58 protein-coding genes, 3 pseudogenes and 1 riboswitch (1 of these 62 running past the window's edge) are annotated in these 57431 nt (G+C 41.8%); of the genes and pseudogenes, 51 read left to right on the forward strand and 10 right to left on the reverse strand.

The window, feature by feature from the left end; genetic code table 11:
* From IYQ92_RS05975 to yidD, 13 genes and pseudogenes are all read left to right on the forward strand, one after another.
* On the forward strand, window positions 1-507 hold a 507-nt coding region (locus tag IYQ92_RS05975), incomplete at its 5' end, for an IS982 family transposase (protein ID WP_195675817.1).
* Between the two features lie 25 nt (window positions 508-532).
* A pseudogene (locus tag IYQ92_RS05980) lies at window positions 533-613 on the forward strand (IS200/IS605 family transposase); the annotation flags it as partial.
* 196 nt (window positions 614-809) lie between these two features.
* A complete protein-coding gene (locus tag IYQ92_RS05985) occupies window positions 810-2060 on the forward strand; it encodes a diaminopimelate decarboxylase (protein WP_195675818.1) in 1251 nt (416 codons plus the stop codon).
* A gap of 342 nt (window positions 2061-2402) precedes the next feature.
* Window positions 2403-2645, forward strand: coding sequence for a YneF family protein (locus tag IYQ92_RS05990; protein WP_195675819.1), 243 nt, complete (start codon window positions 2403-2405; stop codon window positions 2643-2645).
* A 150-nt stretch (window positions 2646-2795) separates the two neighbouring features.
* The gene (gene racE / locus IYQ92_RS05995; RefSeq protein WP_195675820.1) at window positions 2796-3590 is read left to right on the forward strand and encodes a glutamate racemase; all 795 of its coding nucleotides are present in this window, start codon (window positions 2796-2798) and stop codon (window positions 3588-3590) included.
* Window positions 3587-4564, forward strand: coding sequence for a nucleoside-triphosphate diphosphatase (locus tag IYQ92_RS06000; protein WP_195675821.1), 978 nt, complete (start codon window positions 3587-3589; stop codon window positions 4562-4564). The genes racE and IYQ92_RS06000 overlap by 4 nt, the downstream gene beginning before the upstream one ends.
* Entirely contained in the window at window positions 4543-5064 is a 522-nt protein-coding gene (locus IYQ92_RS06005) for a metallophosphoesterase (RefSeq protein WP_195675822.1), read from the forward strand. Before IYQ92_RS06000 ends, IYQ92_RS06005 begins: the two co-directional genes overlap by 22 nt.
* The gene (gene cbpB, locus IYQ92_RS06010) at window positions 5061-5540 is read left to right on the forward strand and encodes a cyclic-di-AMP-binding protein CbpB (protein ID WP_195675823.1); all 480 of its coding nucleotides are present in this window, start codon (window positions 5061-5063) and stop codon (window positions 5538-5540) included. The genes IYQ92_RS06005 and cbpB overlap by 4 nt, the downstream gene beginning before the upstream one ends.
* Window positions 5524-6264, forward strand: a complete 741-nt coding sequence (gene xerD, locus IYQ92_RS06015) for a site-specific tyrosine recombinase XerD (RefSeq protein ID WP_195675824.1) — start codon at window positions 5524-5526, stop codon at window positions 6262-6264. The genes cbpB and xerD overlap by 17 nt, the downstream gene beginning before the upstream one ends.
* Window positions 6264-6971, forward strand: a complete 708-nt coding sequence (locus IYQ92_RS06020; RefSeq protein ID WP_195675825.1) for a segregation/condensation protein A — start codon at window positions 6264-6266, stop codon at window positions 6969-6971. Before xerD ends, IYQ92_RS06020 begins: the two co-directional genes overlap by 1 nt.
* Window positions 6968-7549 carry an SMC-Scp complex subunit ScpB gene (gene scpB, locus IYQ92_RS06025; protein ID WP_195675826.1) on the forward strand — a complete coding sequence of 194 codons (582 nt, stop codon included), beginning with the start codon at window positions 6968-6970 and terminating at the stop codon, window positions 7547-7549. The genes IYQ92_RS06020 and scpB overlap by 4 nt, the downstream gene beginning before the upstream one ends.
* Window positions 7539-8264, forward strand: a complete 726-nt coding sequence (locus IYQ92_RS06030; RefSeq protein ID WP_195675827.1) for a pseudouridine synthase — start codon at window positions 7539-7541, stop codon at window positions 8262-8264. The genes scpB and IYQ92_RS06030 overlap by 11 nt, the downstream gene beginning before the upstream one ends.
* A complete protein-coding gene (gene yidD, locus IYQ92_RS06035) occupies window positions 8264-8515 on the forward strand; it encodes a membrane protein insertion efficiency factor YidD (protein WP_195675828.1) in 252 nt (83 codons plus the stop codon). The genes IYQ92_RS06030 and yidD overlap by 1 nt, the downstream gene beginning before the upstream one ends.
* A gap of 18 nt (window positions 8516-8533) precedes the next feature.
* On the opposite strand, the gene IYQ92_RS06040 is transcribed toward yidD, so the two are convergent.
* Together IYQ92_RS06040 and trkA are read right to left on the reverse strand one after the other, a co-directional pair.
* Window positions 8534-9973: a TrkH family potassium uptake protein gene (locus IYQ92_RS06040; protein ID WP_195675829.1), complete on the reverse strand. Its 1440-nt coding sequence runs from the start codon at window positions 9971-9973 to the stop codon at window positions 8534-8536.
* Window positions 9974-9976: 3 nt separating this feature from the next.
* Window positions 9977-11326, reverse strand: coding sequence for a Trk system potassium transporter TrkA (gene trkA / locus IYQ92_RS06045; RefSeq protein ID WP_195675830.1), 1350 nt, complete (start codon window positions 11324-11326; stop codon window positions 9977-9979).
* A gap of 255 nt (window positions 11327-11581) precedes the next feature.
* On the opposite strand from trkA, the gene IYQ92_RS06050 reads away from it, so the two are divergent.
* The 9 genes from IYQ92_RS06050 (at window position 11582) to IYQ92_RS06090 (ending at window position 19706) form a co-directional block, all read left to right on the forward strand.
* Window positions 11582-12949, forward strand: coding sequence for an APC family permease (locus tag IYQ92_RS06050; RefSeq protein ID WP_195675831.1), 1368 nt, complete (start codon window positions 11582-11584; stop codon window positions 12947-12949).
* A 171-nt stretch (window positions 12950-13120) separates the two neighbouring features.
* Window positions 13121-13669, forward strand: a complete 549-nt coding sequence (locus IYQ92_RS06055; protein ID WP_195675832.1) for a tRNA (cytidine(34)-2'-O)-methyltransferase — start codon at window positions 13121-13123, stop codon at window positions 13667-13669.
* A 141-nt stretch (window positions 13670-13810) separates the two neighbouring features.
* Entirely contained in the window at window positions 13811-14353 is a 543-nt protein-coding gene (locus IYQ92_RS06060; RefSeq protein WP_195675833.1) for a KxYKxGKxW signal peptide domain-containing protein, read from the forward strand.
* 17 nt (window positions 14354-14370) lie between these two features.
* Window positions 14371-14520 (forward strand): GBS Bsp-like repeat-containing protein, encoded by a 150-nt coding sequence (locus tag IYQ92_RS10705; RefSeq protein ID WP_420705751.1) that lies wholly within the window; start codon window positions 14371-14373, stop codon window positions 14518-14520.
* A gap of 54 nt (window positions 14521-14574) precedes the next feature.
* Window positions 14575-16614: a GBS Bsp-like repeat-containing protein gene (locus IYQ92_RS06070; protein WP_195675834.1), complete on the forward strand. Its 2040-nt coding sequence runs from the start codon at window positions 14575-14577 to the stop codon at window positions 16612-16614.
* 114 nt (window positions 16615-16728) lie between these two features.
* A riboswitch (FMN riboswitch) is annotated at window positions 16729-16861 on the forward strand.
* A 67-nt stretch (window positions 16862-16928) separates the two neighbouring features.
* Window positions 16929-17495 carry an ECF transporter S component gene (locus IYQ92_RS06075; RefSeq protein ID WP_195675835.1) on the forward strand — a complete coding sequence of 189 codons (567 nt, stop codon included), beginning with the start codon at window positions 16929-16931 and terminating at the stop codon, window positions 17493-17495.
* Window positions 17495-18124 carry a phosphatase PAP2 family protein gene (locus tag IYQ92_RS06080; RefSeq protein WP_195675836.1) on the forward strand — a complete coding sequence of 210 codons (630 nt, stop codon included), beginning with the start codon at window positions 17495-17497 and terminating at the stop codon, window positions 18122-18124. The genes IYQ92_RS06075 and IYQ92_RS06080 overlap by 1 nt, the downstream gene beginning before the upstream one ends.
* Window positions 18125-18219: 95 nt before the next feature.
* Window positions 18220-19161 (forward strand): TIGR01212 family radical SAM protein, encoded by a 942-nt coding sequence (locus IYQ92_RS06085; RefSeq protein ID WP_195675837.1) that lies wholly within the window; start codon window positions 18220-18222, stop codon window positions 19159-19161.
* Window positions 19158-19706 (forward strand): tRNA (mnm(5)s(2)U34)-methyltransferase, encoded by a 549-nt coding sequence (locus tag IYQ92_RS06090; RefSeq protein ID WP_195675838.1) that lies wholly within the window; start codon window positions 19158-19160, stop codon window positions 19704-19706. Before IYQ92_RS06085 ends, IYQ92_RS06090 begins: the two co-directional genes overlap by 4 nt.
* A gap of 217 nt (window positions 19707-19923) precedes the next feature.
* Here IYQ92_RS06090 and IYQ92_RS06095 read toward each other — a convergent pair whose 3' ends face one another.
* Entirely contained in the window at window positions 19924-20709 is a 786-nt protein-coding gene (locus IYQ92_RS06095) for an ABC transporter ATP-binding protein (protein ID WP_195675839.1), read from the reverse strand.
* 622 nt (window positions 20710-21331) lie between these two features.
* Between IYQ92_RS06095 and IYQ92_RS06100 the strand changes: the two genes are divergently transcribed.
* The 7 genes from IYQ92_RS06100 (at window position 21332) to IYQ92_RS06130 (ending at window position 29591) form a co-directional block, all read left to right on the forward strand.
* Entirely contained in the window at window positions 21332-22657 is a 1326-nt protein-coding gene (locus IYQ92_RS06100) for a hemolysin family protein (protein WP_195675840.1), read from the forward strand.
* Between the two features lie 97 nt (window positions 22658-22754).
* Complete coding sequence (gene pflA, locus IYQ92_RS06105; RefSeq protein WP_195675841.1) at window positions 22755-23543, forward strand: pyruvate formate-lyase-activating protein; 789 nt, start codon at window positions 22755-22757, stop codon at window positions 23541-23543.
* A gap of 124 nt (window positions 23544-23667) precedes the next feature.
* Window positions 23668-24297, forward strand: coding sequence for a hypothetical protein (locus tag IYQ92_RS06110; RefSeq protein WP_195675842.1), 630 nt, complete (start codon window positions 23668-23670; stop codon window positions 24295-24297).
* 103 nt (window positions 24298-24400) lie between these two features.
* On the forward strand, window positions 24401-25336 hold the full coding sequence (locus IYQ92_RS06115; protein WP_195675843.1) for a manganese-dependent inorganic pyrophosphatase: 936 nt from the start codon (window positions 24401-24403) through the stop codon (window positions 25334-25336).
* A gap of 66 nt (window positions 25337-25402) precedes the next feature.
* Window positions 25403-26053 (forward strand): DUF1803 domain-containing protein, encoded by a 651-nt coding sequence (locus IYQ92_RS06120; protein ID WP_195675844.1) that lies wholly within the window; start codon window positions 25403-25405, stop codon window positions 26051-26053.
* Window positions 26054-26129: 76 nt separating this feature from the next.
* Window positions 26130-27839, forward strand: coding sequence for an ABC transporter ATP-binding protein (locus IYQ92_RS06125; RefSeq protein WP_195675845.1), 1710 nt, complete (start codon window positions 26130-26132; stop codon window positions 27837-27839).
* Entirely contained in the window at window positions 27840-29591 is a 1752-nt protein-coding gene (locus IYQ92_RS06130) for an ABC transporter ATP-binding protein (RefSeq protein ID WP_195675846.1), read from the forward strand.
* A gap of 42 nt (window positions 29592-29633) precedes the next feature.
* Here the strand turns inward: IYQ92_RS06130 and IYQ92_RS06135 are convergent, their stop codons facing one another.
* From IYQ92_RS06135 to IYQ92_RS06155, 5 genes are all read right to left on the reverse strand, one after another.
* Window positions 29634-30635 (reverse strand): FecCD family ABC transporter permease, encoded by a 1002-nt coding sequence (locus tag IYQ92_RS06135; protein ID WP_420705752.1) that lies wholly within the window; start codon window positions 30633-30635, stop codon window positions 29634-29636.
* Entirely contained in the window at window positions 30632-31657 is a 1026-nt protein-coding gene (locus tag IYQ92_RS06140) for a FecCD family ABC transporter permease (protein ID WP_195675848.1), read from the reverse strand. The genes IYQ92_RS06135 and IYQ92_RS06140 overlap by 4 nt, the downstream gene beginning before the upstream one ends.
* Window positions 31658-31670: 13 nt before the next feature.
* Window positions 31671-32606, reverse strand: a complete 936-nt coding sequence (locus IYQ92_RS06145) for an ABC transporter substrate-binding protein (protein WP_195675849.1) — start codon at window positions 32604-32606, stop codon at window positions 31671-31673.
* Window positions 32607-32644: 38 nt separating this feature from the next.
* Window positions 32645-33433 (reverse strand): ABC transporter ATP-binding protein, encoded by a 789-nt coding sequence (locus IYQ92_RS06150; RefSeq protein ID WP_195675850.1) that lies wholly within the window; start codon window positions 33431-33433, stop codon window positions 32645-32647.
* Window positions 33434-33579: 146 nt separating this feature from the next.
* Window positions 33580-35031, reverse strand: a complete 1452-nt coding sequence (locus IYQ92_RS06155) for a UDP-N-acetylmuramoyl-L-alanyl-D-glutamate--L-lysine ligase (RefSeq protein WP_195675851.1) — start codon at window positions 35029-35031, stop codon at window positions 33580-33582.
* A gap of 123 nt (window positions 35032-35154) precedes the next feature.
* Here IYQ92_RS06155 and IYQ92_RS06160 point away from each other — a divergent pair, with 123 nt between their 5' ends.
* The 18 genes and pseudogenes from IYQ92_RS06160 to rsmI all read left to right on the forward strand — a co-directional run bounded on the left by IYQ92_RS06160 (window position 35155) and on the right by rsmI (window position 51003).
* Window positions 35155-36789 carry a putative polysaccharide biosynthesis protein gene (locus IYQ92_RS06160; RefSeq protein ID WP_195675852.1) on the forward strand — a complete coding sequence of 545 codons (1635 nt, stop codon included), beginning with the start codon at window positions 35155-35157 and terminating at the stop codon, window positions 36787-36789.
* Window positions 36790-36947: 158 nt separating this feature from the next.
* Window positions 36948-38042 carry a cystathionine gamma-synthase gene (locus IYQ92_RS06165; RefSeq protein ID WP_195675853.1) on the forward strand — a complete coding sequence of 365 codons (1095 nt, stop codon included), beginning with the start codon at window positions 36948-36950 and terminating at the stop codon, window positions 38040-38042.
* Window positions 38043-38053: 11 nt separating this feature from the next.
* Window positions 38054-39217, forward strand: a complete 1164-nt coding sequence (locus IYQ92_RS06170; protein ID WP_195675854.1) for a MalY/PatB family protein — start codon at window positions 38054-38056, stop codon at window positions 39215-39217.
* Between the two features lie 136 nt (window positions 39218-39353).
* Entirely contained in the window at window positions 39354-39983 is a 630-nt protein-coding gene (gene upp / locus IYQ92_RS06175) for a uracil phosphoribosyltransferase (RefSeq protein ID WP_195675855.1), read from the forward strand.
* A gap of 99 nt (window positions 39984-40082) precedes the next feature.
* Window positions 40083-40676 (forward strand): annotated as a pseudogene (locus tag IYQ92_RS06180) (ATP-dependent Clp protease proteolytic subunit); the annotation flags it as partial.
* Between the two features lie 94 nt (window positions 40677-40770).
* Complete coding sequence (locus IYQ92_RS06185) at window positions 40771-41214, forward strand: YlbF family regulator (protein WP_195675857.1); 444 nt, start codon at window positions 40771-40773, stop codon at window positions 41212-41214.
* A gap of 2 nt (window positions 41215-41216) precedes the next feature.
* On the forward strand, window positions 41217-41492 hold the full coding sequence (locus IYQ92_RS06190; RefSeq protein WP_195675858.1) for a DUF2129 domain-containing protein: 276 nt from the start codon (window positions 41217-41219) through the stop codon (window positions 41490-41492).
* Window positions 41493-41569: 77 nt separating this feature from the next.
* Window positions 41570-42736 (forward strand): ABC transporter substrate-binding protein, encoded by a 1167-nt coding sequence (locus tag IYQ92_RS06195; protein ID WP_195675859.1) that lies wholly within the window; start codon window positions 41570-41572, stop codon window positions 42734-42736.
* A 324-nt stretch (window positions 42737-43060) separates the two neighbouring features.
* Window positions 43061-43930, forward strand: a complete 870-nt coding sequence (locus IYQ92_RS06200; RefSeq protein ID WP_195675860.1) for a branched-chain amino acid ABC transporter permease — start codon at window positions 43061-43063, stop codon at window positions 43928-43930.
* A 6-nt stretch (window positions 43931-43936) separates the two neighbouring features.
* Complete coding sequence (locus tag IYQ92_RS06205) at window positions 43937-44890, forward strand: branched-chain amino acid ABC transporter permease (protein WP_195675861.1); 954 nt, start codon at window positions 43937-43939, stop codon at window positions 44888-44890.
* The gene (locus IYQ92_RS06210) at window positions 44890-45654 is read left to right on the forward strand and encodes an ABC transporter ATP-binding protein (protein ID WP_195675862.1); all 765 of its coding nucleotides are present in this window, start codon (window positions 44890-44892) and stop codon (window positions 45652-45654) included. Before IYQ92_RS06205 ends, IYQ92_RS06210 begins: the two co-directional genes overlap by 1 nt.
* Complete coding sequence (locus tag IYQ92_RS06215) at window positions 45654-46364, forward strand: ABC transporter ATP-binding protein (protein ID WP_195675863.1); 711 nt, start codon at window positions 45654-45656, stop codon at window positions 46362-46364. Before IYQ92_RS06210 ends, IYQ92_RS06215 begins: the two co-directional genes overlap by 1 nt.
* Window positions 46365-46633: 269 nt before the next feature.
* Window positions 46634-47293, forward strand: coding sequence for a CBS domain-containing protein (locus IYQ92_RS06220; RefSeq protein ID WP_195675864.1), 660 nt, complete (start codon window positions 46634-46636; stop codon window positions 47291-47293).
* Between the two features lie 198 nt (window positions 47294-47491).
* Window positions 47492-48127, forward strand: a complete 636-nt coding sequence (gene tmk / locus IYQ92_RS06225; protein ID WP_195675865.1) for a dTMP kinase — start codon at window positions 47492-47494, stop codon at window positions 48125-48127.
* A gap of 8 nt (window positions 48128-48135) precedes the next feature.
* Entirely contained in the window at window positions 48136-49011 is an 876-nt protein-coding gene (locus IYQ92_RS06230) for a DNA polymerase III subunit delta' (RefSeq protein ID WP_195675866.1), read from the forward strand.
* On the forward strand, window positions 49008-49811 hold the full coding sequence (gene ricT / locus IYQ92_RS06235; RefSeq protein ID WP_195675867.1) for a PSP1 domain-containing protein: 804 nt from the start codon (window positions 49008-49010) through the stop codon (window positions 49809-49811). Before IYQ92_RS06230 ends, ricT begins: the two co-directional genes overlap by 4 nt.
* Window positions 49804-50124, forward strand: coding sequence for a DNA replication initiation control protein YabA (gene yabA, locus IYQ92_RS06240; RefSeq protein WP_195675868.1), 321 nt, complete (start codon window positions 49804-49806; stop codon window positions 50122-50124). The genes ricT and yabA overlap by 8 nt, the downstream gene beginning before the upstream one ends.
* A gap of 6 nt (window positions 50125-50130) precedes the next feature.
* Window positions 50131-51003: a 16S rRNA (cytidine(1402)-2'-O)-methyltransferase gene (gene rsmI / locus IYQ92_RS06245; RefSeq protein WP_195675869.1), complete on the forward strand. Its 873-nt coding sequence runs from the start codon at window positions 50131-50133 to the stop codon at window positions 51001-51003.
* A 34-nt stretch (window positions 51004-51037) separates the two neighbouring features.
* On the opposite strand, the pseudogene IYQ92_RS06250 reads toward rsmI, so the two are convergent.
* Window positions 51038-52346 (reverse strand): annotated as a pseudogene (locus IYQ92_RS06250) (transposase).
* A gap of 265 nt (window positions 52347-52611) precedes the next feature.
* On the opposite strand from IYQ92_RS06250, the gene IYQ92_RS06255 reads away from it, so the two are divergent.
* The 3 genes from IYQ92_RS06255 to IYQ92_RS06265 all read left to right on the forward strand — a co-directional run bounded on the left by IYQ92_RS06255 (window position 52612) and on the right by IYQ92_RS06265 (window position 55857).
* Complete coding sequence (locus IYQ92_RS06255) at window positions 52612-53847, forward strand: ammonium transporter (protein ID WP_195675870.1); 1236 nt, start codon at window positions 52612-52614, stop codon at window positions 53845-53847.
* 12 nt (window positions 53848-53859) lie between these two features.
* Window positions 53860-54201 (forward strand): P-II family nitrogen regulator, encoded by a 342-nt coding sequence (locus IYQ92_RS06260; RefSeq protein WP_195675871.1) that lies wholly within the window; start codon window positions 53860-53862, stop codon window positions 54199-54201.
* Window positions 54202-54945: 744 nt separating this feature from the next.
* Entirely contained in the window at window positions 54946-55857 is a 912-nt protein-coding gene (locus IYQ92_RS06265; RefSeq protein WP_195675872.1) for an AEC family transporter, read from the forward strand.
* Between the two features lie 202 nt (window positions 55858-56059).
* Here IYQ92_RS06265 and IYQ92_RS06270 read toward each other — a convergent pair whose 3' ends face one another.
* Entirely contained in the window at window positions 56060-56692 is a 633-nt protein-coding gene (locus IYQ92_RS06270; RefSeq protein WP_195675873.1) for a copper homeostasis protein CutC, read from the reverse strand.
* A 142-nt stretch (window positions 56693-56834) separates the two neighbouring features.
* On the opposite strand from IYQ92_RS06270, the gene serC reads away from it, so the two are divergent.
* Window positions 56835-57431 carry the 5' portion of a 3-phosphoserine/phosphohydroxythreonine transaminase gene (serC, locus tag IYQ92_RS06275; protein WP_195675874.1) on the forward strand. Its footprint extends 495 nt past the window's final position, so 597 of the gene's 1092 nt are visible here — the first part of the coding sequence; the start codon lies at window positions 56835-56837; its stop codon lies off the right edge, out of view.

Here is a 57431-nt window from a genome sequence, read left to right on the forward strand (position 1 = left end):
AGTTTTCCCTTACCACTATGTCAACCAGTCCGTAACTATAGAACACGTATTTTTGATGGCTTGGCAGACATTGGTTACAATGCCTCCAAGAATCTATGGTTCTATGGGTTCAAAGTTCATATGCTGGTCACCCTATCAGGCTATATTCTAAACTATGTTGTGACACCAGCATCTGTTCACGCTATTAGAGCCGTTGAGGACTTACTGGAAAACTGCCATCACTCTTACATTTTGGCTGATTTGGGCTATCTTAGTCGCAAGCTTAAAAATAGTTTGGAGCAAAAAGGTTATCATCTTTGGACTCCCTTACGTCAAAATATGGCAGGGGCTAAGCAACATAATTATTGGAAACTGATGGCTATGAGAAGGACTATTGAGACACGTTTTTCAGAACTTTGTACGCTTTTCGATATGAAACAAACACTAGCTAGAGCAAAAACAGGATTGCAATTGAAGATAGAGCAAATCGTATTAGCTTATAATTTAAGATATTTTGAAATTAACTAGCACCACGGGTATTCGTAATCAATAACAAGAAGATGTGATAGCAGATCAGCTCAGTCTTTTCGAGGAATATGATCCGTTTACAGGTGAGAAGAATAAAAGAAAGTAGTCTTAAAGAGCCCCGCTAGTCGGGTTAGCTAGCAAAGGTGGTGCTGAAGGGAAACCATTCGGTAGGCCTTTAGGTCTCGATCGGTAGCAGAGGCTTTCAGCCGAAGAGCAAACCACCCGTTCTCACGGGTGGTTTTGATTTTTAACATGATTATGTTATAATAACCTTTAATATTTTGAAAATTTGGAGAAATGATATGAAGACACCATTTGTGACCAAAGAGCAGTTAGAGGCGATTACGGCACAATTTCCAACGCCTTTTCACCTTTATGATGAAAAGGGTATCCGTGAAACAGCGCGTGCGGTAAACAAGGCTTTTAGCTGGAATCCTGGGTATAAAGAATTTTTCGCAGTTAAGGCGACTCCTAATCCAACGATTTTGAAAATTCTCCGTGAGGAAAATTGTGGGGTGGACTGTGCAACGGATGTTGAATTGCTCATGAGCCACAAGGTTGGCTTCACCAGCAAGGAAATCAGCTTTACCTCCAACGATACACGCCCTGAAGAGTTTGCTTATGCACGTGAAATCGGGGCGACCATCAACCTAGATGCCTATGAAGACATTGCTTTTCTTGAAAAAGCAGCTGGTATTCCTGAAAAAGTATCGCTTCGCTTCAATCCTGGCGGTGTTTTTTCACTTGGGACAGATATCATGGACCATCCCGAAGAATCTAAATTTGGAATGACTAAGGCACAGTTGTTGCAGGGTTACCAAGATTTGAAGGAAAAAGGTGCTAAATCCTTTGGTTTGCATGCTTTCCTTGCTTCAAACACAGTCACAAACGACTACTACCCTACTCTAGCTGGACAACTCTTTGATTTGGCTGTGGAAATCAAGGAAACTTTGGGTATTGAACTTGACTTCATCAACCTTTCTGGTGGTATTGGTGTCGATTATTCACCTGAAAATCGTCAAAATGACATTGCGGCCATTGGTGAAGGGGTGCACCGTGTCTTTGATGAGAAATTGGTTCCCGCTGGTCTCGGGCACATCAGTATTTATACCGAGCTTGGACGCTATATGCTTGCTTCCCACGGTCACTTGGTGACAAAAGTTCTCCACGTCAAGGAAACCTATCGTCGTTATATTGGCGTAGATGCTTGTGCGGTCAATTTGCTTCGTCCAGCTATGTATGACGCCTACCACCATATCACAAACATCACAAACCCAGACGGTCCGCTGGAAACAGTCGATGTTGTCGGTTCACTCTGCGAAAACAATGACAAATTCGCTAAAAATTGTCAGCTACCGCATACTGAAATTGGCGACACTCTCATCATCCATGATTCAGGAGCACACGGTTTCTCAATGGGCTATAACTACAACGGTCGCCTTCGCTCTGCCGAGATTCTTCTTGAGGAAAATGGCGGAGCTCGCATGATTCGTCGTGCCGAAACACCAGAAGATTACTTTGCGACTTTGTACGGATTTGATTTTGAAAAATAAATGAAAAAGCTGGTTACCGCCAGCTTTTTTGCAAAGTGTCAGTTTCGGGGGCAATTAGTATCAGGAATTTTTGCGAGATGCCAGCTTCGGAGGAGCTAGGAAAACTAATTTTGTGAAGTTGTGATAAGAGTGGACTTTATGATGATGCAACTTGCATTGGTTCGTCGACAACAGTTTTTTAGAGTGATGCAGCTTGCATGAGCTCGTCAATAATAGTTTTTGATGATGCTATTTCTATGGTCAGACGACCTCTGTCTAGGTCTTCTGGCTGGTGGTGAACATTTGTAAACTCTTTCCTTTTTTGCTATAATATTACTTGTAAAAAAGTTAGGAGAATGATAGATGTCAACAGCTATTTGGATTTTATTAGTAATTGTCGCTTTATTTGGTGGTCTTATCGGAGGCGTATTTATCGCCCGTAAACAAATCGAAAAAGAAATCGGGGAGCACCCACGTTTGACACCAGATGCTATCCGTGAAATGATGAGCCAAATGGGTCAAAAGCCAAGTGAGGCTAAGATTCAACAAACTTACCGTAATATCATCAAACAGTCTAAAGCGGCTGCTGCTAAATCTAAAAAATAAGCGCTCAGACAAACAGTAGTTGAGTGTGCTAGGAAAATGAGTGAACGTCCACTAGCTTAATTTTGGGCACTAAGAGCTCTTATCAAAGGTTTGGGACATCTGTCTCAACCTTTTTTGTTAGTAAGCGTCTAGGTTGGAGGAAGAATAAGCATGGATAATAGACCGATTGGCTTTCTAGATTCGGGAGTTGGAGGTTTGACCGTTGTAAAGGAAATGATGCGTCAGCTTCCTGAAGAGGAAATCGTCTTTATCGGAGATCAGGCAAGGGCTCCTTACGGTCCCAGACCTGCAGAACAAATTCGAGAATTTACTTGGCAGATGGTCAATTTTCTCTTAACCAAAAATGTCAAGATGATTGTCATTGCTTGCAATACAGCGACAGCAGTCGTCTGGCAAGAAATCAAGGAAAAACTAGACATTCCAGTGCTTGGTGTTATCTTACCTGGTGCTAGCGCAGCCATTAAAGCAACACAGACTGGTAAGGTCGGTATCATCGGAACGCCCATGACCATCAAGTCAGACGCTTATCGCCAAAAGATTCAAGCTCTATCACCTGAGACGACCGTTGAGAGTCTATCTTGCCCGCGCTTTGCGCCCATCGTCGAATCAAACGAAATGGCATCAAGTGTGGCTAAGAAAGTCGTCTATGAAACGCTGGCGTCCATGGTTGGTAAGGTGGACACTCTCATCATGGGTTGTACGCACTATCCTTTACTGCGTCCCATTATTCAGAATGTCATGGGTAAGCAGGTCAAACTAATTGATAGCGGAGCTGAAACGGTACGTGATGTCTCGGTTCTACTCAATTATTTTGAAATCAATCGTAGCCGGAAAGATATCCGTGGTGACCATCGTTTTTATACAACAGCCAGTCCCAAGGGCTTTCGTGAAATCGCCGAGCAGTGGCTGGGGCAAGAAATAAATGTGGAGCATGTAGAATTATGACAGAAGAGATTTTTGAATATAAGGATGAGAAGAATTGGTTTATTGGGAGTTTTGAGGCTTTCAATTACTTTACTTACTTTGGGGATGATGAGGCTTATGAGTCGGTTCGTGAGGTCTTCCATAACCTCCTTAGCAAACTTGGGATTGAAGGAGTTCAAGTGCATGTAGTCAGAATGGCATCGGACTTTCACTTGTTGGCTTTCTTGATTGACATGATTAATCAAAAGACAGGTCGCAATCTAAAAGTGATGCAGCATCAGGGGGCTAGCCTTGTCTCAGAAAACGACCAGTTGCTATATGTTCACTTACCAAAGGATGGTCTTTCCCTTGAGACTTTCTTTGGCAATGGCGGAGCTGATGAGCTGGGTGATACCATCCTCATTGCCACACGAAACGAAGGCAAAACCAAAGAGTTTCGTAAGATGTTTGAGAAATTAGGCATCAAGGTTGAAAATCTCAATGATTACCCAGACCTTCCTGAAGTGGCTGAAACTGGCATGACCTTTGAAGAAAATGCGCGCCTGAAAGCTGAAACTATTTCAGAATTGACTGGGAAAATGGTCTTGTCAGATGATTCTGGTTTGAAGGTTGATGCTCTGGGTGGCTTACCTGGTGTTTGGTCAGCCCGTTTTTCAGGACCAGACGCGACAGACGAGCTTAACAATGCCAAACTCTTACATGAATTAGCTATGGTCTTTGACAAAGAAAGTCGCTCTGCTCAATTCCACACAACCTTGGTGGTTGCTAAGCCAGGCAAAGAGAGCTTAGTGGTAGAAGCTGATTGGCCTGGCTACATTGGTTTTGAGGCAAAAGGTGAGAACGGCTTTGGTTATGACCCACTTTTCTTGGTCGGTGAAGGCGACCGCACAGCAGCGCAGCTATCTGCCGAAGAAAAGAATGAACAATCTCATCGTGGACTAGCGGTTAAGAAATTATTGGAGGTATTTCCAGAATGGCAAGCACAAGATTTGTAGTTATGAGTGATTCTCATGGTGACCGTGGTATTGTTGAGGACATCAAGAAGCATTATCAAGGCAAGGTAGATGGCATTTTCCATAATGGTGATTCGGAGCTTCCCAGCGACGCCCCTGTTTGGGATGGGATTTATGTGGTGCGTGGTAACTGCGATTATGACGCGGGTTATAAGGATAATTTGGTGACTCGTCTTGGCAATGTCGTGATTGCTCAGACTCATGGTCATCTCTATCATATCAATTTTATGTGGGACCGATTGGACTTGTTTGCACAATCGGCTGACGCTGACATCTGTCTTTATGGTCACTTGCACCGAGCTGACGCTTGGCAAAATGGTAAGACCGTTTTTATCAATCCAGGTTCTGTTTCACAACCGCGTGGACCAATTAATGTTAAACTCTATGCCTTGGTGACAGTTACGGATGATAAGATTGTAGTTGATTACTATACACGTGACCACCAACTCTACCCAGAATTAACAAAGGAATTTAGCCGATGATTGCCAAAGCATTTGAAGACTTTCTCTTGAGTCATCTTGATAATTACCTGATTCCAGCTGAAGATTTAGCCATTTTCATTGATACTCACAATGCAGACCACGTCAAATTGTTGCTGATGAGCAATGGTTATTCGCGCGTGCCTGTCCTTACCAAGGACAAGAAATATGTGGGGACCATCAGCATTTCTGATATTCTCTCTTACCAAGCCCAAAATCAGCTTAATGATTGGGAAGTTGACCCGACCGATATTCGTGAAATGGTAAATACCAAGATTGAAACCATCAATGAAGCTGCTGACCTGACAGAAATCATGCACAAATTGGTGGACTTTCCTTTCTTGCCAGTGGTCAATGATGACAATGTATTTCAAGGGATTATCACGCGAAAATCAATTTTAAAGGCTGTTAATAGTCTTCTTCACGACTTCACTAATTACTATGATATTGTTCCAAAACACGATGCAGACAAAGATTAAGTCCTTTTTAGCCAGTAAGCAGCTGTCTCCTAATTCTGAGAAGTCTTACACCTACGATTTGGAGCAATTCGTGGCCTTTGTTGGTGAGCAAGTGACCAAAGAAAAGTTGGCACTCTACCAGCAATCTTTATCCGACTTAAAAGTTTCAGCGCGCAAGCGTAAAGTCTCTGCGGTCAACCAATTTTTGGCCTTTCTATATGAGACAGAAGTTTTAGACCGCTATTTCAAATTGAAGGTGACTGACAAGCTACCGACGCCCAAGAATCAAGCTGAATTGGTTGACTTATCTTCATTTTATGAGCCTTGTCAAAATAAAGTGGGGCAGCTGATGGCGCTTCTAATTTTTGAATTGGGCTTGACGCCTGCAGAAATAGCAGAGCTGGCTGTGAAGAATATTGATACTAACTTTGCTATTATCCGTTTGTCTAAGGCAGGCATGGTGCGTATTTTGCAAGTGCCAACCAAGCTCTTATCTCTTTTAGAGGAGGCTTTGTCTGGTCAAGAGACTTATCTCTTTGAACACGACGGTAGAAGCTACTCGCGTCAGTGGTTCTTTAATCAACTCAAAGCCTTTTTAGCTGAAAAAGGTCAGGATGAGATGACAGCGCAGCGATTGCGGGAGCAATACATCCTAAGAGAAAAGGCTGCAGGCAAGTCGATCATGAAAGTGAGTCGCCAGCTAGGGCTTAAAAGTCCAATCACTCTGGAGAAATTTTACAAGTAATGGATATTAAATTAAAAGATTTTGAGGGACCGCTGGACTTGCTCTTGCACTTGGTGTCCAAGTATGAGGTGGATATCTATGATGTTCCCATTGTTGAGGTCATTGAGCAGTATCTGGCCTATATCGCGACCTTGCAGGCTATGAAGCTGGAGGTTGCGGGCGAATATATGGTCATGGCCAGCCAGCTCATGCTGATTAAGAGTCGCAAGCTCCTGCCAAAAGTGGTCGAAGCGGAGCCCATGGCTGATGACCCTGAACTAGAACTTTTGGGGCAAATCGAAGAATACCGCAAGTACAAGGCTCTCAGTGAAGAATTGGGGCACCAGCATGATGAGCGAGCAAAATTCTTTTCAAAACCCAAGCAGGAATTGATTTTTGAAGAGGCAACCTTATCGCATGATACGACCTTGATGGACCTTTTCTTGTCCTTCTCTCATGTTATGTCCCAGCGTCAAAAAGAGTTACGGAACAATCATACGGTGATTGAGGGCGATGACTATCGTATCGAAGATATGATGGAGGTTTTGGAAGAGCGTTTGGGGCAGCAAGCGCAATTATCTCTGGACCAAGTCTTTAAAGATTGCCAAAGTCGTTCAGAAATGATAACCTTATTTTTAGCCACCTTAGAATTGATTAAACTGCACCGCGTTTTGGTGGAGCAGGAGGACAATTTTGGTCAGATTATTTTGAGAAAGGAAGTGGCATGAACTATTTAGCACAGCTGGAAGCCCTTCTTTTTGTGGCTGGTGAGGATGGTCTTAGTCTTCGTCAAATGGCAGAGCTGGTCAACTTAACACCGACAGCATTGACTCAACAATTGGATAAACTAGCTGAAAAATACGCACAGGATGAGACATCAGCTTTGGATTTGCTTCAAACAGCTCAGACTTATAAACTGGTCACCAAGGATGGATTTGCAGAGCTCTTGCGTGATTACGCCAAGGCTCCGGTCAACCAATCTTTATCTCGTGCCAGCTTGGAAGTCCTATCAATCATTGCCTACAAGCAACCCATTACTAGGATTGAAGTGGATGACATCCGTGGTGTCAATTCCAGCTCAGCCATTACCAAGTTAATGGCTTTTGGCTTGATTAAGATTATCGGGAAGAAGGAAGTTATCGGGACACCAAATCTCTATGCGACGACGGATTATTTCCTAGACTATATGGGTATCAATCATTTGGATGAATTGGTGGATGCCTCAAGTATTGAATTAGTTGATGATGAAATCACGCTCTTTTCAGAAGATAAGGAGCTAGAAATTAAGGAAGAAAATGAGAATTAACAAGTACATTGCGCATGCAGGGATTGCAAGCCGCAGAAAAGCTGAAGAGCTTATCAAACAGGGCATGGTGACGATTAACGGTCAAGTGGTGACCGAGTTAGCCACACAGGTTAAATCTGGTGACCTTGTTGAAGTAGAAGGAAGCCCAATTTACAATGAGGAGAAGGTCTACTATCTTCTCAACAAACCGCGTGGGGTTATTTCCAGTGTGTCTGACGACAAGGGACGTAAAACCGTTATTGACCTCTTGCCACAAGTCAAAGAGCGTATCTATCCAGTTGGTCGCTTGGACTGGGATACGACTGGTCTCTTGATTTTAACCAATGACGGTGACTTTACTGACAAGATGATTCACCCTCGTAATGAGATTGACAAGGTTTACTTGGCGCGTGTTAAAGGCATTGCCACTAAGGAAAATCTGCGTCCGTTGACTCGTGGTGTCCTTATCGATGGCAAAAAAACTAAGCCAGCTCGTTACAACATCATTAAGGTTGACCATGAAAAGAATCGTTCAGTGGTTGAATTGACTATCCATGAAGGACGTAATCACCAGGTTAAGAAAATGTTTGAATCAGTTGGACTCTTGGTGGATAAATTGTCACGTACTCAGTTTGGGACTCTTGATTTGACAGGTCTTCGTCCAGGTGACTATCGCCGTCTCAACAAGAAAGAAATCAGTCAGTTGCACAACGCAGCCATCAATTCTCAAAACTAATGCTGAAGAAGGTTTTAATTGCACCCGTTCGTTTCTATCAAAAGTACATTTCACCAGCTTTTCCACCGTCTTGTCGCTATCAGCCGACCTGTTCTAATTACATGATTGAGGCGATTGAGAAGCACGGTGCTAAGGGTGTTTTGATGGGGCTTGCTCGTATTTTGCGCTGTCATCCTTTTGTTCAAGGAGGCGATGACCCTGTTCCCGACCATTTTTCATTAGTTAGAAATCATAAAAAGGATTTGTCCTGAGCGACAAATCCTTTTTGCTTATAGTTTGGACCAAGTTTTTGGAATGAAGAGCAGTAGCATTGGGTAAATTTCCAAACGTCCAGCAATCATGGCAAATGAGAGAAGGACTTTTGAAAATGGACTGAAAATAGCAAAGGTTTCATTGGTACCTAACATGGGTCCGATATTATTGAAACAAGAAGCTGCTGCGCTGACGACAGTTAGTAAATTATTGCTGTCTAGCGAAAGGAAGAAGACCAATCCCATAAAAATCATAACGTAAATCGCCAAATATTTGAGAACACCGTGCTGGGTTTCTTTATCCAAAACATTTCTATTGATATGTAGAGACATTACACGATTTGGATAAAGGGTTGATAGAACTTGATTTTTAGCAATTTTAGTCAAAATCAAGCCACGCATAACCTTGAAACCACCGGCTGTTGACCCTGCTGAACCCCCGACAAACATGAGGAACAAGAGAATTCCTTGTGAAAAGAGCGGCCAGCCTGTAATATCTGTCACACTGTATCCAGTAGTTGTGATGATGGTCGATACTTCAAAGAAGACATATTCAATACCCTTACGGAAATTGTCATACATTCCCACAACATTGAGACTTATCAAAACAGTGGCAACCAAAACAATCTTGAGATAAGCTCGTAATTCTTCATCACCAAAGAAGGTTTTGACTTTGCGAAGTAGGAGGAGATAGTAGAGGTTGAAGTTGACCCCAAAGACCAGCATCCCAACAGAAACAAGATTAGTAATGAGTGAGCTATTGTAGTGGGCAATACTGTCATTGTAAACAGAGAATCCCCCGGTTCCGGCAGTCCCCATAGCGATGAGTAGGCTGTCATAAAGTGGCATACCAGCAAAGTAGAGGATAACGACAAAAATGGCAAACATGACCAAGTAAAGGATGTAGAGAATCTGCGCTGTCTCTTTTAGCTTTGAAACAACCTTACCAAAGACAGGTCCTGGGACCTCGGCACGCATAACTTCGAGGTGGCTATTTTTACTATTTTCCATAATAGCTAGCGCAAAAACCAGAACACCCATCCCTCCGATTAAATGGGTGAAGGACCGCCAGAATAAAAGCGACGGAGACAAGACACTGACATCGTTTAAAATGGTAGCCCCTGTCGTTGTAAAACCTGATGAAATTTCAAAGAAAGCATCAATAATGCTAGGAATTTGTCCCGAAATAACAAAAGGCAAGGCGCCAAAGAAAGACCAGAAAATCCAACAAAGGGCAACAATCAGCATTCCTTCCTTGGTATAGATATGATAATTTTTAGGCTTAAATAAAGAACCAATCCCACCAAGGAGAAGGAGGATTCCTATGGTTATCAGGATACTGAGAGTAACCTGATAATGCTCCCGATAAATAAAGGACACAATCAAAGGAACAAGCAGAAGACCGGCCTCAATGAGCAGTAATTTTGAGAGGAGGAAACGAACCATACTCTTATTCATGGCTTACCTCGCTAACAAATCACTGACACGAGTGATATTTTTCAGAAGTGTAACGACCACTAATTTATCCCCAACGCTGATGACATCATCACCAGATGGGTAAATAGTTTTGCCATTACGAATGATAGCAACAATCAAAATATCGCGTTTAAATTTGAGACTTGCTAGAGACTTACCAGCAATCTTACTATTTTCCTTGATTTCAAATTGAAGGGTTTCAATACGGTCGTTGGCAATGTGGTGCATGGCTTCCAAGTTTGAATCCTTGGCATTGAAGCGTCCGCGGATGAAGTGCATCATGTGGTCAACAGCGATGCGTTTTGGGATAACGATACTTGAAAATTGCTTAGTATCGATGATTTCCAAAAGGCTGGTGCGGTTGACCTTGGTGATATTTTTGACAATTCCAAGTGATTCAAGGTACATGGAAGTGATGATATTTTCCTCATCAACCCCAGTCAACGTTGTAACGGCATCAAAACTTGCTACACTTTCTTCTAGGAGAACATTCTTAGCGGTGCCATCACCGTGAACGACATGGACGTCAGGAAATTCTTGGCTAAAATATTCAGCATTCTTCTCATCAACTTCAATCAATTTAACCTTGATATTGGTATTTCTCAAGATATTGAGAAGATAGTAGGCAATGCGTCCAGCTCCGATAACCATCATATTTTTAACGACTTTTGATTTGACAAAACTGTGGAAGAGAATCATCTCAACACGGCTACCCGTTACGAAAATCTTATCACCAGCCTGAATGCTAGCATCGCCGTTTGGAATAATCAAATGTCCATCGCGTTCAATGGCACAGATGACGATATTTCCGAATTTCTTACGGAATTGTACCATTGACATCTGTGACAACTTGCTGCCATCAACGATTTTAAATTCCATTAGCATGACACGTCCATTGGCAAAGTGTTCAACGGATAGGGCATTAGGAAAATCAACGGTGTTGGCAATGTAGCGGGCTGTAAGCAATTCGGGATTGACAACCATTGAAAAGCCAAGAAAATTTTTATCCTTGAAATAAGCATTGGAATACTCAGGATTGCGGACGCGGACGATTGTTTCTTTAGCCCCCATCTTCTTAGCAAGGACAGCAGAAATCATATTAACTTCGTCTTTATCAGTAATAGCAACGAAAATGTCACAATTTTGAATATCTGCCTGCTCCAGAATCTTAAAGTTGGCACCATTACCAACAATCCCCATAATATCGTACAATTTTGTGACACGTTTAAGGACAAATTCTTTTGCTTCAATTAAAATAACATCATGCTTTTCTTCAACAAGTGAGCGACAAAGAGCGGTTCCAACCTTCCCTCCACCGACAACAATTATTCTCATGCTAACCTCCAAATCAATATCCTCTATCATACTCCTTTTCCCCCTAAAATGCACTAGAATTTCAGTGAAAAAAGTCTTTTGGAGTGTTTTGTAACATTGTAATCTAATGGTAATTTTTCAACGAAAAGATTGATAGACAAGATTGTTAAATTATTTTCAGAAATTCTAATCAGCAAAATAAAGAGAAATCAACTTGAGACAGGCTAGAAAATTAGATATAATGAAGGGTCGGACTATTTGATTAAAGGAGACAAGATGACAAAACAAACTGTAAAGCAAACCTATGGTTTGACGACAACGATTGCCATGATTGTCGGTATTGTTATAGGATCAGGAATTTATTTTAAGGTTGATGATATTTTGACCTATACCGGTGGAAATGTTTTTCTAGGGATGCTTGTTATCGTTCTTGGTTCATTTTCAATTATTTTTGGGAGTTTATCAATGTCAGAATTAGCATTGCGAACAAGCGATAGTGGTGGGATTTTTTCTTACTATGAACGCTATATCCATCCAGGATTAGCTTCAACGCTTGGTTTCTTTACAGCTTACCTTTACTTGCCGTCTTTGGTGGCTGTTGTGAGTTGGGTGGCAGCAAATTTTACGCTAGGGTCTAAATCTAGTTTGGAAGCTCAAACGCTTCTGGCTTTGGTTTATATTATTCTTTTGGCTGGGATGAATATCTACTCTAAACGCCTCGGTGGATTTTTCCAATCGTTAACAACCATGGTCAAGGTTATTCCCCTGGTTTTGATTGCGGGAATCGGGATTTTCTGGTCTGGCCCAAGCCCTGACATTCCATCAGGACTTCAGGTCATTGAGCCCTCAAATGTGGGCTGGAGTTGGCTATCTGGGCTTGTACCACTTTATTTTGCCTATGATGGGTGGACAATCTTTGTTAGCATCGCCCCTGAGGTTAAGAATCCTAAGAAAAATTTGCCACTGGCATTTATCATAGGACCAGTGCTTATCCTAGTCCTCTATCTCGCCTTCTTCTTTGGGCTTAGCAAGATTTTGGGTCCAAGTTTTATTATGACAACGGGAAACGATGCGGTCAATTACGCTGCCGAATGGTTATTTGGAAGACACATCGGAAACCTACTCTTGCTCATCATCGTTTTAGCAGTCCTTGGTGTGGCTAATGGTATTCTTCTGGGGACAATGCGTCTGCCACAAGCCTTTGCGGAACGTGGCTGGATTAACAGTCCCAAAATGGCAGAAATCAATTTGAAATACCAAATGTCTATTCCAGCTAGTCTGAGTGTGGCAGGTGTCACTCTTGTATTGCTAGCAATCCATTACTTGGTAACCAAGTTTAACCTGTTACCAGGTAGCGATATTTCAGAAATTGCCATTGTTTTCAATAATACCAGCCTGATTTTCCTTTATGTGGCGGTTCTCCGACTTTATCTTAAAGGAGACATTAAAAATCGTTTTACAGGATTTATTGCACCAATCTTAGCGATTTTGGGTGGCCTAGTTCTTTTAGTGGGAAGCTTCATCAGTAACTTCTGGATGGTGCTTGTTTTCCAACTGTTTTGCTTACTTTTCTGCATGGTCAGCTATGCCATTTACCGTAAAAATACAAAGTTAAAAAAGCCAAATTGTAAAAAAATGAAATAAATTTGTTGACATTAGATGTCAGCATGTTATAATAGTGTCAACGATTTGTTAGTTTAAATCAAACCTGTTATGATTTAAGTTAATAAACCACCGCCAACCACATTGTTTGCTGAGCTAGACTCCGGGCAGTGTGGTTTTTTTATTAGTCATGCTATTAGAAAGTGTTGTGTTATGAATATTGAAGAACTAACCAAATCCAATCACCGTGCAGACAGTGGTCGCAACCACATCGTTCTGTTTGAACCCCAAATTCCAGCAAATACAGGGAATATCGCCCGTACCTGTGCGGCAACTAATGCCCCCTTGCACATTATTCGTCCTATGGGCTTTCCCATTGATGATAAGAAAATGAAGCGTGCTGGGCTCGATTATTGGGATAAATTGGACGTGACCTTCTATGATAGCTTGGAAGAATTCATGGCGCAGTGCCAAGGTAAGGTTCACTTGATTTCAAAGTTTGCTGCTAAGGTTTACTCAGATGAAAACTATAATGACGAAGCAGAGCATTATTTTATGTTTGGTCGTGAGGACAAGGGACTTCCAGAAGATTTCATGCGTGACAATGCAGAAAAAGCACTTCGCATTCCCATGAATGATGAACACGTGCGCAGTCTTAACGTCTCAAACACTGTCTGCATGATTGTCTACGAAGCACTTCGTCAACAATCATTTCCTAATCTTGAGCTAAGTCACACCTACGAACATGACAAGCTAAAATAGGTATTTCAGAAAGATCAGTGCTAGCACCGCTGGTCTTTTTTGCTATGTCTGTCATATGGAAAATATATTTCAAAATTTCGTTGAAATGCTGAGTGTGTGGTGATACATTGAAAGAAAAGAGTGTGATTTAGGAGACATCATATGAAAAAGAAGATGTATAAATCAAAAAAACATTGGGTCATTGCAGGTCTTGCAACGGTTGCAATTTTGGGAAGCCATGGTCTAGTATTGGCTGATGAAACCTCCGCAATTCAAGAGCCTACAAAGCAAGAATCTACGATAACAGTGGATCAACCAGATGCTAGTAGCTCAGTGACCGAAGAAGTAAAAGAAGCTACACCAGTTGAGACATTCCCTGATTTAACAAGTACTTCTGAGCCCACTAACACTGTACAGTTGTCAGGAACTACTCAGTCAACTTCTCCAGTGATGTCAGAAGTAGTCACTTCTATGACCAGTGAATCGACAGTGGTGCAGTCTGTTACTTCGGAGAGTGCTACCGCTGCTACATCAGAAGTGGTAGAAGGGTCAACAGTTGTAGCAAATCAGTCAGAAAATACTAGCTCCGTTGTTCAACGACCTACTTCTGCGGATGAACTCGTCCCTGAAAAAAATGCTACAGAGGTAGCCACAGATATTGCGCGTGCAACCGGCAACGAAACAGCTCTGTCCAAGCAACATTAGATAGTAAGGGAATCAAAATCATTTTTTCTGGCAACAAAACTGCTGACGAGCAAGTCAAATTTGCCGTCTGGTCTGATAAGAATGGTCAAGGCAACCTAGTTTGGTACGATGCAGATGCTAAAGGCGCAGCCTATGTGCAGCTGTCTCGTCATAAAGATTATGGTTAGTACAACATTCATACTTATGCTTTTAGTGGCAAAGGACCACGCGGAATCAATGCCATGACCTTGACGGTTCCAGAACCTGATGTCAAGGTCTCAACGACTAAAAAATCTGCAACACAATATGAAGTCTCAGTAACCAATGTTCCAGAAACCATCACTGATGTGATGGTACCTGTTTGGTCCTCTAAAAATGCCCAAGATGACCTTATTTGGTACAAGGCGACTAAGTCAGGGCAAGGGACTTACACCGTTCTTGTGGATACAACCAAGCATCACAACGACACTGGTCACTACAACGCTCACGTTTATGGGCACAGCATGGTCACAGGTGGTCTAGTTGGGCTTAAGGTATCAGGCTTTGACAATGTGGACACCCGTACCAATGCAACCATCGCCGTTGTTAATTATTCTGAGAACAAAACAAGTTTTGATGTGGTGGTCACAAGTGACAGTAACACCAAAACCATCAATAAAGTTAGCGTAGCTGTCTGGTCCGAGGACAAGGGTCAAGATGACCTCAAGTGGTACACGCCAACAGTCAAGAATAACCAAGCTAAGATGACCGTTGATATTGCTAACCATTCCAATACTTCAGACAAGTACAATGTCCATGTTTACATTGATTATGCGGATGGTAGTCGTGTCGGAACAGTTGTTGGTGCCTACAAAATTACTAAGCCAAGTGATTTGAATAGGCCAGAGGCTGACACCAAAGTTGCTACTGATTTGACTGATAAGGGGATTGCCATCCAAGTCAGCTCTAATCAAGTGAAAGATGACCGTGATGTCCGCTTTGCCGTTTGGTCCGAGGACAAGGGCCAAGATGACCTCAAGTGGTACAATGCAGATAGCAAAGGCAAGGCTGTCGCAGCCTATGAAGACCACGCAGGCTACGGCAAATACAATGTCCACACTTACATGGTTTCTAATGGCAAAATGGTTGGTCTCAACGCTACTAGCTTCACCATGCCAAATCCAAGTGCTCAGACAGAAATCATTAAGGTTGACGACTTAACTTACAAGGTGACAGTCAAAAATGTTCCAGCCTATATTGATTCTGTGACAGTACCTGTTTGGTCTGACAGGGGAGACCAAGATGATATTGTGTGGACTAAGACTGACAAAGAAAATGGAATTTACATTGCACTAGTTAGTTTGAAAGAACATCACTATGATGATGGTCACTACAGTGCTCATATTTATGGGCACAGTAAAATTGGTAATCAGACTGTAGGAATGGCAGTTACATCTGGTTTCACAGTACCTTTGGCTGATGTTTCTGATAAACAACAGGCTGTTCAGGTTGAGACTAGATATAAAGGAACTGGTAACTACGAAGTTAATGTGACTAATATTCGTCAGTCTGGAAAACTAAAAATTGCTATTTGGTCAAGTAAAAATGATCAAGACGACCTTCGTTGGTATGAAACAACTCCTGCTAATCATCAGGCTACCCTTCGATTTAATGTGACAAATCACAAAGATACTGGTGTTTACAACATCCATATTTATCAAGAAAATGGTAAGAAGTTAGAGTTCCTAACGAGCTCTAATGTCCAAGTTGATCGTGCTAACTATGACACACCTTATTATAGCCAACGTGATGGTCGCTGGGCAAGTCGTTGGTACGGAGTCTCTAACTTGGCTGCAACGGGCTGTGTACCGACAACTATGGCAATGGTGCTAACTTCTCTTAAAGGAGCGCAGGTTCTTCCGACACAAGTTGCTGACTACCTCTATAATCAAACAGTTGAATTTAACCGAGGAACAGCAGGAACAACAGGTCAAGGAATCTTAATGGCAGCTAAAGAATGGGGTGTTACGGCTACGCCACTTGGTACTAAGAATAATCTCATTCAAGCGCTAAAAGATGGTTACCATGTTTTGGGGGCTGTGCAGAATGATATTTTTGTGATGCATGGCAGTCACGAGCTTGTTTTAAAAGGTTATAAGGCTGGCAAGACACACGTCTCAGATCCATATACCCCCTCTTATTCAGGCTGGTACAGCATTGATCAGTTGTGGAATGAACAAAGCCATTATAGCGATGATACCCGCAATATTGGTGCCCCATTTATCAAAATAACTGATATTTAAAAGTTTATGACGTCTCTCACTTTTTTGAGAGGCGTTTTTTGTAGATTCAATCCAAAATAACTACTAACTAGTAATTAAAACACTTGCAATTGTAAGTATTTTTTGGTATTCTATACTTGTCTTCAGGGCAGGGTGTGATTCCCGACCGGCGGTGTTTGGCAGAGGTGTCTGTCATCAGTCCGCGAGCGCAAGCTGATGTGGTGTGATTCCACAGCCGACAGTAAAGTCTGGATGGGAGAAGACGAAGGTTTTTTGCGTAGGCGCACATACCTTTGGTACTTCTTTCAATTTGTAAAAATTGGAGGAATTTTTTTATGACAAACACACGCAAAATGGTAATGATCGCCATTCTATCAGCACTTTCATTTGTGCTCATGCTATTTAGTTTCCCCCTTATTCCAGGGGCTAGCTTCTTGAAGGTTGATTTTTCAATCATTCCCATGTTTCTAGCCTTGATTATGTACGATTACAAATCAAGTTTCGGAGTTTTGATTCTTCGTTCATTATTGAAACTCTTGCTTGACAATCGCGGGGCAGAAACTTATATCGGTTTACCGATGAATATTGTAGCTTTAAACTTATTTTTAGCCAGCTTTGCTATTCTATGGAAGAATAAGGAAACCCTAGCAAGCTTTATTAAGGCAAGCATTGTGGGAACAGTTTTGTTAACTCTATCGATGCTTCTACTTAACTACGTTTATGCCGTCCCACTCTATGCGACTTTTGCTAATTTTGACATCAGTGCAACGATTGGTCTTGGCAATTATTTGATTGCAATGGTGACTCCTTTTAACATTGTTGAAGGCATCTTGATGGCGGTGATTTTCTACCTTGCCTATGTTGCTTGCAAACCAATTTTAGAAAGATACCGTAATTCTTAATGCAACGTAAACCTTTATCCTATACTTTAGCAACTCTCGGTCTCCTTGTCTTCTTGTTCCTAGCATTTCTGGTTAAATTTAATCCTGAAGCTTTGAACGGATTTGATAGGACCATTCAGACAGCAGTCCGAGGCGACCTCCCACAAACGCTAACGACCTTCTTTACTATGGTGACAGTGGTTGGTAATACATCAACACAAGCAGTGATTGCAATCATAGCAGTGATTTTCTTAGCCTACAGAAAGCACAAGCAAGAAGCTATCTTTTTAGCAGGGAACAGTCTCTTGGCTGCTTTCTGCATCATCACTATCAAAAATATTTTCCAGCGCCCACGTCCAAGTATCTTGCATTTGGTGCAGGCGGATGGCTATTCATTCCCAAGTGGTCACTCCATGGGAACTATGCTGATTATCGGAAGTATTATTGTGATTCTTTGTGGCAGGGTTAAGCAAAAAGGCTGGCGCTGTTTGATAGCAGTTGCTCTAGCTGCGCTAATCTTCTGTGTTGGTCTATCACGTATTTACGTTGGTGTGCATTATCCATCGGATGTGCTTGCAGGCTTTAGTTTAGGTTTTGGTTTACTCAATGTAACAAATGTAATCTATCAAAATCGGATTTATAAATCATAAGAGGTTGGCTGGCGCCAGCCTTTTCTTGTGCTCAAATCAGCGTCAGCCCATTTTCCCAATAAACAAGTCCTAAAAATTGTGCTACAATAAAAGGTATGAAAAAACGTTATAATACTTTGAACGATTATTATCGTGAAACTTTTGGTGAGAAGATTTTTAAGGTGCCTATTGATGCGGGCTTTGACTGTCCTAACCGTGATGGAACCGTAGCGCATGGTGGCTGTACCTTCTGTACGGTGTCGGGTTCTGGGGATGCTATTGTGGCACCTGATGCGCCGATTCGCGAACAATTTTATCATGAGATTGATTTCATGCACCGCAAGTGGCCTGAGGTGAAGAAGTACTTGGTTTACTTCCAAAACTTTACCAACACCCATGACAAGGTTGAGGTCATTCGTGAGCGCTATGAGCAAGCCATCAATGAGCCTGGGGTCATTGGGATTAATATCGGAACTCGTCCCGATTGTTTGCCTGATGAGACCTTGGAATATATAGCAGAGCTGACCGAACGCATGCATGTGACTATTGAGCTTGGTTTGCAGACGACTTATGAAGAAACGTCGGAATTGATTAACCGTGCCCATTCATATGATTTGTACAAGGAAACGGTTAAGCGTGTGCGTCAAATGGTACCAAAAGCTGAAATTGTTTCGCACTTAATTAACGGACTTCCTGGTGAAACGCATGAAATGATGTTGGAAAATGTCCGCCGTTGCGTGACGGATAATGATATCGACGGTATCAAGTTGCACTTGCTTCACTTAATGACCAATACTCGCATGCAGCGTGACTTCCATGAAGGTCGCTTGCAGCTGCTCAGTCAGGATGAGTATGTCAAGATTATTTGTGACCAGTTGGAGATTATTCCCAAAAACATCATCATCCACCGTATCACTGGTGACGCACCACGCGACATGTTGATTGGGCCTATGTGGAGCCTCAACAAGTGGGAAGTTCTCAATGCCATTGACCAAGAAATGGAGAGCCGTGGCTCTTATCAAGGCTGCAAGCTAGAAAAAGCAGAGGTGAGCGCATGATTAAACGTCCCATTCGCTTGTCCCACGATTTTTTAGCAGAGGTTCTGGATAATGAGGCTGTCGCTGTTGATGCAACCATGGGAAATGGGAATGACACAGCCTTTCTAGCTAAATTGTCCCAGAAGGTCTACGCTTTTGATGTGCAAGAACAAGCCCTCATCAATACCCGCAAACGATTGGACGAACAGAAAATTGATAACGCCCAGCTGATTTTGGACGGGCATGAACATGTGGACCAGTATGTTTCGGAACCCATCCGCGCGGCCATTTTCAACCTGGGCTATCTGCCAAGTGCTGACAAAACCATCATAACAAAACCCAACACGACACTTGAAGCCATCAAGAAAATTTTGGAGCGTTTGGAAGATGGTGGTCGAGTGTCCCTCATGATTTATTACGGTCATGAAGGGGGAAACGTGGAAAAAGATGCGGTGCTGGAATTTGTTAAAGACTTGCCACAAGAAGATTTTGCGACCATGCTCTATCAACCCCTCAACCAGATTCATACCCCACCATTTTTGGTCATGATTGAAAAATTAAACTAAAAGAGAGTGGGACAAAAGTCATGAAGACGAAGTCTTCGATTTTCCCTCACGTCTTTATTTCTCGGTTTGGGCTGAAACAGTCTCTCCCCAGACTGTTTCACTCCCACCTCCGCACAGTTGAGTAGGTCTCTAAATGCAGATTTATCAGTGCTTAGATGCCACTCAACCATTAGTTCAGAGAAAATAAAGAGAGGTTAGGGAGTTTTGTCCTAACCTCTTAGTTTACCTCTGGTTTAATAAAGAATCGCTTATCATCGATAGGAATAATAGAAACGGGATTTTGATAAAAATTCTCTAAAACTTCTGGCGTGATGATGTCTTCCTTGCGACCTTGAGCTACAATTTTCCCTTTTCTAAGGAGCAAAATGTGTTCCATCTTGTCGGTGATTTCTTCGGCATGGTGAGTGACATAGAGAACTGTTGGAGCATGGGGAAGGTCTGCGATGCGGTCAACCTGCGCCAGCAATTTTTCACGGGCAAAGAGGTCAAGACCGGTCGTTGCTTCGTCCAAAATAATAACCTCAGGATCTTCCATGAGGCTACGGGCAATGAGGAGTAGCTGCTTTTCGCCCTGTGAGAGGCTGGCGTAGATGCGACCAATCAAGTGGTCACCGCCTAGGGAGCAAAGCATCTGGCGAGCTTCCTCTAACTCTTCTTCACTGTAAGCCTTGTAGAGAATGCTGGATTTGTATTTACCAGTCAAAACGATTTTTTCAGCCAACATACCACCTGATAGGCGCTCGGAAATGAAGGAACCAACCACACCGATTTTTGTGCGGATTTCTGTGATGTCGCCTTTACCAAATCTACTACCCAGCACAGCTATTTCTCCTTCTGAGGGAAAATACTCTGCCATAATCATTTTGAGTAGCGTTGACTTACCGGAGCCATTGAGCCCTAAAATTGCCCAGCGTTCACCCTTCTTAACCTGCCAATTTAAATCCTTCAACAAAGTTTTCCCTTGTCTTCTGAGACTCACATGTTTTAACGAAATAACTGCCATAATCTATCCTTTCGAGAAATCTTTTTCAATATTATAACACTTTCTAGCTACTTTTGATAAACTAACTCAGAGCTTTCTGATGGAATTTTTGGCAAATAAACTAGTCGTCCGTAGGTGTGATTGGGTACTGAGGAGGTTGTGGCAAGCTGTTCGAAAGTGCTGAAAGCTCCCCTTCAAACTGCGAGAGTTCATCAAAATTTTTGACGGCTAGAATCAAGTTTACGGGAGGTTGTCAAACTTTTTGACGATAAGAATCTAGTTTGCGAGAGTTTGTTAAAACTTTTGACGGCGAGAATCCAGCTTACGGGAGGCTGTCAAAATTTTTGACAGCCAGAATTCAGTTTTTGTGAGCCTGTCGGAATCTCTGCCAACTAGACTGAGTTATTAGGAGTACTGCCAGAGTTTCTGATAAACGGAATTAGTTAGGAGCTAGCTCGCTAGAAATGCCCTCACTTGAGCTGACTTTTTCGAGCTCACCTTGCTACTTTAGACCCCTATTCACCTTTGACAGTTCTAAAATAACTGCTACTTACTATCCCCCATTTCTGGCGCTTTCTTATCACTTTATTTCAAATTATGCTATAATAGTCATACTATATTTAATTTAGGAGAATAAACCTTTATGGAAGACCCGAGTAGTCAGTCCTTACTTTTACAATTATTATTACTATTAGTTTTAACTCTTCTTAATGCTTTCTTCTCTGCTTCAGAGATGGCTATGGTTTCGCTCAGCCGTTCGCGCGTGGAGCAAAAAGCAGAAGAGGGCAATAAAAAATACCAACGCCTACTTGACGTTTTGGAAAATCCCAATAACTTTTTGTCGACCATTCAAGTTGGTATTACTTTTATCAGTCTCTTGCAAGGGGCTAGTTTATCAGCTTCGCTTGGGAAGGTGATTGCTGGTTGGCTTGGCAATTCAGCCACAGCTCAAACAGCTGGTAGCGTCATTTCTTTGATTTTTTTGACCTACATTTCGATTGTTTTAGGTGAATTGTATCCTAAGCGTATCGCCATGAATTTGAAGGATGATTTGGCAGTCATTTCAGCACCAGTTATTATCTTTATCGGTAAAATTGTGCGCCCATTTGTCTGGTTCTTGTCAGCCTCAACCAATCTCTTGAGCCGTCTAACGCCCATGACCTTCGATGATGCGGATGAAAAGATGACTCGAGATGAGATTGAGTACATGTTGACTAACAGCGAGGAGACGCTGGATGCCGAGGAGATTGAAATGCTTCAAGGTGTTTTTTCCCTTGATGAACTCATGGCGCGTGAAGTTATGGTACCTCGTACCGATGCCTTCATGATTGATATCAATGACAATACCCGTGATAATATCGAAGAAATTCTTCGCCAAAGTTTCTCGCGCGTGCCCGTCTACGATGGTGACAAGGACAAGGTTATCGGTGTTTTACACACCAAGCGCCTCCTAGAAGCTGGCTTTAAGGAAGGCTTTGATGACCTCAACCTTCGTCGTATTCTGCAAGACCCCCTCTTTGTCCCTGAGACGATTTTTGTGGATGATTTGTTAAAAGAGTTGCGCCGTACTCAGAATCAGATGGCCATTCTTTTGGACGAATATGGAGGTATGGCAGGCCTAGTGACCCTTGAAGACTTATTGGAAGAAATTGTCGGAGAAATCGATGATGAAACAGATAAGGCTGAGCTAGAAGTCCGTGAAATCGGTGACCAGACCTACATCGTTCTAGGAACCATGTCCCTCAATGATTTCAATGACCATTTCGACACTGAACTTGAAAGTGATGATGTGGACACCATTGCTGGTTTCTACTTAACAGGTGTCGGCTCCATCCCAAGCCAAACCGTCAAAGAAAGCTTTGCTATTGACAGTAAAGAAAAACACCTGACCTTTATCAACGATAAAGTCCGTGATGGACGTGTCATCAAGCTAAAAGTCCTTGTTTCTGATATAGAACAAGATTTATAGTACAGATATTACTAAAGACTAGGGTTTCCCTAGTCTTTCTCTTATGGAAAATGGTATAATGAAAATGTAAAAACGGTTACATAAGAAGGTGATAGATATGACAGAAATAGATTATAAAAACGTAACAGGAATGATTCACTCCACTGAGAGTTTTGGGTCAGTAGATGGTCCTGGTATTCGCTTCATCGTCTTTATGCAAGGTTGCAAAATGCGTTGCCAATATTGCCACAATCCAGATACTTGGGAAATGGAGACCAACAACTCACGTGAACGGACGGTAGAAGATGTCCTTGCAGAAGCCCTTAAGTACAAACATTTCTGGGGGAAAAATGGCGGTATCACCGTATCTGGTGGTGAAGCTCTGCTACAAATTGATTTCGTTACAGCCCTCTTTACAGAAGCCAAAAAGCTAGGCATTCATTGCACACTTGACACTTGTGCCATGCCATTTCGCAATAAACCAGAGTACCTTGAAGTCTTTGACAAGTTATTGGCAGTCACTGATTTGGTTCTCCTAGATATCAAAGAAATTCGTGATGAGCAACACAAGTTTGTCACTAAGCACACCAATAAGAACATCCTTGAATGTGCTCGTTATTTGTCTGATAAGGGAATTCCAGTTTGGATTCGTCATGTTTTGGTTCCTGGTTTGACAGATATAGATGAAGATTTGGAGGAATTGGGCAAATTTGTAGCAACACTTAAAAATGTTGATAAGTTTGAAATTCTTCCTTACCATACTATGGGTGAATTCAAGTGGCGTGAATTGGGTATCCCATATCCGCTTGAAGGGGTCAAACCACCAACACCAGCGCGTGTAAAACATGCCAAAGAAGTCATGCACACTGAATCATATACAGATTACATGAAGCGTGTCCACGGCTAAGGTTAATCAAAAAAGGAGAAAGTTGGTCAATTCATTGCGCCAGCTTTCTTTTTTGCTTGGATAAGATTGACAATCAATTTAATCTCTGTTAGGCTTATGGTAAGGATGAAACGGGGTGAAGGTCATGTATCAAATTTTGAAGCTGGATACGAAAAATGTTTATTTAAAAAGTGCGGATGGGCACCTCAAAGTCTTGTCGCGCAAGGATTTTGATTTTCCAATTGTTGCGGACGACAAGGTAACGATTTACGAAGAAAATGGCATGATGCTGGTCTTGCCCTATAAAGAAGAAAAAATTCTGGAACTTGATGGTGAGAAATCCGTAAAATCAGACCTTTTGCAAGGTATTTTGGACCTCTTTCTAGAAACCTTGGCAATTCACAATAATCATCTTGGAAATATCAAAAAAGTGGCGTCACAGCTGGTGATTACAATCTTTATGGCTTGGTCCTTGCTTGGGGTAATTGCCTTGAACATCTTCTTGTTGGCGGAATCATTGGTTATTTTTGCTTGGAAGTTGCTTGTGCGTGGGTTAAAAGCCATTCACCTCATTACCAATATCAAAAAATGGGCGGCTTTTGCCAACCGTAAACATCAAGAGAGGGCGGAGCGTAAGCGTCAAGGATCCTTAAAGGCTAAGCAGATAGGGTCTTGGGAAGAAGATATGACAGAAGCGCCAGCCTATGTTGCAAAAGAGGCAGAGCCTGTCGTGCTAGAGGAGACCTCTGAGGAGCAAAAAGACTCTGAGAAGTAGCCTCAATCTAGCGAGGTTGCCAGTTAATTCCTTAGGAAGATTTTTTGCCAAGAGGCTAGAATTTTGCTACAATAAAGTGAATATAATAAACGAGGTAAAGAATATGTCTAAAATTTTAGTTTTTGGTCACCAAAACCCTGACTCTGATGCTATCGGGTCATCAGTCGCCTTTGCTTACTTGGCAAAAGAGGCTTGGGGACTTGATACAGAAGCCGTAGCTCTTGGTACGCCAAACGAAGAAACAGCTTTTGTCTTGGATTACTTTGGTGTGGAAGCACCGCGCGTGGTTGAATCAGCAAAAGCAGAAGGTGTTGATACTGTTATTCTTACAGACCACAATGAATTCCAACAATCTATCTCAGATATCAAAGATGTAACAGTTTACGGTGTGGTTGACCATCACCGTGTAGCCAACTTTGAAACAGCAAGCCCACTTTACATGCGTTTAGAACCAGTTGGTTCAGCGTCCTCAATCGTTTACCGTATGTTCAAAGAAAACAATGTCGCTGTGCCAAAAGAATTGGCTGGTCTTATGTTGTCAGGATTGGTGTCAGATACTCTTCTTCTCAAATCACCAACAACACATGCTACTGACCCACAAGTTGCAGCTGAATTGGCTGAAATCGCTGGCGTTAACTTGGAAGAATATGGTCTTGCCATGCTTAAAGCTGGTACGAACCTTTCAAGCAAATCGGCAGAAGAATTGATTGACATTGATGCTAAAACATTTGAACTTAAGGGCAACCAAGTCCGCGTGGCGCAAGTCAATACCGTTGATATCAACGAAGTTTTGGAACGTCAAGCTGAACTTGAAGCAGCTATCGAAGCAGCGCGTGCAGCTAATGGTTATTCAGACTTTGTTCTCATGATTACAGACATCGTCAACTCAAACTCAGAAATCTTGGCACTTGGTTCAAACATGGATAAGGTCGAGGCAGCCTTTAACTTTGTTCTTGAAAACAACCATGCCTTCCTTGAAGGAGCTGTTTCTCGTAAGAAACAAGTGGTTCCACAATTGACAGAAAGCTTTAACGCTTAATTTAAAGACATTAAAAAGGAATTGGAACGGGTGGTGACATCCGTTTTTCCTTTTAAGGAGACAAAAATGATTGAAGTAATAAATCCTGGTAAGATTGAGCGCCAGCCATTTTTCCAAAAACTAATCAATTACTTGTGGACGCATGATGATGTGACGCTTCGTCAGATTAAGAAGGCGTTTGAGGATGAAGTGAAGATTGACCGCGCTATTGAGGACTATGTTCAGGCGGGTTATGTTGTTCGTAAGGATAAACGTTATACGCTTAATCTCCCTCTTTTAACTAGTCTGGACGGGCTTGAGCTGGATAGTCTGGTTTTTATTGATACAGAGTCGCCCATTTATAACCGCCTGTTGACATTGACTTTTGAAACGACTTTGGGCAATCAGACCAATGGTCTTCTCATTGAAGAAAGTACTGATTTCGCACGTCATAAACTGACCTTGTCAAACTATTTTTATAAGCTCCGCCATTCTCAAAAACTGTCGGAAGAGCAGACGGAACTCTATGATTTACTTGGAGATGTTAATCAGGAGTATGCGCTCAAGTATATGACAACTTTTCTCTTAAAATTTGGGAGTAAGGATGTGGTTAAGCAGAAAAGACCAGATATTTTTGTAGAAGCTTTGGTCATCATGGGTTATATTAGGCCTGTGGATGAGACGTCCTATACTTTAGACATGACCTTTAATCCAGATGAGTTGCGATTTAAGGCTTAATCTGATAGAATGAGAGTAATTTGGGCATAGTAGCTTGCTACTTGTGCCCTTTTTTATGATTAGAAAAGGAGTTTTTATGATTTTTCAATCTTTGAAAAAATACAAGTGGCAGGTTCTTGGCTCAGTTATCATGGTCAGTCTCTATGTGATTAGTAGTCTATTGCAACCACGATTTCTTCAGGATGTTTTAGCTGCAGTATCTCAAAATGATTCTGCCAAAATTTACCACATCGGTGTTATGCTCTTGTTGGTTGCAGCTTTAGGCTTAATAGCTGGCGCTGTTAATACCATCTTAGCAGCCTACATTTCCCAATCCGTATCAGCAGACATCCGTGAGAAGGTCTTTAAAAAAATACAGACTTTTTCATATGCTAACATCGAAGCCTTCAATGTAGGTAATTTGGTTGTCCGTATGACAAATGATATCAACCAAATTCAAAACTTGCTTATGTTGACCTTCCAACTCCTTCTGCGCATGCCAATTATCTTCATTGGTGCAACGGTTATGGCCTTGACGACTCTTCCAAGCCTCTGGTGGATTGTTGTTTTGATGATTGTCTTGATTAGTCTAACTATGGCGATTATCATGGGGATGATGGGACCACGATTTGGACTTTACCAAGGTTTGATGGACCGTATTAATGGGATTGCAAAAGAAAATCTTCGCGGTGTTCGTGTGGTAAAATCTTTTGTTCAAGAAAAAAATCAGGCAGCCAAATTCCAAAAGGTTTCTGATGAACTATTGAAACAGAGTTTGTTCATTGGGTCTGGATTCGCCTTTCTTGAGCCAATCTTTATGTTAGTGTCTTATCTTGCCATTTATGCAGCAATTTTATCTGTCAATGCAATGCTTGGTAGTCAGCCTGAAGCTGTTAATAAGATTGCCTCATTCGATACTTATCTGATGCAAATCATGTTTGCCATCATCATGATTGGCTTTATGGGAAATAACGTGACGCGTGCCTTGGTTTCGATTAAACGTATTCGTGAAGTGATGGATACCAATCCTGCTATGTCATTTGAGGATAGCCCAAGTCAGGATTTGACTGGGACTGTATCGTTTGAACACGTTACCTTTACTTACCCAAATGATGATAAGCCAACCTTGAAGGATATCAGTTTTGAGATTGAAGCTGGTCAAATGATTGGAGTTGTTGGTGCGACGGGGGCTGGTAAATCAACCTTAGCGCAGCTTATTCCACGACTCTTCGACCCACAAGAGGGGCAAATTAAGATTGGTGGACAAGATATCAAATCTATTAACCGCAGCAACTTACGTGAAACGGTTTCAATAGTTCTTCAAAAAGCCATCCTTTTCTCAGGAACGGTAGCATCAAATATCCGCCAAGGGAAATTGGATGCTCTGGATGCTGAGATTGAAAAGGCAGCTAGAATTGCCCAAGCACGTGAATTTATCGTGCGTATGCCAGACCAATACCATAGTGAGGTTGAAGAGCGTGGGAATAACTTCTCAGGTGGTCAAAAACAACGGATGTCCATTGCGCGTGGCTTGGTTTCAAATCCCAAAATTCTTGTTTTGGATGATTCAACGTCAGCCTTGGATGCTAAATCTGAAAAGCTAGTGCGTGAAGCTCTTAACAAAGATTTGAAAGGAACAACGACTATTATCATTGCTCAGAAAATATCTTCTGTTGTCAATGCCGATAAGATTTTAGTTCTAGATAATGGTCACTTGATTGGTCAAGGAACTCACGCAGAACTAGTTGCTTCTAATGCTGTTTACCGTGAAATTTTTGAAACACAAAAAGGAAAGGAGGAAAACTAGATGCAAACCATGCGATTCTTTTGGACCTATTTTAAACGTTATAAAACTAGCTTTTTGATTATTTTCTTAGCCATTATTTTATCAACGGTCATGCAGGTCTTTGCCCCTATTTATATGGGAAATGCCATCACTGAAATGACACGTTTTGTGCAATCCAGTGCTAAAGATACGTCTGCCTTTTATCAGACTTTAACTAACTTGCTTATAGCTGTTGTTTTGATGGCAACGGGTTCTGTTATTTATTCACTTTTATTTGCCAGAATTGTTGCCAAGTCAACTAACGAGATGCGTAAAGGTCTTTTTGGAAAATTAGAAAAACTAACTATTTCTTTCTTTGACCGCCATCAAGATGGTGAAATCTTGTCTCGTTTTACTTCTGATTTGGATAATATCCAAAATGCCTTTAACCAATCAGCGGTCACGGTTGTAACGCAGTCAGTCTTATATGTTGGGATCATCATTATGATGTTCATCCAAAATACAAAACTAGCTTTGGTTACGATTGCAACGACACCAATTGCCTTTGTTTTCCTCTTTTTCATTATCAGAATGGCTAGAAAATACACTGACCTTCAGCAAAAAGAAGTTGGACAGCTTAATGCCTACATGGATGAGACCATTTCTGGTCAGAAGGTTGTAATTGTCCAAGGACTTCAAGAACAAGTGACCCAAGGCTTTGTAGAACAAAATGATAAGGTGAGACAAGCGACTTTTAAAGGTCGTATCTTCTCTGGTCTTCTCTTTCCTGTCATGAATGGTTTGAGCTTGATCAATACTGCCATTGTTATCTTTGTTGGGTCAAATATCGTCCTTGCTGACAAAAATATGTCAACAGCAGTTGGACTCGGTTTGGTGGTAACCTTTGTCCAATATTCTCAGCAATACTACCAACCCATGATGCAGGTCGCTTCAAGTTGGGCTGAAATGCAATTGGCCTTCACAGGTGCCCACCGTATTCAGGAAATGTTTGATGAGCCAGAAGAAGTTCGACTACAAAATGCTCCTAAATTCACAGAGCTCAAAGATAAGGTTGACATCGATCATATTGATTTTTCTTACGTTGAAGGGAAACTGATCCTTCGTGATGTGACTATTACAGCACCAAAAGGTCAGATGACAGCTGTTGTTGGTCCGACGGGATCAGGTAAAACGACCATCATGAATTTGATAAACCGTTTTTACGATGTCAATGGCGGAGCTATTAAGTTTGATGGTCAAGATATTCGTGATTTAGATTTGGATAGCCTTCGTCAGCATGTTGGTATCGTTCTCCAAGAGTCGGTCCTTTTCTCAGGAACCATTGCGGAAAATATTGGTTTTGGTACGGAAGGTGTGACACAGGAAATGATTGAAACGGCTTCGCGTGCGACACACATTCATGATTTTATTATGAGCTTACCTGATGGCTACAATACTCATGTGGATGATGATCAGAATGTCTTTTCAACCGGGCAAAAACAATTGATTTCCATTGCCAGAACTCTCTTGACGGATCCGCAAGTCCTCATCTTGGATGAAGCAACGTCAAATGTTGATACTGTTACGGAAGCTAAGATTCAGAAAGCCATGGAGACTATTATCGCCGGTCGAACAAGTTTTGTTATTGCTCACCGACTAAAAACCATTTTGAATGCTGATCAGATCATTGTTCTTAAGGATGGTCAAGTTATTGAACGTGGCAGCCATAGTGAACTGCTCAAGCTAGGTGGCTTCTACGCAGAACTCTATCATAACCAATTCGTTTTTGAATAAAAGAAAATCGCTGGATGCTAAGGTGCATCAAGCGATTTTCTTTTATTCAACCTGGCTCATCAACCAGAGGAAGTATGGTGCTCCTAAAACGGAAACAACGAGTCCAGTCGGAATACCTGTCCCAACTAGAAGAACACGTCCGATAGTATCTGCAGTTAGGAGAATAATCATCCCAACCAGCATAGCGGCAGGAATGCTAGCACGGTGACCACCACCAACAAATCGTTTGGTGATGTGCCCAGCAACCAGACCGACAAAGGTAATATTACCAATCAATACGACACTCAATGAAGCAAGTGCTGTTGCTAGTAGCAAAGTGACAATGCGCTCGCGCTGTAAATTTAAGCCTAAAGCCAGTGCTGTTTGTTCATTCAGGTTCATGATATTGAGTGACTGGCTACGGCTGTAAGCAAGAATCCAGATAACGATGAGAATTGGACCAAAGAGTGCCAGTGACGACCAAGTACCCCCGCTGACTTTCCCGCTTAACCAAGAAACCACATAGGTTGTTTGATTAGGATTAAGATTACTAATGATGGAGACCATAATCCCAGACAGCATGGTTGACACCCCAACGCCTGTGATGATAAGGCGGGTCGGACTGATATTGCGATTGCGTTTTTGGGACATGATATAAACCAGCAGGATGGTCAAGAAGCCACCAACCATGGCAAAAATTGGCATGAGCCGGATGCTTATTGGGTCGCTGACATTTAAAAGCCCAATCATAATAGCAATGACAAGCCCCGCTCCTGTGTTAATGCCGAGGATTCCTGAATCTGCCAGAGGATTTTTGGTTAGCGTCTGCAGAAGAACTCCTGCGATAGCAAGCGAAGCTCCGCCAAGGATACAAGCCAGAATTCGAGGTAATCGGATTTTAGTGATGATAAAAATCATGGCGCTAGAAGATTTTCCCAGAAAAATATCGACAATATCCATGAGAGAGGAGTGAGCATAGCCAAGTGATAGAGAGGTGATGAAAATCAAAATTAAGACAATCAACAGGACAAGATAGGTTTTTACTAATTTTGAACGTGACATCAGATATTTTCCCCCTTTCTAATCAACCAGAGGAAGCAAGGAAGTCCAATGATGCTGATGATAGCGCTGATAGGTGTCTCTGTTGGCGGATTAATAGTGCGTGAAGCCAAATCCACCCAGAGCATAAAGGTTGCTCCTGCAAAGGCGGTCATTGGTAAGAGGATACGATAGTTTTTCCCGACAAACATTTTAATGAAATGTGGGATGATTAAACCGATAAAGGATACTGTTCCAACTAAAGCAACGGATGCTGCTGATAGGAAAAGGACGACGCCCAAAAGAAGGACGGTCATCAAAAAAGTAGATTGTCCAAGCGCCTTAGCAACGGTCTCATTCAAGCTGAGGATAGTTAATTGGTGGGACAATAGCTGCGCGACAATCAGTCCTAGCAGGATGATAGGGGCGATAAAAGTTAACATTTTCCAGTTAATCTGTGCCAAACCACCAGCCTGCCAACCGATAACGGTGGTTGAAAGGTCAAAGTACAGAGTGACGGCCTGACCAATTGCGGTAAAGAGAGTGGATACCATGGCACCAGCTAAAATCAGCCGAAGTTGATTGTAGCCTTTATTTCTCTGATAAGATAGTCCAAAAACTAGGCAGGCAGCTAGGACAGAGCCTATTAAACAGACTAACATAATCAAGCTGTAGTGCATACTGCCAAAAATAGCGTAGCCAAGAATCAATGCCAAACCAGCGCCAGCATTGATGCCCAAAAGACCAGGGTCAGCTATGGGATTGCGGGTGACACCTTGCATGATAGAGCCAGCTTGCGCCATGGCAGCACCAACAAGTATGGCAGCTAGGCTACGTGGAAGTCGCAAGTCAAAGATGACATCTTGAAGTTTAGAGTCAGTTAGTGGGTGCCTGAGAACCGTGAGCAGGTCTTGGTTGCTATAAGTGATGGCACCAAATCTAAGGCTAGCATACCAGCCGATAATAAATAAGGTCAGCATAATGAAAAATACAAGCCAAAGGGTATTTGGCTTGCTTTTCTGACCAAGAAGTTTTCCTTCTTTGTTCATGTTAAGTTCTTTCTTAGTTTGCTTTTTTAACAGCTGCAACGAATTCAGTCAATTGTTTTTCAACAGACATTGGGTCTGAGAAGTAGAAGAGGTTCTTGTCGACATCAAGCACGTGACCAGATTTAACCGCAGAAATATTTTTCCAAACATCGCTTTCTTTAAGTGATGCGGCAGCTTGACTTGTGCTGTCATCCACGTTCAAGAGAGCGTAGTCGCCGATGTAATCACCGATAACTTCTTGAGAGACACCGAAGTAGCCTGTTTTGAAGACGTCGTCTTGAACTTTTTGAGGGGCTTTGTAGCCAAGAGCCTTGTAGACAAGCTCACCACCACGTCCCCAGTTATTACCGTAGAGGTAAATATCTTTGTCGTAGAAGTCCATAACTGTGAAAGTAGAGTCACTTGGGATAATGTCCTTCAACTCTTTTTTAGCCTTAGCGACTTGTTTATCCCAGCTTGCCAACCAAGCTTTGGCTTTTTTCTCTTTACCGAAGACTTTACCCAAGTCAGTCATTGTTTGAAGGTAATCGCTAGCGCCATACTTGATGACAAGGGTTGGAGCGATTTCTTTCAATTTATCAAGGTTTTGGTCTGTTGAAAAAGCAATAATCAAATCAGGTTTTTCAGCAGCAATAGCTTCTGTATCGTCTGAAGTTAATTTGGTAGCTTTTTTCAATTGGTCCCCAAAAACAGGGCTATTTTTTTCCAAATCAAGTGAGTAGCTTGAGACGTTAACACCGAGTTTCAAGAGGTAGCCAGTGTAAGAGTAGGCAAAGTTTGCTACCTTCTTAGGATTTTTTGGAATATCTCCATAGTATGAGTAGCCAGTGATTTTTGGCTTGCTAGAAAGCTCAGTAGTCTTAGGTGACTTTGTTTGAGATTGACTACCACAAGCAACGAGTACAAGAGCTGTCAATAATGTCAATACGGCAGTAAACAACTTTTTCATATTCATTTCTCCTAAAGTGCCCAGCAACAGGCACGAATCTATTCATTGAGTAACTGATAAGTCAGTAAAATGGGACGTTTGTGGATAGGGTCTTCGATGAGTTGAGCATCTATCTTGAAAATATCTTTGAGAATATCTGAAGTCATGATGTGATGGGCATCGCCTTGATAGCGGATGCTCCCATTTTTCATGGCAACCAGAAAATCTGAAAAACGTGCAGACAAATTCAAATCATGAAGAACCATAATAATTGTTTTTTGAGAGTCCTGATTGAGTTTTTTCAGCAACTCCAAGACCTCTAACTGATGGTTCATATCTAGATAAGTCGTTGGTTCATCTAGAAAAATCGTATCGGTGTCTTGTGCTAAAGCCATGGCAATCCAGACGCGTTGGCGTTGCCCACCTGAGAGGGAGTCAACTTCTAGGTTAGCAAATTCAGTCACCTTGGTCATTTCCATTGCCCAGTGAATCTTGTCACGATCTTCTGTAGTTAGCGATCCCAAATATTTTTGATGAGGGAAACGGCCGTACGAAACCAATTCGTAAACTGAAATACCTTCAGTCGCTTCAAGAACCTGAGGCAATAAAGCAATCTTTTTAGCAACTTCTTTGGTTGGAAGCTTAGCGATTGCTTGCCCATCAATATAGATGGCGCCAGCAGCTAAGGCTTGAATCCGAGTTAGGGATTTTAGAAGTGTCGATTTTCCACAACCATTTGCTCCGATAATTGTTGTTATTTTTTTATCGGGAATGCTTAAGGATAAGTCATCAATAATGACCTTATCGTCGTAAGCGACTGAGATATGTTCAGCTTTAATATCTGACATGACAAACCTCCTTTCTGTCAAAAGTAGTCCCATTATAACATAAAAAAGGGCTTTCCCAAGCCCTTTTTGTAAAAATTAGTCAGAAAATTTCCTTAATTATAATCATTAAAATTACTAATAAGAATGGTTATGATTTAGCTAGAAATTTAGTCTAAATATAGTTTTGCAATTTCTAAATCACCAGCATATTGAGCACGGCTTCCTTCGACAATTTGGAAAGCGTCAGCACCTTTACCAGCGATGATAACCGCATCAAGTGGTTGCTCAGTTAGTGACATGGCCTTAGCAATAGCAGCTTCGCGATTAACAATAATATCAACTGGACGGGTGATGTGTCCTGCAATTTCTTCAGAAATCGCCTGTGGGTCTTCAAAATTAGGGTCGTCAGCGGTCAAAATGACCTTGAGGTTAGGATGCTGGTTGATAACCGTTCCGAAGTCCTTACGACGACTTTCACCCTTATTACCAGGCGCACCAAGGACTAGGATAGTTGTTCCAGTCTGATGCTCCTCAACGACCGAGAGTAATTTTTGCAGGCTGTCACCATTGTGGGCGTAGTCTACGAAAACCTTAGCTCCGTTTTTCTGAGTCAAAACTTCCATACGACCAGGGACAGAGGTTTGGGCAATTCCTTTTTGGATGTCATCAAGGCTAGCTCCCAAACGCAGGCAAGCAAGCCCAGCAGCGACAGCATTTTCTTGGTTAAATTTACCGATGAGTTGAATGTTATAGCTCCCAGCTAATTTCCCAGTTGCTTCAAAGCTGAAGGCCTTTGAATTAAGGATTTGATTATCCGAATCTTGACCGTAAAAATCGTGTGGGAGGTCAGCAACCTGCTGGTTGACCACCTGAAAATGGTTCATTTGACTATTCACGACGACAGCTCGGCTATTTGCCATCAAAAGACGCTTATGATAAAAATAATCCTCAAAGGTTGGATGTTCAATAGGACCGATATGGTCTGGGCTGATGTTGAGAAAGGCGCCGACATCAAAGGTGAGGCCGTAAACACGCTTGGTTAGGTAGGCCTGGCTAGAGACTTCCATGATGAGGTGGGTCATGCCGTTGGCAACAGCTTGCGCCATCATTTTGAAAAGGTCTAGGCTCTCAGGAGTTGTCAGCTGAGATTTGAAGAAGGTCTGACCGTCCAATGTAGTATTCATGGTTGAGAACATGGCAGGCTTATGACTCTGTTTCAGGATATTATAAGCAAAATAAGCAGCCGTTGTTTTCCCTTTTGTCCCCGTAAAGGCAAGAATTTTCAACTGGTCTTGTGGGTTACCGTAAAAAGCCATTGCGACCAAACTCATCGCTTGCTTGATATCGGTAACGAGGATGGCTGGGATACCAACTGCATAATCTTGCTCAGCCACGTAGAAACGTAAGCCAGAAGTAACAGCCTGCTCCAAATAGTCTTTCTTGAAATTAGCACCTTTAACAAAGAATAGAGTCGTCGGAGTGACTTCCTTGCTGTTGTAAGAAATGTTGTCAAAAAGGACTTCCTCAGGCCAATTATAATAGTAATTATCATCGGCCAAAACTTCACGGAAATTCTGGTCATTTTTCAAGATTGATAAGGTTTTTTCAATAGTAATCATACCCTCTATTTTAGACCTAATGCTCCCGTTTTACAAGTCCAAAGCAAAAGTTTATAATAGGGATACTACGGTTATTTTTAGATAAGTAACGATAACGATTATAATTAGAAGAGAAAGTGAATCATGTCAAAAGAAGAGAATAAAATGTCCCAGCAGGAGCAGATGGTCAAGGGAACAGCTTGGCTGACTGCTGGTAACTTTATCAGTCGCTTGCTGGGCGCTGTTTACATCATTCCCTGGTATGCTTGGATGGGGAAACACGCCGCCGAAGCCAATGCCTTGTTTGGCATGGGCTACGAAATCTATGCACTTTTCCTCCTAATTTCAACGGTGGGAATTCCAGTGGCGGTAGCCAAGCAGGTTTCTAAGTACAACACTCTTGGAAGTCCACAAAAAGCGACCTACTTGGTTCGTAAAATCCTTCATTTCATGTTGTTACTGGGAGCGATTTTTGCGGTAATCATGTATGTTGGGTCGCCCTTATTTGCTTCGCTGAGCCGTGGTGGGGAAGAATTGGTTCCGGTTCTCCGCAGCTTGACTTTAGCGGTTTTGGTCTTTCCTTCAATGAGCGTTCTCCGTGGCTTCTTCCAAGGTTTCAATAATCTGAAACCCTATGCCATGAGTCAGGTCGCCGAACAGGTCATACGTGTCATTTGGATGTTGCTAACGGCTTTCTTCATCATGAAGCTAGGTTCGGGGGACTACATTTCAGCAGTTACGCAGTCAACTTTTGCGGCTTTCATCGGGATGTTTGCCAGCGTTGCGGTCTTGGTTTATTTCTTGTGGCGCTATGGACTCTTGGGAGTTTTAGTTGGTAGGGAGCCTGAAGGTATTGAGGTTGACACCAAAGAAATCTTAGTAGAAACTGTCAAAGAAGCCATTCCTTTTATTATCACAGGTTCAGCCATTCAGATTTTTAAACTATTTGACCAATTTACCTTTGGAAATACCATGGCTCTCTTCACAAATTATAGCAACGCTGAGCTGAAAGTCATGTTTGCCTATTTTTCAAGTAACCCAGGTAAGGTGACGATGATTTTAATATCAGTAGCGACAGCTATTGCTGGTGTGGGGATTCCGCTACTGACAGAAAATTTTGTGAAGAATGACCGTGTAGCAGCAGGACGCTTGGTTATCAATAACCTTCAAATGCTACTCATGTTCCTTCTCCCAGCTATCACAGGTGCTGTCATTTTAGCTAAACCACTTTACACAGTCTTTTATGGACTACCTCAAGGTCAGGCACTGGGTTTGTTTGTCGCATCACTCTTGCAGACTGTCATCCTTTCTCTGTATACAGTTTTGGGACCGATGCTTCAAGCCCTGTTTGAAAATCGAAAGGCGATGATTTATTTTGGATACGGTGTACTCGCTAAAATGGTTCTCCAGGTTCCATCAATCTACCTTTTTCACGCCTACGGACCTATCTTATCAACAGCGATAGCTCTACTGTTGCCGATTGTCTTGATGTATCTTGAAATTCAGAAGATTACAGGCTTTAAGCGCCGAACCCTTCGTCGCACAAGTTTGTTGGTTCTCATTTTGACAGTTGTTATGACCATCTTTGTGGTTCTTGTAAACTGGGGGCTTAGCTTCGTTATTGCTGACAGTAATCGCTGGACAAGTATCTTCTATTTGATTGTTGTTGGAGGTGTGGGAGTCGCTGTCTATGGCGTTCTTGCTCTGAAAACACGATTGATTGATAAAATGCTCGGGGCTCGCGCCCAATCGCTGCGCAACAAATTACACATCAGCTAGACAAAAAACAAATAAACGACTAGAACAAAAGAGTTCTGGTCGTTTTAGTTATAGTTTGAGATTATAACCAACTATCAGGAACGAAAATATAAAAAAATCAGTCATTTCCAATAATAAGTGGTAAAATAGGAGAATGTAATGAATGAGGGGAAAACTATATGACAAAAAAATTCGGATTAGAAACAATTCTAGCACACGCAGGAATTCATTCAGATAAAGCAACAGGTGCCCTAACAGCGCCAATCCATTTTTCAACAACTTATCAACACCCAGAATTTGGGAAATCAACAGGTTACGATTACACTCGTACCAAAAATCCAACCCGTGCAACGGCTGAAAAAACTTTGGCAGCTATCGAAAAAGCACAGTTTGCTTTGGCGACAAGTTCAGGTATGGCAGCTGTTGTCCTTGCTATGGAAATCTTCCCAGTTGGTAGCAAGGTAGTGGCTGCGCGTGATTTGTACGGTGGTTCATTCCGTTGGTTCAATCAACAGGAAGAAAGTGGTCGCTTCTTCTTCCAATACACCAATACTGGTGAAGAGATGATTGCAGCCATTTCAGATGATACAGATATTGTTTATATTGAAACGCCAACCAACCCTCTCATGATTGAATTTGATATTGAAGCTATTGCGAAAGTGGCGCATGAACACAGTGCTAAAGTCATTGTGGATAACACTTTCTATAGCCCTATTTACCAAAATCCAATTGTTGACGGAGCAGATATTGTTGTTCATTCGGCAACGAAATATTTGTCTGGTCATAATGATGTTCTTGCAGGGGTCGTGATTACTGACGATGAAGCCCTCTATAATCAACTTTTTTACAATTTGAACACAACAGGTGCAACCTTGTCACCATTTGATTCTTACTTGTTGATTCGTAGTTTGAAAACCTTGAAATTGCGTATGGAAAAATCGACAGCCAATGCGCGTGAAGTTGTAGCTTTTTTGGAAAAATCACCTGAGGTAAAAGAAGTTCTCTATACAGGTAAAGGTGGCATGATTTCCTTTAAAGTGGTTAATCAGAATAAGATTCCTAATATCATAAATAGCCTTGAAGTCTTTACCTTCGCTGAAAGTTTGGGTGGAGTAGAAAGTTTGATTACTTACCCAACCACGCAAACGCATGCTGATATTCCAGCAGAAGTTCGTGCTTCATATGGTTTAACAGATGACCTTTTGCGTTTATCAATTGGTATTGAAGATGCTGAGGATTTGATTGCTGACTTGGCGCAAGCCTTGAAAGACTAAGGAGAGTGAAAATGGGAACTTACGATTTTACAACCTTACCAGAACGCTTCTCAACTAATGCCACCAAATGGCAAGAGACAGTTAAAGACCCAGAAGTTTTGCCCTTGTGGATTGCAGACATGGATTTCCAAGTCTTTTCGGAAATGACGCAAGCGCTAGAAGCCTTTGCAAAACGCTCAGTTTTCGGTTACGACTCACCTAAACCAAGTCTTTATCAAGCCATCTTGGATTGGGAGGCTAATGAACATGGCTATCGCTTTGACAAAGAAGCCTTGATTTTGATTGAAGGAGTGGTACCAGCTATCTCAGTAGCTATCCAAGCCTTCACAAAAGAAAACGACGCTGTCATGATTAACACACCAGTCTACCCACCCTTTGCCCGTACAGTTAAGTTGAATAAGCGTCAGCTAGTCACAAACTCTCTCCAAGAAATTGACGACCGTTTTGAAATTGATTTTGAACAACTTGAGAAAGATATTGTTGACAATGATGTGAAACTCTTTGCTTTTTGTAGCCCTCATAATCCTGGTGGGCGTGTTTGGTCCATTGTTGACCTGCAAAAAGTCGGCGATATTTGCCAAAAACACGGTGTCATCCTGATTTCAGATGAAATTCACCAAGACATGGCTCTCTTTGGAAACAAACATCATTCTTTCAACACTGTGTCCGAAAACTTCAAAAATTTTACGATTATTTTGGCTAGTGCCACTAAGACCTTCAATATTGCGGGAACTAAAAATAGCTTTGCCATTATTGAAAATGAAGGCTTGCGCCAGCAATTTAAAGAACGCCAGCTAACCAACAATCAACATGAAATATCATCTCTTGGTTTGGTAGCGACAGAGGTTGCCTTGACCCAAGGAAAACCATGGCTAGAAGAATTAAAGCCACTTATTGAACGCCATATATCTTATGTTTACCACCAGTTGACTGAAAAGACTAAAATTAAAGTGATGCAACCACAAGGGACCTACCTCATCTGGCTAGATTTTTCAGCATATGGTTTGGATCACAAAGCCTTACAAGAAAAAATCCGCTACGAAGCTAAATTGGTGCTCAATGATGGCTTGACCTTTGGAGAAGAAGGTCGTAACCATGCTCGCTTCAATGTTGCAGCACCGACTACTATCATCGAAGAAGCTGTTAAACGCTTGGTGGATGTATTTGGAAAATAGCAGCGGATTGGTAAGTGTGAAAACGGTACAATAAATCATCGCTTTTAAGAGCAGGATATGATATAATATCTTGTGATAAATTTAGATGAGAGACAGATTCTCTCCTTGATATTAAAATAGAAAGCGGTCTTTAACAATGGGTAAATTTCAAGTTATCTCACATCCACTCATTCAACACAAATTGTCAATCTTGCGTCGAACAACAACATCAACAAAAGATTTCCGTGAATTAGTCAATGAAATTGCAATGCTAATGGGTTACGAAGTTTCTCGTGACCTTCCACTTGAAGATGTTGAAATCGAAACACCGATTACCAAAACTGTTCAAAAACAATTGGCTGGTAAAAAATTGGCTATCGTTCCAATTCTTCGTGCAGGTATCGGGATGGTTGATGGTTTGCTCAGCCTTGTTCCAGCGGCTAAAGTTGGTCACATCGGTATGTATCGTGATGAAGAAACCCTCCAACCAGTTGAGTACCTTGTCAAATTACCAGTAGATATCGACCAACGTCAAATTTTCTTGGTTGACCCAATGCTTGCGACTGGTGGATCTGCAATCTTAGCTGTTGACTCACTTAAAAAACGTGGCGCAGCCAACATCAAATTTGTCTGCTTGGTAGCGGCTCCTGAAGGTGTCAAAGCTCTTCAAGAAGCACATCCAGATATTGATATCTACACAGCGGCCCTTGATGAGAAACTTAATGAGAATGGCTACATTGTTCCAGGTCTTGGTGACGCTGGTGACCGCCTCTTTGGTACAAAATAAGAAATCAACTTTCCGGTTATTACTGGAAAGTTTTTTATTTGACCTTTTTTGACCAATTGATTATAATAGTGACAATCAGAAAAAAGAAATGGAGAATTTTCTATGATTCCAGTAGTTATTGAACAAACGAGCCGTGGCGAACGCTCATACGATATTTATTCTCGCCTTTTGAAAGACCGCATCATCATGTTGACAGGCCCAGTTGAAGATAATATGGCTAATTCGATTATCGCTCAGCTATTATTCTTGGATGCTCAAGATAATACAAAAGATATCTATCTCTATGTCAACACACCAGGTGGTTCTGTCTCAGCTGGTCTTGCCATCGTGGATACCATGAATTTCATCAAGTCTGACGTGCAAACCATCGTTATGGGAATGGCAGCTTCAATGGGAACCATCATTGCCTCATCTGGTACAAAGGGTAAACGATTCATGTTGCCAAATGCAGAATACATGATTCACCAACCAATGGGCGGTACTGGCGGCGGTACACAACAAACTGATATGGCTATCGCAGCTGAGCATCTCTTGAAAACACGTCAAAACTTGGAACAAATTTTGGCAGATAATTCAGGACAAAGTCTTGAAAAAGTTCATGCGGATGCCGAACGTGATAACTGGATGAGTGCTCAAGAAACCCTTGAATACGGCTTCATCGACGAAATCATGGCTAACAATGCTTTAAAATAATTACTAAATGTTAACCGCGGAGAGTTAGACAGTGAAGGTTTACTTTCACCTAACTCTCTTTTTTGTGCACTGGAATTATGCTATAATCATCTATATGTTAAGGATAAATCAAGAGTTATTGGAAATAGATCAAGCGATTGATGAGCTTGTGACCTGCTTTTTGCAGCTAGAGGAGGTTGACCGTTACAAAAAAGCGAAATTAGCTGTTGAAAGCAATCAAGAGCTGCAGGACTTGATAAAGACATTTCAAGAAAAGCAAGCTGATTTTCAGGAAGTGAAGGACTACGCTCGGTTTAGACCTGAGGTGGGAGACTTAAGACGAAAAGTTTATCAGTTAAAGCGTCAAATTGATTTGAATAAGGATGTCGTTCAATTGAGACAAGCAGAGGTTGCTCTTCAAGAAATTCTAGCCCATATCTCCCAATATCTATCTCAAGCGGTATCAGAGGAAATTTTTGTTGATACAGGTTTACCATTAGCTGCGCATAAGCCTCATCATGACAAAGGACGCGGAAAAAATATCAAGGAAGGAGGTTAAAGATGACAAGAACATCACGCATTGGACTTGCTGTCTACCTTTACTATAATCGAGATGCAAGAAAGATACAAAAATATGGAGATGTCCATTACCATTCACGCAGGCTACGCTATATGATTATCTATGTTGATAAAGCCGAAGCTGATGAAGTGGTGGCAGAATTAAAAAGGCTGAAATTTGTGAAATCAGTAGCTCCATCACAACTGGATCAAATCAATCACCAGTTTGTAGGAAACCTACATGCTAATGAAGAAACAATCGAAAATAAAATGAATTAATGGGTTGACAATTTTCTGATAATTCAGTATTCTTGTATGTGAACTATTTTTTAGAAAATTTTAAGGAGAAAAGACATATGAAAAAGAAATTCGCTCTTGTAGCAGTTGCTTTTGTTAGTACAGCAGTGTTAGCTGCCTGTGGTACAGTAGGTGGAGGAAATTCAACTACTGGAACAAAGATTGGCGATACCATTAAACTTGGTTATAACCTTGAGTTGTCTGGTAGCGTGTCATCTTACGGTAATGCAGAGAAAAACGGTGCAGACCTTGCGGTTAAAGAAATCAATGCTGCTGGTGGCGTTGGTGGTAAAAAAATTAAAGTTATCTCAAAAGATAACAAATCTGAAAACTCAGAAGCGGCAACAGCTGCTACAAGTTTGGTAACAGCGGGCGCTAACGTTATTTTAGGACCTGCAACTTCAGGTGCTGCCGGTGCTGCTACCTCTAATGTTACTAAAGGTGGCGTTCCAATGATTTCACCTTCTGGTACACAAGATGACTTGGTTTATGGTTCAGATAAGAAAACAGTTAACCAATATTTCTTCCGTGCAACATTTGTAGATAGCTACCAAGGTAAATTGCTTTCAAGCTATGCAACAGATAAATTGAACGCTAAAAAAGTTGTTCTTTACTACGATAACTCAAATGACTATGCTAAAGGAATTGCAGAATCATTCAAGAAAGCTTACAAAGGTACAATTGTTGAAACATTGACATTTGCCTCAGGCGATACTGACTATCAAGCTGCCCTTACAAAACTTAAAGGGAAAGATTTTGATGCTATTGTTATGCCAGGTTACTATACTGAAACTGGTTTGATTGTTAAACAAGCGCGTGAACAAGGAATCACTCAACCAATCTTAGGTCCTGACGGATTTGATTCACCAAAATTTGTTGAATCAGCAACAGCATCAGCAGCTACAGATGTTTACTACTTGACTGCCTTCACTACTGAAGGGTCTTCTAAAGCTAAGAAATTCCATGATGCTTATGTGAAAGCTTACAATGAAGAGCCATCAATGTTTGCAGCCCTTTCATACGACTCTGTTTACATGGCAGCTAAAGCGGCTAAAGGTGCGAAAACATCAGTTGACATTAAAGAAAACTTGGCTAAATTGAAAGATTTCGAAGGTGTTACTGGTAAAATGTCAGTTGATAAAAACCATAACGTGGTTAAATCAGCTTACGTTATTAGCTTGAAGAATGGTTCTACAGATAACGTAGAAGTCGTTTCAGCTAAATAATTTTACACAATATGTTAGTTAGCTAGACTGAGTATCGGGTGCTTAGTCTAGTTTTCTATATTGGCAGAATTTTTGAGAAATTTTAAATACTCAAAGGTAATCTAACTTGACAACTGTCAGAAAATTTTATACATTAGTAATTGGAATTTTAAAGAAGTATGATAGAGGTAGAGTCTATTTTTGAAGATAGGTTCTTTCTTTAGTATGATGGTAGGCAGTAAATTTTTTGCTCTGCTCATTTGTCGGAAAAATAGTTAAATTCTTGAAACTTAATGTTTCTAACAATGCTTCTTTAGTGACAAAAATAGAAAGTTTGGTGACAATATGCTTCAACAGCTTGTCAATGGTTTAATCCTGGGTTCGGTTTATGCCCTTCTTGCCCTTGGTTACACTATGGTTTACGGCATTATCAAACTGATTAACTTTGCCCATGGGGACATCTATATGATGGGGGCCTTTATGGGATACTACTTAATTAGTCAGTTTCACATGAATTTTTTCTTGGCTTTGCTTTTAGCAATGGTAGGATCAGCGATTCTTGGTGTCGTTATTGAATATTTGGCTTATCGTCCTCTTCGTCAATCAACACGTATTGCGGCTTTGATTACAGCAATTGGGGTATCGTTCCTTTTGGAATACAGCATGGTTTACTTTGTAGGTGCTGATACACGTGCCTTCCCTCAAGCAATCAGTACGGTTAAATTTGACCTTGGACCAATCTCAGTGACAAATATCCAGTTGATTATCCTTGGAGTTTCACTGTTCTTGATGATAGCTTTGCAATTTATCGTTAAGCAAACAAAGATGGGGAAAGCCATGCGTGCGGTTTCTGTGGATAGCGATGCAGCGCAATTGATGGGGATTAACGTTGACCGCACAATCAGCTTCACCTTTGCACTTGGATCAGCCCTTGCCGGTGCGGGTGGTGTTCTTATCGGTCTTTACTACAACTCAATCCAACCGTTGATGGGTATGACTCCAGGGCTTAAAGCCTTTGTTGCAGCGGTTCTTGGTGGTATCGGTATTATCCCTGGTGCTGCTCTTGGTGGATTTGTTATCGGTATTTTGGAAACTTTCTCAACAGCTATCGGCTTGTCAGATTTCCGTGATGGTATCGTGTACGCAATCTTGATTGTCATTCTCTTGATTCGTCCAGCAGGTATCCTTGGTAAAAATGTGAAAGAGAAGGTGTAAGAGACGATGAAACAAAATCTAAAATCAATTCTTTCATGGTTGGCAATTGCTGTTTTAGGCTATCTCCTCATCTCAGTTCTTATTAGCGCAGGAATCTTCAATTTGTACCATGTTCAAGTGATGCAAACTATCGGAATCAATATCATCTTAGCCATTGGGCTTAATTTGATTGTTGGATTCTCTGGACAGTTCTCACTTGGTCATGCTGGTTTTATGGCTATTGGCGCCTATGCGGTTGCCATTATTGGTCTTAGAATGCCAAGCTATGGCGGTTTCTTTATTGCGATGCTTGTTGGGGTCATCCTTGCTGGCTTGGTTGCTCTTGTTGTTGGTATTCCAACTCTTCGCTTGAAAGGTGACTATCTTGCCATTTCAACATTGGGTGTTGCTGAAATCATCCGTATCCTTTTGGTTAATGGTGGTACTTTGACAAATGGTGCAGCAGGTATCTTGGGAATTCCATCGTTTACAACATGGCCACTTGTCTATATCTTTGTAGTGCTTAGCCTAGTCCTTGCTATGAACTTCTTGCGTAGCCCTCTTGGTCGTAATACCATGGCTGTGCGTGAAGATGAAATTGCAGCTGAATCTGTTGGTGTTAATACGACTAAAGTTAAAGTTGGTGCCTTTGTATTCGGTGCTATGCTAGCTGCGGTTGCAGGTAGCTTGCAAGCTGGTTATGTTGGAACAGTTATGCCTAAAGACTTTGCCTTCATGACATCAGTTAATGTCTTGATTATCGTCGTTCTTGGTGGTCTTGGTTCAATGACTGGTACTGTTGTAGCAGCAGTGGTGCTTGGTCTTCTTAATATGGTCCTCCAAGATTACTCAGAGATACGTATGATTATTTATGCGCTAGCTCTTATTCTCATCATGATTTTCCGTCCAGGTGGACTATTGGGAACAAAAGAGTTGACGCTTTCAAATTTATTTAATAAATCCAAGAAGGAGGTTAAATAATGGCACTTCTTGAAGTTAAAAATTTAACCAAAAACTTTGGTGGTTTGACAGCGGTTGGTGACGTGACCATGGAACTTGAAAAAGGAGAATTGGTCGGTTTGATTGGTCCTAACGGTGCTGGTAAAACAACGCTTTTCAATCTTTTGACCGGGGTTTATGAACCAAGTGAAGGTACTGTGACGCTTGACGGTCAGTTGCTAAATGGCAAAGCTCCTTACAAAATTGCTTCTATGGGACTTGCTCGTACTTTCCAAAATATTCGTTTGTTTAAAGACATGACTGTACTTGACAATGTTTTGGTCGGCATGAGTAACCACCATAGTTCACATGCCTTCTCAGCCTTTCTTCGTTTGCCAAAATATTATTTAAGTGAAGCAGAGTTGAAGGAAAAAGCCTTAGAGCTACTGTCAATTTTCAATCTGCAAGATGATGCAGAGACTTTGGCTAAAAACTTACCGTACGGTCAACAACGTCGTTTGGAGATTGTCCGTGCCTTGGCAACAGAACCAAAGATTCTTTTCCTTGACGAACCGGCTGCTGGGATGAACCCACAAGAAACAGCTGAATTGACACAATTGATTCGCCAAATTAAGAAACAATTTAATATTACAATCATGTTGATTGAACATGATATGAGCTTGGTTATGGAAGTTACGGAACGTATTTATGTGTTGGAATATGGTCGTTTGATTGCCCACGGAACACCAGAAGAAATCAAGACCAACCAACGCGTTATCGAAGCTTATCTTGGAGGTGAAGCCTAATGTCTATGTTGAAAGTTGAAAATCTCTCAATCCATTACGGTGTCATCCAAGCCGTTAAAAATGTTTCTTTTGAAGTTAATGAAGGTGAAGTGGTAACCCTTATCGGTGCCAATGGTGCTGGTAAAACCTCTATCATGCGTACCATTTCAGGACTTGTTCGTCCAAGTAGTGGGTCAATTTCTTTCCTTGGAGAAGATATTCATAAGGCGCAAGCACGTAAAATCGTGTCTGCTGGCTTGTCTCAAGTACCAGAGGGTCGTCATGTATTCCCTGGCTTGACCGTTTTAGAAAACTTGGAAATGGGTGCTTTTCTGCACAATGATCGTGAAGAGAACCAACGTATTTTAAAAACGGTCTTTGACCGTTTCCCACGTCTAGAAGAACGTAAAGGACAAGATGCGGCAACTCTGTCAGGTGGTGAGCAACAGATGCTTGCTATGGGACGTGCCCTCATGAGTCGTCCAAAACTCTTGCTTTTGGATGAGCCTTCAATGGGGCTTGCTCCAATCTTCATTCAAGAAATCTTTGATATTATTCAAGATATTCAAAAACAAGGGACAACCGTTCTTTTGGTAGAGCAAAATGCAAATAAAGCCTTGGCTATTGCTGACCGTGGATATGTCCTTGAAACAGGAAATATTGTTCTCACAGGAACTGGTAAGGAATTGCTAGCTTCTGATGAAGTCCGCAAGGCTTATCTTGGTGGATAATGAGAGTGAATGAGGTTGGGATAGTGTCCAATCTCATTTTTCATTTTCGAAGGACTCATGTTCATCGCACTTTTGTGAAGTTGTCTAGAAAGATTGTCTCAGCTTAACTTTATTGATTGTCGCTATTCCTTTCTTTTTATTTTCATAAAGACTAGGAAAAGGTTTCCAAAAAATGCTATAATAGACTTAGAAAATATATGAGGTTAAAGTCTTGTTAGGGTAAGTTGCAAGGCTTTCTGTAATCCAGATTTTTAGATGAGGAGAATCATATGGCAGTAAAAGATTTTATGACTAAAAAAGTCGTTTATGTATCACCAGATACGACTGTGGCACACGCTACTGATAAAATGCGTGAACAGGGGCTTCGTCGTTTGCCGGTTATGGAAAATGACAAGCTGGTTGGCTTGGTAACGGAAGGGACAATGGCTGAAGCAAGTCCTTCTAAAGCGACCAGTCTTTCAATCTATGAAATGAACTATCTACTAAACAAAACCTTGATTCGTGATATCATGATTAAAAATGTCGTTACCGTTTCTCAGTACGCTAGTCTTGAAGATGCCATTTACATTATGATGAAAAATAATGTTGGTGTGCTTCCTGTTGTTGATAACGGTCAGGTTTATGGTATCATCACTGATAAGGATATTTACAAGGCTTTTCTTGAAATCTCAGGTTATGGTGAGGAAGGTATTCGTGTGGCTTTGTTAGCTGAGGATAGTGTCGGAACTTTGTTGAAGGTTGTGGATACGATTGCTAAGGCAAATTTGAATATTAAACGTACCGTGGTTGCAACGCGTGCCTCTGGTAAGACAGCTATCGAGATTCAGTTGGAGGGTCATACTGACTTGGGAGCCTTGAAAGCTAATCTTCAAGAAGATGGTGTTGAAGTGCAGGCGGTTGAATACACAGAAGCTAAAGTAATTGACTAATGCAAGAGCATGGGAGTAGGGCCTGAGTGAAAGTTATGACTTTTGCTGAGAACTTACTCCCTTTTTAGGTCAATTTTTGGTAAAATAGAGGTGATAGTATTGATTTGGACTTTTTTGTTTAAATCAATTGATGAAGATAAATTTAAAAGTGTGCGACGGTGGAAGTGACTGCTGGAGGATACTTATCAAAGGATAGACATGACAAAAGGATATATTATCTCATTTGAAGGGCCAGACGGAGCTGGGAAAACAACAGTTCTGAATAAGATTTTGCCCATTTTGCAAGAAAAGCTAGCGCAGCCTATTCTCACAACGCGTGAGCCTGGTGGTGTGGTTATTTCGGAACGTATTCGTGATGTGATTTTGGATATTAATCACACGGAGATGGATGCTAAGACGGAATTGTTGCTTTATATGGCGGCGCGCCGTCAGCACTGGATTGAGCGTGTTTTGCCTGCTGTTGAAGCGGGGCAGGTCGTGATTATGGACCGCTTTATTGATAGCTCTGTGGCCTATCAGGGGGCTGGACGTGGCTTGGACAAATCAGAAATTTCCTGGTTAAATGCTTATGCTACAGACCACCACAAACCCGATTTGACACTTTATTTTGACGTGCCGTCAGAGCTTGGTCTAGCTCGTATTGAAGCCAATGCTGACCGTGAAGTGAATCGCTTGGATTTGGAAAAATTGGATATGCATCAGCGCGTACGTCAAGGCTATTTAGAGCTAGCTAAGGACGAATCAGAACGGATTATGACCGTTGATGCATCGCAGGATTTGGAAACGGTCGTTGATGCAACTTTAGGTCATATTCTTGACCATATCGGGAAATGATAGGAAGTATGGATTTAGCAAGGTTACAGCCACAGTTATTTGAGGATTTTAAGAACATTTTACAATCAGATAGGATGAATCATGCCTATCTTTTTTCGGGAAATTTTGCTAGTTTTGATATGGCTTTGTATTTAGCTAAAAGCCGATTTTGTGAGGATTTGCAGAATCATTTACCTTGTGGCAATTGCCGTACTTGTCGTTTGATTGCTGCTGGTGAGTTTTCGGATGTGCGTGTGATTGAGCCCCAGGGGCAGGTCATTAAGACGGAAACCATTAAGGAAGCTATGCGTAATTTTTCACGGTCAGGCTATGAAGGTGCTTCGCAAGTTTTTATCATCAAGGATTGTGAGAAAATGCATATCAATGCAGCTAACAGCCTCCTCAAATTTATCGAGGAGCCACAAAGTGATTCTTACATCATTCTTTTGACCAGTGATGATAATAAGGTTTTGCCGACCATCAAGAGTCGGACGCAGATTTTTCGTTTTCCTAAGCAGTTGGAGCTTTTGGTACGGGCAGCGGAGAAAGAAGGATTTTTGAAAGACCAGGCGCAGCTTTTGGCTGAGGTGGCCAAAGACTTTGAGCACTTGAAGCAGTTGATGCAGACAAAGAAGTTAGTGGATGCTATTCCTATCTGCCAGCGGTTTGTCTTAACTCTCATCCGTGACAGGCAGTTGGCTTATTTGGGTGTGGCAAAATTAGCTGTGCTTTTAACAGAAAAGAATGAGCAAGATATTGCTTTTCAGTGGTTAGCTCTGCTATTATCCAAAAATACAAGTAATCCTAATCGAATGACGGATCTTGATAAGGTGTATCGCGCCCACCAAATGTGGAAAAGTAATGTCAGTTTTCAAAATGTGCTAGAATATATGGTGATATCATGACAGAAGTAATTGGAATCAAATTAGAGCAAATGGGTAAAACATCTTATGTGGAGGCTGACCAGGTCTATGCTGTGGATGATTTTGTAGTTGTTAAGCAAGGCAAGGGAAGTTTTTTAGGGCAGGTTGTTGTGGCTAATACTGATGTAGCTGATGAGCATTTGCCTAGTAAGATGGGGAATCTGCTTGGCTTAGCTAGTGATATGGACTTGAAAGCCTATCAGGAAAATATTGCCTATGCTCAGGAATCGGTTGAGGATGTCAAAGAGTTGATTGCTCTTAATCGCCTGAAAATGAAATTGGTGGACATTGTTTTTCCGCTGGACCGCAACTATGTCTTGATTACTTTTTCAGCAGAGGGGCGCGTGGATTTCCGACAGTTGTTGAAGGCTTTGGCTAGCTATTTCCGCACTCGCATTGAGCTTCGCCAGATTAATGACCGTGAGGAGGCTAAAATCTATGGTGGTTTGGGGCCATGTGGTCGGGCGCTTTGTTGCAGTTCCTTCTTAGGAGAATTTCCACCGGTATCTATTAAAATGGTCAAGAATCAAGGCTTGTCTTTGAATTCTGGGAAAACAAGTGGTATTTGTGGACGTCTCATGTGCTGTTTGAGCTTTGAAGACAATTTTTACAAAGAGTCTCGCGAAAAATTCCCTGATGTGGGAACCAAAGTGACTACGGATAAAGGTGTCGGAGTGGTCTCAGGAATTGACGTTCTCTCAGAAACCGTCAAAGTCCGCTTTGATGAAGATGTCCGCACCCAACTAACTTATACCCTAGAGGAGGTAAGCGTTTATGGATAAAAAAGACCTATTTGATGCCTTTGAAGGCTTTTCAGATAAATTATTGGCGACAGTCGGTGAGATTGAAACCATGAAAAATCAGGTTCAACAAATTCTTGAAGAAAATACAGGCTTACGCCTCGAAAATACCAAATTACGTGAGCGTCTTAGTCATTTAGAACAGGAAATGTCTCCGAAGAGCTCTAAGCAAGGTCGTGAGCATCTAGAAGGCATTTACAATGATGGTTTCCATATCTGTAATACTTTTTACGGACAACGTCGTGAAAATGACGAGGACTGCGCTTTCTGCATTGAATTGCTGTACAGGGAGTAGGCTCAGATGCAAGTACAAAAATCCTTTAAATCACAGACCAGCTATGGGACACTTTACTTGGTGCCAACTCCGATCGGGAACTTGCAGGACATGACTTTTCGCTCTGTTCAGACCCTCAGGGATGCGGATTTTATTTGCGCTGAGGATACCCGCAACACTGGCCTTTTGCTCAAGTATTTCGAGATTGAGACCAATCAGATTAGCTTCCACGAGCACAATGCTTATGAGAAGATTCCTGGCTTGATTGACCTTCTTAAGGATGGAAAATCGCTGGCGCAAGTTTCAGATGCAGGTATGCCCTCCATCTCCGACCCAGGTCATGACTTGGTCAAAGAGGCTATTGCCAATGATATTTCGGTGGTTGCCCTGCCGGGTGCCAGTGCTGGCATCACAGCTTTGATAGCATCAGGGCTTGCACCGCAACCCCACATTTTTTATGGTTTCTTACCACGAAAAAAAGGGCAACAACAAGCTTTCTTTGAAGAAAAGAAAACTTATCCTGAGACACAGATTTTTTACGAGTCACCGTTTCGTGTGGCTGATACTCTGGCAAACATGAAGGAAGTTTACGGAGACCGTCAGGTAGTGGTTGTCCGTGAATTGACCAAGCTCTACGAAGAATACCAGCGCGGAACAATATCAGAAATTTTAGATTACATTTCAGAAACACCGTTGAAGGGAGAATGCCTCCTCATCGTTTCAGGTAATAATGGTGAAGTTGCGGAAGAAAATCTAACATCTGGTGTTGATGCAAAAAAAGCCGTTCAGGAATTAATCAACCAAGGCATGAAACCTAATCAGGCTATCAAAAAAATCGCTAAAAACCTAGGTTTATTAAGACAAGATGTCTATAATGACTATCATGGAATCAACAGTTAAGGGCTCATTGTCAACTGTAGTGGGTGACTTATCACTAACATCTAGAGAGAATCAGATTGGTTCTCTCTATTTTGATGTTCAAAGCGATGAGAATTTTTGTTTTAAAGTTCTTGAAGTTTCGAAAACCGAAAGCTTGATGCTTAATGTCCTTGATGAGTTTGTTAGTGGCTTCTAGCTTGGCGTTAGAATAAGGGAGCTCCAGGGCGTTTGCAATGTAGGGGTTGTATTTTTTGAAGGTCTTAAAGACAGTTGAAAAAGCAGGATTAACAAAGGGAAGGTTGTCGTCAATCAGTGCCATAAAATGGTCGGTATTCTTCTCTTGAAAATGGAATAATAAGAGTTGATACAAGTCATAATAATAGCGGAGCTCCTCCGAGAAGTCTAGGATTTTCTCAACAATCTCCTTATGAGTCAAGGTTTGCCTAAAAGTCCGTGAATAAAAGCGTTTGTCAGAGAGTTTGCGACTGTCTTTCTGGAGTATTTTCCAGTGATTTTTCATAGCTCGATAAGGGAGAGACTTTTTATCAAAGCTCTTCATGATGGTAATTCGAGTGCTCATCATAGCTCTGCCAAGGTGTTGGACAATATGGAAGCGATCGAGCACGATTTTAGCTTTGGGGAGTGAAACAGTCTGGGGAGAGACTGTTTCAGCCTGAGCCTAAAAATAGGAGAGCGAAGGGTCTTAGGATTGGAATATAAGACCCAGATATGTCCACGGTAACGGCTTTAACCGCCTCACGAACAGTTCTAGGATAGCGATAAAAGTAGTTTTTGATGGTAGTTTGTCGCTTGTTTTCAAGGAGAGTGACAATCTTTCTGGTCTTAAAATCTTGAGCGATGAAAGCCAGTTGTCCCCTGTTCTGAGAAAATTCATCTACTGATAGAACCTCAGGAAGACGAGTAAAGTCTTCCTTGAAGGTGAAGGCTTCTAGCTGACGTTGGACAAGAGATACTGAAAGGTGGAGTCTCTTAGCGATGGCAGTATTAGTTAACTTTTCGGTATGGTATTGTGTGATTTTCTGGCGGACAGGCTTCGAGATTTGGCAATGTTTCTTGACTAAGCTGGTCTCAGAAACCGTCACCCGACGACAGCCCTTACATTGAAAGCGTCGCTTCTTGAGTTTGAGGACCGTTGGCATGCCTTGGACGTCAAGGATTGGGATGGTAGAGGCTCGTTGAAAGTCATACTTGCTCATCTGACTTTTGCAGTGAGGGCAGAGTGGAGGCTGATAGTCTAGGCTAGCCTCAATCAAGATATGAGTATCAGCTTTAAAAACAGTCTTGATTTTGATATTTTTGTCTTTTAATCCGATGAGTTCTGTGGTATTCTTAAGTTGTTTCATAAGGTCTTCCTAATGAGTTGTTTAGTCGCTTTTCATTATAAATCTTATGGGGCTTTTTTGATACACTGAAAAAGCTCCATAATCTCTGTGGTGGATTTACCCACTACAGAAATTATAGAGCCCAGTTAAGCTGTTGATTTTTTCTTTTTTCGACTGACAATCCATGTCAGAGAGTTAAAAAATTCAGAAAAATTTGACAAAAGTTATTTACTTTCTTTTGAAATGGTGTTATATTAAGTGACATAATTTTAAAGGGGGTCACTTTATGGATACAGGAAGTATTGCTTTTATGTTAATTTGTTCAGCCTTGGTCTTTTTCATGACACCTGGGCTAGCATTCTTCTACGGGGGGCTTGGTCGACGTAAAAATGTCATTAACAACATGATGATGTGTGTGGCGCCAATTGCCATTGCGACGGTCATGTGGATTGTGCTTGGTTATTCTCTATCATTCTCTGGTAGTGGTAAGCTGATTGGTGATTTTTCCCACCTTTTCTTAAATGGTGTTAGTGAAACAGCAAGCAGCCGTGGCCTTTCAATCCCAGATGCCTTGTTTGCGGCTTTCCAAATGATGTTTCCAATCATTACTGTGGCCATCCTGACAGGAGCAGCAGCAGGGCGTATGCGTTTTGTGCCACTTATGATTTTCATTCCGATTTGGTTGCTGCTGGTTTATTTTCCCTTTGCCCACATGGTTTGGGGAGATGGATTGTTAGCTAAGTGGGGAACCATTGACTTCGCCGGTGGCGATGTGGTTCATATCACCTCAGGGGTGTCTGGCTTGGTTTTAGCTCTGCTCTTGGGCAAACGTCGTGACTATGATCGCTTAGAATACCGTCCCCACAATGTGCCTTTCGTGCTTCTGGGTGCTGGTATCCTTTGGCTCGGTTGGTTTGGTTTCAATGCTGGCTCTAGTCTAGGTGCCAACAGCTTGGCAGTACATGCCTTTTTGACCACTCACTTATCAGCGGCTGCAGCTATGCTATCATGGCTCTTAATTGAAAAACGTCAAACAGGCAAGTTTTCTTTGGTAGGAGCTTCGACAGGTTTGGTGGCTGGTCTAGTCGCTATCACGCCTGGTGCTGGCTATGTGCCACTTTGGAGTGCCTTGATTATCGGTCTTTTGGTCAGTCCTGTTTGTTACTTTGCCATCGCCGTGCTCAAACGTCGCTTTGGTTATGATGATGCTTTGGATGCCTTCGGTTGCCATGGTATCGGTGGTATCTTCGGTGGTCTGGTGACAGGGGTTTTTACCAGTCCTAGCTTGGCGCTTAATAAAGCAAATATTGGTTTGATTTATGGCAATCCTCGTCTTTTCTTGGTAACTATTGCGGCTATCATTTTCACCATCGCTTGGTCAGCGCTAGCCACATTTATTATCATCAAAATCATCGGTCACTTCACAGATATTCGTGTGACTGACCGTGAAGAAGCTATCGGTCTTGATGATAGTGAGCATGAGGAAACAGCCTACCCAACCTTTATGGGACTTGATTCATAGAAAGGAAATCGCATGAAAAAACTTGAAGCTATTATTCGTCCAGAAAAATTGGAAGACCTCAAAGATGCCTTGTCCAAGGCCGGCTTTGCTAAGGGTATGACCGTCAGTCAAGTGCTGGGCTATGGCAATCAAAAAGGTTTTGCCGAATACGTCCGCGGTCAAAAGATTGTGCCAACCCTGCTTGCCAAGGTCAAGGTTGAAATGATTATCCATGATATGGATACCGAGGAAATCGCAGATTTAATCTGCAAGACTGTGCGTACAGGGGAAGTCGGAGATGGAAAAATCTTCATCTTCCCAGTCGAAGAAGTCATCCGCATCCGTACTGGTGAACGTGATGGCGATGCTATTTAAAGATTATTGCTAGATTAAGGATAAAGAAGCCTTCATTCTCGAAAGTGAAGGCTTCTTTTTGTGTTTAGCAGTTTATAGTTTTGTTCTTATGGCCAATCTGTGGGAGAAAAGCTATTTGCTGGACTTGCGAAACCCATTCCTACCATAGGAGCGCATTTTCTGTTTGGATTTGAATTCTTCCTACGGTAGGAATGATGTTTTTAAGTTGGTTAAGTCCCTTCCTATGGTAGGAGTAATATTTTCAAGTTGGTTAAGTGCCTTCCTATGGTAGGAATGATGTTTTCAAGTTGATTAAGTGTCTTCCTACGGTAGGAGCAAGTCTTTCAAGGTAGTTCACCTCATTCCTATGGTGGGAGAATCATTTTAGAGTCAGTTCATTCCGTTCCTGCGGTAGGAGAGGAGCTTTCGAGTTGGTTCACCTCATTCCCACGGTGGGAAAAGATTTTAGAGCCAGCTCCCCTCATTCCCGTAGCGGGATGAGAGTTTTCAAGCCAGTCCATCTCGTTCCCACCATGTGAGAGCAATTTCTAAGCCATCACAGCTTGTTCCCGTAATGGGAATAATATTATTGGTCTTGCACTCCTCATCGCACTTTGCGACAGCTGATTTCCTCTTTCTTCATGTACTCGGACAGTTGATTTTATCATATTACCCAGTTTTTCTTCTCAAAAATCCGGTCACCTACCAGCCAGAAGTGCTATAATAGCGTTGAGTCCTTGTTAAATGGCTAAAAGGAGTTTGGTTTTGCTTAGTATTTTGTCGCGGGCTGTTGGTTTTCTTTTGATTATCTATTTGGGCTATTTTCTTAAGCATCGGCAGGTTTTTAGGCGAGAAGATGGTGCTAAATTGTCGGTTATTCTCATGAACGTAACTTTGCCCTGCTCAATTTTATCGTCTGAGCACCAGCTGACCTTTACGTCCCAGCTTTTGATTCCCTTTTTTCTTGGAATGCTGGGGAATCTTCTTTTGGATGGGATTGGCTACTATTTTGAAAAGAGTCATAAGCCTGAAGCTAAGGCTATTGCCCTCATTCAAAGTTCTGGTTTTAACATTGGTACCTTTGTTCTGCCCTTTGTCATGGTCTTTTTCCCCAGTCGCTACATCATGACAGTCCTGCTCTTTGATACCGGCAACTCGATTATGTGTATTCGGGGCAATTATCTCATGGCAGAGCGGATTATTGGCGGTCAGCAAAAAGAATCACTTCTAGCGCTGGCTAAGAAGGTCTTTGCCTCTATCCCCCTTTGCACCTATCTCTTGGTGTTGGTTATTTCACTCCTCCACATCAGCATTCCACAGGGAATTTTGAACATCACTAGTATCGCTGGTAACGCTAATCCCTTCCTAGCCATGTTCATGATTGGGGTCATGGTTGATTTCCATATTGAAAAATCAGCTGCCGCTTCTTTGGTGAGACGATTGTTGCAACGCTTTGGCTTCATGGCGGTGCTGTCAGCCCTACTTTACCTCTTCTTGCCTGTCAACTTGGCCGCTAAACAAATGATGGTACTCTGCCTCTTTGCCCCTATCTCAACACTAGGTCCTGTCTATGCCATGCAACTAGGTTCCAAGAGTGCCGAACCTGCCAATCTCAACTCCCTCAGCATTTTTGTCAGCATCATCATCCTGACCATACTCTGCCTCTGCTTTATTTGATAAGACAGTTACCATAGAAAAAGATCTCCTTGAACTTTAAACAATTCAAGGAGATTCTTTTTAGGTTTATTTTACATTGACAAGTGACTTTATCCTTTGGCTAAGTTTAAATATTTAATTTGTTCAACGGGTAACAGTACCCTTTGTGAAGAAAATTGCTTTCGCCTGCACTAGCTAAGAAAATATCTAAACATCAACAATCTTAAATCATTTTAGTACCATGAACAGCAGTGGCGCTGGTTTGGTCACAGAGTTCTTGGTAGTTGTCGGCTGTTACTCCGCCACCAATCATGATTTCGATGCGTTTATTAGCGTAGTCGATAAGGTCTTTGATGTGTTCAACATTGGCTGCGATAGGCTGGTCGTTTGCTGAACCGTGAAGGAGAATGCGAGCAAAGCCCAAGTCCACTAATTCATCTAGCGCAGCCTTTTGCTCCTCCAAAGGAATCTGGTCAAAAGCCATGTGAAAGACGAGGGGAAGTCCTTGAGTGGATGGGAGGAGTTGCTCGATGGCGTCTGTGTCGATGTGATTGTCTTCAGTGAGGGCGCCGAGGACAAGTGCGTCTGCTTCGAGCTCAATAGCCTTGAGAATATCCTCCTCCATTGCGCGAAGTTCAAGGTCGTTGTAGACGAAATTGCCACCGCGCGGGCGAATCATGACAGCAAGGCTGACGCCCTTTTCGTGAAGATAGGTGCTGGCCTCTTTGATGACGCCGTAGCTTGGCGTTGTGCCTCCGACAGTCAGGTTGTCGCAGAGTTCGACGCGTTTTATGGCTGCGCTGTCCACTTTGGGGAGGTCTGTCAGATTCTCAGCGCAAAATTCTTTAATAATCATGGATGCTCCTTTAACATAATGTTCGTTGTTTTTATTATAACATGAAATAGAAAAGAATTTTTTGCTAAAATAATTGAAAAAATCTTTACAAAATTCAGAAAATTGTGCTATAATTTTAACCAATAACTTTGGAGGTGTCATTATGACAATTTACAATTTCTCTGCAGGTCCTGCAGTATTGCCAAAACCAGTGCTTGAAAAAGCCCAAGCTGAACTCCTAGACTATCAAGGTTCCGGGATGAGTGTTTTGGAGATGTCGCACCGTTCCAAAGAATTCGATAAGATTATTAAAGATGCAGAGAGTCTTCTTCGTGAATTGATGGGGATTCCTGACAACTATCGTGTTCTCTTCTTGCAAGGCGGAGCGTCACTTCAATTTACCATGATTCCTTTGAACTTAGCCAAAGGTCGTAAGGCTTACTACCTGGTCGGCGGTTCATGGGGGAAAAAAGCTTACACTGAAGCTGTTAAACTCTCTAAAACCATTCCGTTTGAACCAATCTTATTAGCGTCAACTGAGGATACGGTTTACGACCATATTCCTGAATTTGATGCTAAGGACATTGACCCCGATGCGGCTTATGTTCACTTGACAACTAATAATACTATCGAAGGAACATCAGTTTACAACCTTCCAGATACTAATGGTGTGCCAATCGTTGCGGATATGTCTTCAAATATCTTGGCAGTTCGCTACAATGTGGAAGATTTCGGTATGATTTATGCTGGTGCGCAAAAG

This window comes from Streptococcus sp. HF-1907, from assembly GCF_015594605.1.
GTDB lineage: Bacteria > Bacillota > Bacilli > Lactobacillales > Streptococcaceae > Streptococcus.

What these genes read in the sequence shown, in the direction of transcription:
- IYQ92_RS05985 (WP_195675818.1), top strand. Translation starts at nt 810, where the DNA reads ATGAAGACACCATTTGTGACCAAAGAGCAGTTAGAGGCGATTACGGCA.
- IYQ92_RS05990 (WP_195675819.1), top strand. Translation starts at nt 2,403, where the DNA reads ATGTCAACAGCTATTTGGATTTTATTAGTAATTGTCGCTTTATTTGGT.
- racE (WP_195675820.1), top strand. Translation starts at nt 2,796, where the DNA reads ATGGATAATAGACCGATTGGCTTTCTAGATTCGGGAGTTGGAGGTTTG.
- IYQ92_RS06000 (WP_195675821.1), top strand. Translation starts at nt 3,587, where the DNA reads ATGACAGAAGAGATTTTTGAATATAAGGATGAGAAGAATTGGTTTATT.
- IYQ92_RS06005 (WP_195675822.1), top strand. Translation starts at nt 4,543, where the DNA reads ATGGCAAGCACAAGATTTGTAGTTATGAGTGATTCTCATGGTGACCGT.
- cbpB (WP_195675823.1), top strand. Translation starts at nt 5,061, where the DNA reads ATGATTGCCAAAGCATTTGAAGACTTTCTCTTGAGTCATCTTGATAAT.
- xerD (WP_195675824.1), top strand. Translation starts at nt 5,524, where the DNA reads ATGCAGACAAAGATTAAGTCCTTTTTAGCCAGTAAGCAGCTGTCTCCT.
- IYQ92_RS06020 (WP_195675825.1), top strand. Translation starts at nt 6,264, where the DNA reads ATGGATATTAAATTAAAAGATTTTGAGGGACCGCTGGACTTGCTCTTG.
- scpB (WP_195675826.1), top strand. Translation starts at nt 6,968, where the DNA reads ATGAACTATTTAGCACAGCTGGAAGCCCTTCTTTTTGTGGCTGGTGAG.
- IYQ92_RS06030 (WP_195675827.1), top strand. Translation starts at nt 7,539, where the DNA reads ATGAGAATTAACAAGTACATTGCGCATGCAGGGATTGCAAGCCGCAGA.
- yidD (WP_195675828.1), top strand. Translation starts at nt 8,264, where the DNA reads ATGCTGAAGAAGGTTTTAATTGCACCCGTTCGTTTCTATCAAAAGTAC.
- IYQ92_RS06040 (WP_195675829.1), bottom strand. Translation starts at nt 9,973, where the DNA reads ATGAATAAGAGTATGGTTCGTTTCCTCCTCTCAAAATTACTGCTCATT.
- trkA (WP_195675830.1), bottom strand. Translation starts at nt 11,326, where the DNA reads ATGAGAATAATTGTTGTCGGTGGAGGGAAGGTTGGAACCGCTCTTTGT.
- IYQ92_RS06050 (WP_195675831.1), top strand. Translation starts at nt 11,582, where the DNA reads ATGACAAAACAAACTGTAAAGCAAACCTATGGTTTGACGACAACGATT.
- IYQ92_RS06055 (WP_195675832.1), top strand. Translation starts at nt 13,121, where the DNA reads ATGAATATTGAAGAACTAACCAAATCCAATCACCGTGCAGACAGTGGT.
- IYQ92_RS06060 (WP_195675833.1), top strand. Translation starts at nt 13,811, where the DNA reads ATGAAAAAGAAGATGTATAAATCAAAAAAACATTGGGTCATTGCAGGT.
- IYQ92_RS06070 (WP_195675834.1), top strand. Translation starts at nt 14,575, where the DNA reads ATGACCTTGACGGTTCCAGAACCTGATGTCAAGGTCTCAACGACTAAA.
- IYQ92_RS06075 (WP_195675835.1), top strand. Translation starts at nt 16,929, where the DNA reads ATGACAAACACACGCAAAATGGTAATGATCGCCATTCTATCAGCACTT.
- IYQ92_RS06080 (WP_195675836.1), top strand. Translation starts at nt 17,495, where the DNA reads ATGCAACGTAAACCTTTATCCTATACTTTAGCAACTCTCGGTCTCCTT.
- IYQ92_RS06085 (WP_195675837.1), top strand. Translation starts at nt 18,220, where the DNA reads ATGAAAAAACGTTATAATACTTTGAACGATTATTATCGTGAAACTTTT.
- IYQ92_RS06090 (WP_195675838.1), top strand. Translation starts at nt 19,158, where the DNA reads ATGATTAAACGTCCCATTCGCTTGTCCCACGATTTTTTAGCAGAGGTT.
- IYQ92_RS06095 (WP_195675839.1), bottom strand. Translation starts at nt 20,709, where the DNA reads ATGGCAGTTATTTCGTTAAAACATGTGAGTCTCAGAAGACAAGGGAAA.
- IYQ92_RS06100 (WP_195675840.1), top strand. Translation starts at nt 21,332, where the DNA reads ATGGAAGACCCGAGTAGTCAGTCCTTACTTTTACAATTATTATTACTA.
- pflA (WP_195675841.1), top strand. Translation starts at nt 22,755, where the DNA reads ATGACAGAAATAGATTATAAAAACGTAACAGGAATGATTCACTCCACT.
- IYQ92_RS06110 (WP_195675842.1), top strand. Translation starts at nt 23,668, where the DNA reads ATGTATCAAATTTTGAAGCTGGATACGAAAAATGTTTATTTAAAAAGT.
- IYQ92_RS06115 (WP_195675843.1), top strand. Translation starts at nt 24,401, where the DNA reads ATGTCTAAAATTTTAGTTTTTGGTCACCAAAACCCTGACTCTGATGCT.
- IYQ92_RS06120 (WP_195675844.1), top strand. Translation starts at nt 25,403, where the DNA reads ATGATTGAAGTAATAAATCCTGGTAAGATTGAGCGCCAGCCATTTTTC.
- IYQ92_RS06125 (WP_195675845.1), top strand. Translation starts at nt 26,130, where the DNA reads ATGATTTTTCAATCTTTGAAAAAATACAAGTGGCAGGTTCTTGGCTCA.
- IYQ92_RS06130 (WP_195675846.1), top strand. Translation starts at nt 27,840, where the DNA reads ATGCAAACCATGCGATTCTTTTGGACCTATTTTAAACGTTATAAAACT.
- IYQ92_RS06140 (WP_195675848.1), bottom strand. Translation starts at nt 31,657, where the DNA reads ATGAACAAAGAAGGAAAACTTCTTGGTCAGAAAAGCAAGCCAAATACC.
- IYQ92_RS06145 (WP_195675849.1), bottom strand. Translation starts at nt 32,606, where the DNA reads ATGAAAAAGTTGTTTACTGCCGTATTGACATTATTGACAGCTCTTGTA.
- IYQ92_RS06150 (WP_195675850.1), bottom strand. Translation starts at nt 33,433, where the DNA reads ATGTCAGATATTAAAGCTGAACATATCTCAGTCGCTTACGACGATAAG.
- IYQ92_RS06155 (WP_195675851.1), bottom strand. Translation starts at nt 35,031, where the DNA reads ATGATTACTATTGAAAAAACCTTATCAATCTTGAAAAATGACCAGAAT.
- IYQ92_RS06160 (WP_195675852.1), top strand. Translation starts at nt 35,155, where the DNA reads ATGTCAAAAGAAGAGAATAAAATGTCCCAGCAGGAGCAGATGGTCAAG.
- IYQ92_RS06165 (WP_195675853.1), top strand. Translation starts at nt 36,948, where the DNA reads ATGACAAAAAAATTCGGATTAGAAACAATTCTAGCACACGCAGGAATT.
- IYQ92_RS06170 (WP_195675854.1), top strand. Translation starts at nt 38,054, where the DNA reads ATGGGAACTTACGATTTTACAACCTTACCAGAACGCTTCTCAACTAAT.
- upp (WP_195675855.1), top strand. Translation starts at nt 39,354, where the DNA reads ATGGGTAAATTTCAAGTTATCTCACATCCACTCATTCAACACAAATTG.
- IYQ92_RS06185 (WP_195675857.1), top strand. Translation starts at nt 40,771, where the DNA reads ATGTTAAGGATAAATCAAGAGTTATTGGAAATAGATCAAGCGATTGAT.
- IYQ92_RS06190 (WP_195675858.1), top strand. Translation starts at nt 41,217, where the DNA reads ATGACAAGAACATCACGCATTGGACTTGCTGTCTACCTTTACTATAAT.
- IYQ92_RS06195 (WP_195675859.1), top strand. Translation starts at nt 41,570, where the DNA reads ATGAAAAAGAAATTCGCTCTTGTAGCAGTTGCTTTTGTTAGTACAGCA.
- IYQ92_RS06200 (WP_195675860.1), top strand. Translation starts at nt 43,061, where the DNA reads ATGCTTCAACAGCTTGTCAATGGTTTAATCCTGGGTTCGGTTTATGCC.
- IYQ92_RS06205 (WP_195675861.1), top strand. Translation starts at nt 43,937, where the DNA reads ATGAAACAAAATCTAAAATCAATTCTTTCATGGTTGGCAATTGCTGTT.
- IYQ92_RS06210 (WP_195675862.1), top strand. Translation starts at nt 44,890, where the DNA reads ATGGCACTTCTTGAAGTTAAAAATTTAACCAAAAACTTTGGTGGTTTG.
- IYQ92_RS06215 (WP_195675863.1), top strand. Translation starts at nt 45,654, where the DNA reads ATGTCTATGTTGAAAGTTGAAAATCTCTCAATCCATTACGGTGTCATC.
- IYQ92_RS06220 (WP_195675864.1), top strand. Translation starts at nt 46,634, where the DNA reads ATGGCAGTAAAAGATTTTATGACTAAAAAAGTCGTTTATGTATCACCA.
- tmk (WP_195675865.1), top strand. Translation starts at nt 47,492, where the DNA reads ATGACAAAAGGATATATTATCTCATTTGAAGGGCCAGACGGAGCTGGG.
- IYQ92_RS06230 (WP_195675866.1), top strand. Translation starts at nt 48,136, where the DNA reads ATGGATTTAGCAAGGTTACAGCCACAGTTATTTGAGGATTTTAAGAAC.
- ricT (WP_195675867.1), top strand. Translation starts at nt 49,008, where the DNA reads ATGACAGAAGTAATTGGAATCAAATTAGAGCAAATGGGTAAAACATCT.
- yabA (WP_195675868.1), top strand. Translation starts at nt 49,804, where the DNA reads ATGGATAAAAAAGACCTATTTGATGCCTTTGAAGGCTTTTCAGATAAA.
- rsmI (WP_195675869.1), top strand. Translation starts at nt 50,131, where the DNA reads ATGCAAGTACAAAAATCCTTTAAATCACAGACCAGCTATGGGACACTT.
- IYQ92_RS06255 (WP_195675870.1), top strand. Translation starts at nt 52,612, where the DNA reads ATGGATACAGGAAGTATTGCTTTTATGTTAATTTGTTCAGCCTTGGTC.
- IYQ92_RS06260 (WP_195675871.1), top strand. Translation starts at nt 53,860, where the DNA reads ATGAAAAAACTTGAAGCTATTATTCGTCCAGAAAAATTGGAAGACCTC.
- IYQ92_RS06270 (WP_195675873.1), bottom strand. Translation starts at nt 56,692, where the DNA reads ATGATTATTAAAGAATTTTGCGCTGAGAATCTGACAGACCTCCCCAAA.